46 protein-coding genes (1 of these 46 only partly in view) are annotated in these 53,258 nt (G+C 69.6%); 12 read left to right on the top strand and 34 right to left on the bottom strand.

Translation table 11 applies throughout. The features are described 5' to 3' along the window. Positions 1-100 precede the first annotated feature (100 nt). The 4 genes from Q0Q47_RS15610 to Q0Q47_RS15595 form a co-directional block, all read right to left on the bottom strand. On the bottom strand, positions 101-1,474 hold the full coding sequence (locus Q0Q47_RS15610) for a M20/M25/M40 family metallo-hydrolase (RefSeq protein ID WP_293861637.1): 1,374 nt from the start codon (positions 1,472-1,474) through the stop codon (positions 101-103). A 4-nt stretch (positions 1,475-1,478) separates the two neighbouring features. Next, positions 1,479-2,414: an ABC transporter permease gene (locus Q0Q47_RS15605; protein ID WP_293861634.1), complete on the bottom strand. Its 936-nt coding sequence runs from the start codon at positions 2,412-2,414 to the stop codon at positions 1,479-1,481. Positions 2,415-2,426: 12 nt separating this feature from the next. Beyond that, on the bottom strand, positions 2,427-3,404 hold the full coding sequence (locus tag Q0Q47_RS15600) for an ABC transporter permease (protein ID WP_293861631.1): 978 nt from the start codon (positions 3,402-3,404) through the stop codon (positions 2,427-2,429). A 100-nt stretch (positions 3,405-3,504) separates the two neighbouring features. Then, positions 3,505-5,079, bottom strand: a complete 1,575-nt coding sequence (locus Q0Q47_RS15595; RefSeq protein WP_293861628.1) for an ABC transporter substrate-binding protein — start codon at positions 5,077-5,079, stop codon at positions 3,505-3,507. A gap of 307 nt (positions 5,080-5,386) precedes the next feature. On the opposite strand from Q0Q47_RS15595, the gene Q0Q47_RS15590 reads away from it, so the two are divergent. From Q0Q47_RS15590 to Q0Q47_RS15575, 4 genes are read left to right on the top strand one after another with little or no spacing between them, the layout of a single operon-like run. Next, positions 5,387-6,433 carry an Ldh family oxidoreductase gene (locus Q0Q47_RS15590; RefSeq protein WP_293861625.1) on the top strand — a complete coding sequence of 349 codons (1,047 nt, stop codon included), beginning with the start codon at positions 5,387-5,389 and terminating at the stop codon, positions 6,431-6,433. Continuing rightward, positions 6,430-7,599 (top strand): Xaa-Pro peptidase family protein, encoded by a 1,170-nt coding sequence (locus Q0Q47_RS15585; RefSeq protein WP_293861622.1) that lies wholly within the window; start codon positions 6,430-6,432, stop codon positions 7,597-7,599. The genes Q0Q47_RS15590 and Q0Q47_RS15585 overlap by 4 nt, the downstream gene beginning before the upstream one ends. Positions 7,600-7,613: 14 nt before the next feature. Then, positions 7,614-8,627, top strand: a complete 1,014-nt coding sequence (locus Q0Q47_RS15580) for an ABC transporter ATP-binding protein (RefSeq protein ID WP_293861619.1) — start codon at positions 7,614-7,616, stop codon at positions 8,625-8,627. Beyond that, entirely contained in the window at positions 8,624-9,613 is a 990-nt protein-coding gene (locus tag Q0Q47_RS15575) for an ABC transporter ATP-binding protein (protein ID WP_293861616.1), read from the top strand. The genes Q0Q47_RS15580 and Q0Q47_RS15575 overlap by 4 nt, the downstream gene beginning before the upstream one ends. Before the next feature lie 165 nt (positions 9,614-9,778). Here the strand turns inward: Q0Q47_RS15575 and Q0Q47_RS15570 are convergent, their stop codons facing one another. The 13 genes from Q0Q47_RS15570 to Q0Q47_RS15510 form a co-directional block, all read right to left on the bottom strand. Then, complete coding sequence (locus Q0Q47_RS15570) at positions 9,779-10,843, bottom strand: Gfo/Idh/MocA family oxidoreductase (protein WP_293861613.1); 1,065 nt, start codon at positions 10,841-10,843, stop codon at positions 9,779-9,781. Then, positions 10,840-12,900, bottom strand: coding sequence for a hydantoinase B/oxoprolinase family protein (locus Q0Q47_RS15565; protein WP_293861610.1), 2,061 nt, complete (start codon positions 12,898-12,900; stop codon positions 10,840-10,842). Before Q0Q47_RS15565 ends, Q0Q47_RS15570 begins: the two co-directional genes overlap by 4 nt. Next, on the bottom strand, positions 12,897-14,966 hold the full coding sequence (locus tag Q0Q47_RS15560) for a hydantoinase/oxoprolinase family protein (RefSeq protein ID WP_293861607.1): 2,070 nt from the start codon (positions 14,964-14,966) through the stop codon (positions 12,897-12,899). Before Q0Q47_RS15560 ends, Q0Q47_RS15565 begins: the two co-directional genes overlap by 4 nt. Further along, entirely contained in the window at positions 14,966-16,018 is a 1,053-nt protein-coding gene (locus tag Q0Q47_RS15555; protein ID WP_293861604.1) for an ABC transporter ATP-binding protein, read from the bottom strand. The genes Q0Q47_RS15560 and Q0Q47_RS15555 overlap by 1 nt, the downstream gene beginning before the upstream one ends. Next, the gene (locus Q0Q47_RS15550) at positions 16,015-16,995 is read right to left on the bottom strand and encodes an ABC transporter ATP-binding protein (protein ID WP_293861601.1); all 981 of its coding nucleotides are present in this window, start codon (positions 16,993-16,995) and stop codon (positions 16,015-16,017) included. Before Q0Q47_RS15550 ends, Q0Q47_RS15555 begins: the two co-directional genes overlap by 4 nt. After that, complete coding sequence (locus Q0Q47_RS15545; RefSeq protein WP_293861598.1) at positions 16,992-17,963, bottom strand: NAD(P)-dependent oxidoreductase; 972 nt, start codon at positions 17,961-17,963, stop codon at positions 16,992-16,994. The genes Q0Q47_RS15550 and Q0Q47_RS15545 overlap by 4 nt, the downstream gene beginning before the upstream one ends. Next, a complete protein-coding gene (locus tag Q0Q47_RS15540) occupies positions 17,960-19,003 on the bottom strand; it encodes a Gfo/Idh/MocA family oxidoreductase (RefSeq protein WP_293861595.1) in 1,044 nt (347 codons plus the stop codon). The genes Q0Q47_RS15545 and Q0Q47_RS15540 overlap by 4 nt, the downstream gene beginning before the upstream one ends. Further along, entirely contained in the window at positions 19,000-20,202 is a 1,203-nt protein-coding gene (locus Q0Q47_RS15535) for a pyridoxal phosphate-dependent aminotransferase (protein ID WP_293861592.1), read from the bottom strand. Before Q0Q47_RS15535 ends, Q0Q47_RS15540 begins: the two co-directional genes overlap by 4 nt. A 2-nt stretch (positions 20,203-20,204) precedes the next feature. Then, positions 20,205-21,428 carry an amidohydrolase family protein gene (locus Q0Q47_RS15530; RefSeq protein WP_293861588.1) on the bottom strand — a complete coding sequence of 408 codons (1,224 nt, stop codon included), beginning with the start codon at positions 21,426-21,428 and terminating at the stop codon, positions 20,205-20,207. Between the two features lie 31 nt (positions 21,429-21,459). Then, entirely contained in the window at positions 21,460-22,911 is a 1,452-nt protein-coding gene (locus Q0Q47_RS15525) for a hypothetical protein (protein WP_293861585.1), read from the bottom strand. A 14-nt stretch (positions 22,912-22,925) separates the two neighbouring features. Further along, positions 22,926-23,825, bottom strand: a complete 900-nt coding sequence (locus Q0Q47_RS15520) for an ABC transporter permease (RefSeq protein WP_293861582.1) — start codon at positions 23,823-23,825, stop codon at positions 22,926-22,928. 3 nt (positions 23,826-23,828) lie between these two features. Then, positions 23,829-24,764, bottom strand: coding sequence for a nickel ABC transporter permease (nikB, locus tag Q0Q47_RS15515; protein ID WP_293861579.1), 936 nt, complete (start codon positions 24,762-24,764; stop codon positions 23,829-23,831). A gap of 83 nt (positions 24,765-24,847) precedes the next feature. Continuing rightward, complete coding sequence (locus tag Q0Q47_RS15510) at positions 24,848-26,455, bottom strand: ABC transporter substrate-binding protein (protein WP_293861576.1); 1,608 nt, start codon at positions 26,453-26,455, stop codon at positions 24,848-24,850. Between the two features lie 337 nt (positions 26,456-26,792). Between Q0Q47_RS15510 and Q0Q47_RS15505 the strand changes: the two genes are divergently transcribed. Next, positions 26,793-27,551, top strand: a complete 759-nt coding sequence (locus Q0Q47_RS15505) for a hypothetical protein (protein WP_293861573.1) — start codon at positions 26,793-26,795, stop codon at positions 27,549-27,551. Between the two features lie 193 nt (positions 27,552-27,744). Here Q0Q47_RS15505 and Q0Q47_RS15500 read toward each other — a convergent pair whose 3' ends face one another. The 11 genes from Q0Q47_RS15500 to Q0Q47_RS15450 form a co-directional block, all read right to left on the bottom strand. Further along, positions 27,745-28,248, bottom strand: a complete 504-nt coding sequence (locus tag Q0Q47_RS15500; RefSeq protein ID WP_293861570.1) for an ureidoglycolate lyase — start codon at positions 28,246-28,248, stop codon at positions 27,745-27,747. Between the two features lie 38 nt (positions 28,249-28,286). Further along, complete coding sequence (locus Q0Q47_RS15495; RefSeq protein ID WP_293861567.1) at positions 28,287-29,216, bottom strand: allantoinase PuuE; 930 nt, start codon at positions 29,214-29,216, stop codon at positions 28,287-28,289. A gap of 70 nt (positions 29,217-29,286) precedes the next feature. Next, positions 29,287-30,315, bottom strand: coding sequence for a succinylglutamate desuccinylase/aspartoacylase family protein (locus tag Q0Q47_RS15490; RefSeq protein ID WP_293861564.1), 1,029 nt, complete (start codon positions 30,313-30,315; stop codon positions 29,287-29,289). A 2-nt stretch (positions 30,316-30,317) separates the two neighbouring features. Further along, complete coding sequence (locus Q0Q47_RS15485; RefSeq protein ID WP_293861561.1) at positions 30,318-30,809, bottom strand: VOC family protein; 492 nt, start codon at positions 30,807-30,809, stop codon at positions 30,318-30,320. A gap of 46 nt (positions 30,810-30,855) precedes the next feature. Next, positions 30,856-32,049 carry a pyridoxal phosphate-dependent aminotransferase gene (locus tag Q0Q47_RS15480; RefSeq protein WP_293861558.1) on the bottom strand — a complete coding sequence of 398 codons (1,194 nt, stop codon included), beginning with the start codon at positions 32,047-32,049 and terminating at the stop codon, positions 30,856-30,858. 8 nt (positions 32,050-32,057) lie between these two features. Continuing rightward, positions 32,058-32,942 carry an ABC transporter permease gene (locus Q0Q47_RS15475; protein WP_293861555.1) on the bottom strand — a complete coding sequence of 295 codons (885 nt, stop codon included), beginning with the start codon at positions 32,940-32,942 and terminating at the stop codon, positions 32,058-32,060. Beyond that, complete coding sequence (locus Q0Q47_RS15470; RefSeq protein WP_293861552.1) at positions 32,939-33,865, bottom strand: ABC transporter permease; 927 nt, start codon at positions 33,863-33,865, stop codon at positions 32,939-32,941. Before Q0Q47_RS15470 ends, Q0Q47_RS15475 begins: the two co-directional genes overlap by 4 nt. Positions 33,866-33,931: 66 nt before the next feature. Further along, positions 33,932-35,527, bottom strand: coding sequence for an ABC transporter substrate-binding protein (locus tag Q0Q47_RS15465; protein ID WP_293861549.1), 1,596 nt, complete (start codon positions 35,525-35,527; stop codon positions 33,932-33,934). A gap of 81 nt (positions 35,528-35,608) precedes the next feature. Then, the gene (locus Q0Q47_RS15460) at positions 35,609-36,850 is read right to left on the bottom strand and encodes an amidohydrolase family protein (protein WP_293861546.1); all 1,242 of its coding nucleotides are present in this window, start codon (positions 36,848-36,850) and stop codon (positions 35,609-35,611) included. After that, positions 36,847-37,596: an SDR family NAD(P)-dependent oxidoreductase gene (locus tag Q0Q47_RS15455; protein ID WP_293861544.1), complete on the bottom strand. Its 750-nt coding sequence runs from the start codon at positions 37,594-37,596 to the stop codon at positions 36,847-36,849. The genes Q0Q47_RS15460 and Q0Q47_RS15455 overlap by 4 nt, the downstream gene beginning before the upstream one ends. Further along, complete coding sequence (locus tag Q0Q47_RS15450) at positions 37,593-38,357, bottom strand: SDR family NAD(P)-dependent oxidoreductase (RefSeq protein ID WP_293861541.1); 765 nt, start codon at positions 38,355-38,357, stop codon at positions 37,593-37,595. The genes Q0Q47_RS15455 and Q0Q47_RS15450 overlap by 4 nt, the downstream gene beginning before the upstream one ends. 178 nt (positions 38,358-38,535) lie before the next feature. On the opposite strand from Q0Q47_RS15450, the gene Q0Q47_RS15445 reads away from it, so the two are divergent. Beyond that, positions 38,536-39,543: an ABC transporter ATP-binding protein gene (locus tag Q0Q47_RS15445; protein WP_293861643.1), complete on the top strand. Its 1,008-nt coding sequence runs from the start codon at positions 38,536-38,538 to the stop codon at positions 39,541-39,543. Continuing rightward, the gene (locus Q0Q47_RS15440; protein ID WP_293861538.1) at positions 39,540-40,559 is read left to right on the top strand and encodes an ABC transporter ATP-binding protein; all 1,020 of its coding nucleotides are present in this window, start codon (positions 39,540-39,542) and stop codon (positions 40,557-40,559) included. Before Q0Q47_RS15445 ends, Q0Q47_RS15440 begins: the two co-directional genes overlap by 4 nt. Positions 40,560-40,792: 233 nt before the next feature. Here Q0Q47_RS15440 and Q0Q47_RS15435 read toward each other — a convergent pair whose 3' ends face one another. Beyond that, the gene (locus tag Q0Q47_RS15435) at positions 40,793-42,388 is read right to left on the bottom strand and encodes a GMC family oxidoreductase (RefSeq protein ID WP_293861535.1); all 1,596 of its coding nucleotides are present in this window, start codon (positions 42,386-42,388) and stop codon (positions 40,793-40,795) included. A gap of 41 nt (positions 42,389-42,429) precedes the next feature. Here Q0Q47_RS15435 and Q0Q47_RS15430 point away from each other — a divergent pair, with 41 nt between their 5' ends. Genes Q0Q47_RS15430 through Q0Q47_RS15420 form a run of 3 tightly spaced genes read left to right on the top strand, consistent with a single transcriptional unit; the run spans position 42,430 to position 44,355 of the window. Next, entirely contained in the window at positions 42,430-42,804 is a 375-nt protein-coding gene (locus Q0Q47_RS15430; RefSeq protein WP_293861532.1) for a hypothetical protein, read from the top strand. 1 nt (position 42,805) lies between these two features. After that, the gene (locus tag Q0Q47_RS15425) at positions 42,806-43,216 is read left to right on the top strand and encodes a RidA family protein (RefSeq protein WP_293861529.1); all 411 of its coding nucleotides are present in this window, start codon (positions 42,806-42,808) and stop codon (positions 43,214-43,216) included. A 5-nt stretch (positions 43,217-43,221) separates the two neighbouring features. After that, positions 43,222-44,355, top strand: coding sequence for a DegT/DnrJ/EryC1/StrS aminotransferase family protein (locus Q0Q47_RS15420; protein WP_293861526.1), 1,134 nt, complete (start codon positions 43,222-43,224; stop codon positions 44,353-44,355). A 31-nt stretch (positions 44,356-44,386) separates the two neighbouring features. Here Q0Q47_RS15420 and Q0Q47_RS15415 read toward each other — a convergent pair whose 3' ends face one another. The 3 genes from Q0Q47_RS15415 to hydA all read right to left on the bottom strand — a co-directional run bounded on the left by Q0Q47_RS15415 (position 44,387) and on the right by hydA (position 47,588). Next, positions 44,387-45,250, bottom strand: a complete 864-nt coding sequence (locus Q0Q47_RS15415; RefSeq protein WP_293861523.1) for a DMT family transporter — start codon at positions 45,248-45,250, stop codon at positions 44,387-44,389. 55 nt (positions 45,251-45,305) lie between these two features. After that, entirely contained in the window at positions 45,306-46,013 is a 708-nt protein-coding gene (locus Q0Q47_RS15410) for a GntR family transcriptional regulator (RefSeq protein WP_293861520.1), read from the bottom strand. Positions 46,014-46,121: 108 nt separating this feature from the next. Next, positions 46,122-47,588: a dihydropyrimidinase gene (gene hydA / locus Q0Q47_RS15405; RefSeq protein ID WP_293861517.1), complete on the bottom strand. Its 1,467-nt coding sequence runs from the start codon at positions 47,586-47,588 to the stop codon at positions 46,122-46,124. 181 nt (positions 47,589-47,769) lie between these two features. Between hydA and Q0Q47_RS15400 the strand changes: the two genes are divergently transcribed. Next, entirely contained in the window at positions 47,770-49,815 is a 2,046-nt protein-coding gene (locus Q0Q47_RS15400; RefSeq protein WP_293861514.1) for a hydantoinase/oxoprolinase family protein, read from the top strand. After that, a complete protein-coding gene (locus tag Q0Q47_RS15395; protein ID WP_293861511.1) occupies positions 49,812-51,554 on the top strand; it encodes a hydantoinase B/oxoprolinase family protein in 1,743 nt (580 codons plus the stop codon). The genes Q0Q47_RS15400 and Q0Q47_RS15395 overlap by 4 nt, the downstream gene beginning before the upstream one ends. A 181-nt stretch (positions 51,555-51,735) precedes the next feature. Here Q0Q47_RS15395 and Q0Q47_RS15390 read toward each other — a convergent pair whose 3' ends face one another. Both Q0Q47_RS15390 and Q0Q47_RS15385 read right to left on the bottom strand, forming a co-directional pair. Further along, positions 51,736-52,767, bottom strand: a complete 1,032-nt coding sequence (locus Q0Q47_RS15390; protein WP_293861508.1) for a succinylglutamate desuccinylase/aspartoacylase family protein — start codon at positions 52,765-52,767, stop codon at positions 51,736-51,738. A gap of 183 nt (positions 52,768-52,950) precedes the next feature. Further along, positions 52,951-53,258 carry the 3' portion of a mandelate racemase/muconate lactonizing enzyme family protein gene (locus tag Q0Q47_RS15385; RefSeq protein ID WP_293861506.1) on the bottom strand. 868 nt of this gene lie beyond the right edge of the window, so only the last 308 of its 1,176 coding nucleotides appear in the window; its start codon lies beyond the right edge, outside the window — the gene reads right to left on this strand; the stop codon is at positions 52,951-52,953.

Raw genomic sequence — 53,258 nt, 5'->3', positions numbered from 1 at the left:
CATGTCCCCGAACGAGTGTTCACCATGTCTCCGGTCTGTACACCAAGCCCGGCCAAGACGCGGAGCGGGTCAGGTTAAAGGGATTGGGCCCGACCACACCTCAACCCGTCTTGCCGAACTCTTCCATGATGGTGGCGGCGTACTTGATGCCCTGGATGTAGCTTGCGACCGAGATGTTCTCGTCGGGGGCATGCAGGTTCGCGCCGGGGTTGGCGAAGCCCGTGAGTACACACGGGATCCACACGTGGCGCAGGATCGTGCCCTCGGCGGAGACGCCGTTCACGATCGGCACCTCGCCATAGACCTTGGTGGCGGCGGCGATGATCGCCTGGGCCATGCTCTCGCGCACGGAGATCTTGTAGGGCGGCTCCGCGTTCATGCGGTACTGCACCTCCAGGTGGCCGAACCCGTGCTTGACGAGGTGGGCCTTGAGCCTTGCGATGGCCTTGTCCGGCTGGATGTTCGGGATGAGCCGGAAGTCCATCTTCACCCGCGCCTCGTTGGGCACGATGGTCTTCATGCCGGGGCCCGTGTAGCCCGCGAAGAGACCCTGGATGTTGGCGGTCGGCTCGTAGGTCCGGGCCCGGATCGCCTCGACGCCGTCGCGGCCCAGCGCAAATTCCTTGATGCCCCACTCGTCGCGCATGTCCTGCAGGTTCACGCGCTTGGCCTTGTCGACCAGCTCCTGCTCGTCGTCCGCGTCGAGCTCGTAAAGGCCCTCGTACCAGCCCTCCACGAGGATGCGTCGGTTCTCGTCCATGATGGTGTTGAGCGCCCGCACGATGTCCCATGCGGGGCTCGGCAGCAGCGGGAAGTTCAGCGAGTGGACGTCGGACTTCGCGCCGCGCGCGATGAGCTCGACGAAGAGCACGGACTTGAGGCCGAGGTCGATGTCCGGCAGCAGCGTGGAGGTGTCGACCGAGCCGTCCAGGCAGTGCATGCCGTCGGCCTCGAGCAGCGCCTTGTTCTTCTCGACCCACGGGCCGAGATGCAGGGAGCCGATCTCCTCCTCGCCTTCGATGATGAACTTGAGGTTCACCGGCAGCTCGCCGCGCACCGCCATGAAGGCCTTGGCCGCCTTGTTGAAGGCCAGCACGCCCGACTTGTTGTCGGTCGCGCCCCGGCCATAGAGGATGCCGTCGACGATGGCCGCCGACCAGGGCCCGCCATGGCTCCACGCGTCGATGGGCTCGGGCGGCTGCACGTCGTAGTGCGAGTAGCACAGCATCGTCTTCTTCGAGCGCGGCGTCGTCATGTGGCCGACGATGATCGGCGGGCCGCCATCGAGCTCGTGGCGGTGGGCGTCGAGCCCGTCGCGCCTCATCTGGGCGAGCACCAGCTCGCAGCACTCCTCGAGCCCTACCTTCTGGGCCGAGATCGAGGGCTGGCGCACCAGCTCCTGCAGGTCGGCGACCGCCTCGCCCGCATGGGCGTCGATCCAGGCGTAGATGTCCTTCATGCTGTCGTCGGCCATGGTCTCAGCCCGTGGTCTGCAGGCGCGGATCGAGGAAGTCCCTCAGCCAGTCGCCCAGGATGTTGAAGGAGAGGACCGTGGCCATGATGGCCACGCCCGGGAAGATCGCGAGCCACCAGCGCCCGGCCAGCAGCTGGTCGCGGCTCTCCGCGAGCATGCCGCCCCAGGTCGGCACCGTCGGCGGCACGCCGAGGCCGAGGAAGGAGAGCGCCGCCTCCGACAGGATCACGCTCGCGACGTTGAACGAGGCGATGACGGTGAGCGGGGCGAGGATGTTGGGCAGGATCGTCTGGAACAGGATGGTCGAGGTGCGGGCGCCGAGCGCCTTCACCGCGTCGACATATTCCTTCTCGCGCTGGGCGATGGTCTGACCGCGCGCGATGCGGGCGTAGGTGACCCACTGTCCTATGCCCAGGATGATGATGAGGTTCCACACCCCCGGCCCCAGCACGATCAGGAACATGATGGCGAGCAGCACGAAGGGAAAGGCCAGCTGGATATCGGCTATTCGCATGATCAGGTCGTCGATCCAGCCACCGAAATAGCCTGCGACGAGCCCCAGGACGGTGCCGAGGATGCCGCCGATCACGACGGCCGCGAGCCCGACGACCACCGAGATTCGGGCGCCGTAGATGAGGCGCGAGAGCACGTCACGTCCGAGCGCATCCGTGCCCAGCACGTAGTCGACCTTGCCCTGCCGGTCGACGGCCATCGGAGGCTTGAGGCGGGCCATGATCGCCTGCCGGTTGGGGTCGCGCGGGGCGAAGGATGGCCCGAAGGCCGCGGCCAGTCCGACGATCGCGAGGATCAGCATGGCCAGCACGGGCCAGCGCGCGCGCAGGAGGCTGCGCCAGGCGCGACGGGCGGTGCGACGACGGGCCGAGGGCTCGGCGGCTTCCGCCGTCGCCGCAGTGGTCATGCCGGTGGAGGCATCTGTCACGAGGCTCGCTCCTCAGCTCAGGCGGATGCGCGGGTCGAGGCGCGCATAGATCAGGTCGACCAGCAGGTTGAGGCTCACGAACGTCACCGCGAAGACGACGACCGCCGCCTGCACGAGCGGGATGTCGCGCTGGTTGATAGCGTTGAAGACCAGCCGGCCCAGCCCCGGCCAGGAGAAGATCGTCTCCACCACGACGACGCCGCTCAGCATGAACCCGAACTCGAGGCCGAGCATGGTCACGACCGGCAGCCACGCATTGCGCAGCGCGTGGCCCACCACGACGTCGCCTTCGGCAAGGCCCTTGGCGCGGGCGGTGCGGATGAAGTCCTGGCCGAGCACCTCCAGCATGGAGGAGCGCACGAGGCGCGCATTGCGCGATATCGAGAAGAAGGCGACCGTCAGCGCCGGCATCGCCACGTAGCGCGCGGCCTCGGGGATGTTGCGGATCGCGGTGAGGACTTCGCCCCGGAGCAGCGGATCGAGCACCGGCACGTGGCCGGAGATCGGCAGCCAGCCCAGTCCCAGCCCGATGAACAGGATCATCATGATGCCGAGCCAGAAGCTCGGCATGGATTGGCCGAACATCGCGAGCGTCATGATGCCGCCGTCGATGGCTGTTCCTCGCTTGAGCGCCGCCAGGATGCCGAGCGGCACCGAGACCAGGATGGCCAGCAGGATGGCGACGATCGTCAGTTCGAGGGTCGCGGGAAAGTGCTGGGCGATGACGTCGACGGTCGGGGTCTTGTAGGTGAGCGACGTCCCGAGGTCGCCCTTCACGAGGCCCGCCGCGAAGCTGAGATACTGCTCCGGAAGCGGCTTGTCGAAACCGAGCTTGGCGCGGGTCTCCGCGATCTCCTCGGCCGTCGCGCGCTCGCTGACGAAGAGGTAGGTCGGGTCGCCGCCCATGTGCAGCGCGACGAAGCTGATCACGGTCACGCCGATGATGACGAAGACGCTCTGCAGCAGTCGCCGCCCGACATAGGTCCACATGCGTGGGGGCACTCCATCACGAGATGATGCCGGCCGCCAGGGGCCGGCACCCGCGTATCAGGGTAACACGCCCCGGCCGCTTCGGCCGGGGCGCGCTCGATCACTTCAGCTTGGCTTCGTTGATGTAGATCTTCTCGTCGCGGCGCGGCTTCCAGTCGATGCGCGTGCTGACGCCGTAGAAGTCGGGCTGGAAGTACATCAGCAGCCACGGCCCCTTCTCGTAGAAGACCTTGAGCATCTGGTCGATGGTCTTGCGCTGCTCGGCGGCCGGCTTCTTCTGGGCCAGGTCGGCCCAGCCGTTGAAGAAGTCCGGGTCGTTCCAGTTGGTGTAGTTCGTGCCGGCGTCCGGGGTGGACAGGTCGGCCATGTCGTAGAGCGCGTTCCAGGTGCCGCCGCCCGAACCCAGCAGGAACAGCGGGCCGGCTTCCTTCTTGCGGATGAGCGGGGTGTAGACCGAGGCCCACTCCATCAGCTCGACCTTGGTCTTCACGCCGATGTCGGTGAGGTACTGGCCGACGGCGAGAGCGACGTTGGCGTCGTTCAGGTAGCGGCCGCGCGGCGCCTGCATCGTGATCTCGAAGCGCACCCCGTCCTTCTTCGGGAAGCCGGCCTCGTCGAGAAGCTTCTCGGCCATCTTCGGGTCATAGGGATAGGGCTGCAGCGCGGGATTGTCGTTCGGCGGGTTCACGAGACCCGTCGCGCGCTTGCAGGTCGTGTTGAGGAGCTGCTCGCAGATGGCCGGAACGTCGACCGCGTACTGCAGGGCGCGGCGCACGGCCGGGTTCTGGATCGCCTTGCCGCCGGGCGTGTTGGCGAACACGTCCTTCTGGTTGAAGCCGACATAGATGCGGCGCGTGCCGCTCACCGGGGCGACCTGCGCCTTGGCGCTCTTGTTGACCGTTCCGATCTGGTCGGGCGCGACGTTGGTGATGATGTCGACGTTGCCGGCCAGCAGTTCGGCCGTACGGGTCGAGGCCTCCGGAATGACGCGCCAGACAACCTTCTCGAAGTTGGCGGGACGCAGCGTGAAGCCGGGCACCTTCTCGATGACGATGCGGTCGGAGCGCACCCACTCGACGAACCGATAGGGACCGGAGCCGATCGGCTTCTGCGCCGCCTGCTCCTTCGTCATCTTCTCGTAGCTGTCCTTGCAGTGGATGTAGACCTCGGCGACCATGCCGAGCGCGATCGGATTGTACTTCGCGATCGAGATCTCGGCGGTCAGGTCGTCGATGACCTTGGCGTCCTTGTAGCCCAGCGACGAGAACACGAAGCCCGGCGTGTTGCCGGTGAACTTCATGGCCGGGTCGGCGGCGCGCTTGAAGGAGTAGACGACGTCCTCGGCGGTCAGCTTCTCGCCATCGTGGCAGGTCAGGCCCGGATTGAGCTTGAAGGTCAGCTTCGTGCCGTCCTCGGACTCCGTGTAGGACTGCGCCAGGTAGGGAACGATCGAGCCCGACTCGGTGATCTGGAACAGGGTCCCGAAGATGTGCTGGGCGATGTTCGCCGTATCGCGGGAGCTGATGTCGTCGGGATCGAGCGTGCTGGCATCCGTGCCGTAGCCGATCACCAGCGTGTTGGGTCCGGGCGCCTGGGCGAGCGCCAGGGCCGGGATGGCAGCGGCACCGGCCAGCGCCAGTGCGATGCGTCCCTTCAGGCCCATCCTACGCGTCATGGAACATCTCCATCATGCCGGGGGTTTGGTTCCGGTTCGCCGAGGCACCCCCTCTGTGCCGTGGCTCCGGTCGAGTCGACCGACCGGGGGACGAAGCGCGGGTTTGCCGCGAAATCCCCCTTGTCGATTGTAATACATTTCTACAGTCTAATAGGCGTTCGTCCTGCTTTGCAATGCGGGATTGAAGACGCCAACTCCGCTTTTGCCGAAAGACGAGCCTCCCGTGTCCCAGCCTTCCTCACCGTCGAGCCACGACCCTGCAAGCGCCTTGCCAGAGGCCGCCGCAGCCTTGCGGCCGATCGACACCATGGCCGTCGATGCCGACCGCCTCCTGAGCTTCACGCAGGCCGCTTTTCGCGCCATGGGGCTGGACGAGGAGCAGGCCGCGATCACGGCCGGAGCGCTCGTCTACAGCGAACTGCGCTTCCATCCCGGACAGGGTCAGGGCGTACGCCGGCTGCGCGCCTATCGCGAGCGCATCGGGGGCAGCGTGATCGATCCGCGTGCACGCTTCGAGATCGTCAAGGAGAGCCCGGCGCTCGCTCTGGTCGATGCGCACAACGGGTTGGGCAGCGTCACCGGGGTGCGCGCCATGCGGCTCGCGGTCACCAAGGCCAAGACCTGCGGCATCGGCACCGTCGTGGTGCGCGGCAGCACCCACTACGGCTCCTCGGCGGTGCACGCCCATGAGGCAGTCCATGCCGGGTGCATCGGCATCGCCTTCACCAATGCGGGGCCGGAGATGGCCCCCTGGGGCGGTGCGACGCCCATGGTCGGCACGAACCCCTGGGCCATCGGCGCCCCGGGCGGCCATGGGTTTCCGGTCATCCTCGACATCGCCCTGACGACGGCCGGCAAGGGCATGATGCGATGGCATGCGCGCGAGAATCGCCCGATGCCGCTGGACTGGGCACTCACGCCCGACGGCGAGGAGACCGACGATCCCGTGGCGGCCATGCAGGGCGCCCTGCTCGGCATCGGCCAGTACAAAGGCTATGGGCTCTCCCTGATGACCGACGTCATGACCGGCGTGGTGTCGGGCGGAGCCTTCGGCCGCACGCCCTATTCGGACCCCCTGCGGCAGGATGTCGCTCACACCTTCACGGCGATCGACGTCGAGTGGTTCATGCCGCTCGCGACCTTCCAGGAGCGCATGGCCCGCCTCGTCGACGACATCCGCACCAGCCGGCTACGGCCTGGTTTCAGCGAGGTCCTCGTGCCGGGCGAACTCGAGCACCGGCGCGAGACGCAGAAACGCCGGGACGGCGTGCCGCTGGACAAGGCCGTCTACGACGACCTGAAGGCGCTCGCCGGCGAACTCGGCATTCCCTTTGCAATCGAGGTCGGTGCATGATGACGACCGTGTCCCCCGCTCCTCTCGCCGAGCCCTTCTACCGCCGCGTCCAGGACCGCCTGCGCCGCACGCTGCAGCGCGAGGGCCACGACGGCCTGCTGATGCTCGCCACCGGCAACGTGATCTACGCGACCGGCTTCTTCCACTCGGCCAACGAGCGGCCTGTCGGTGCCTGGGTGCCCGTCGACGGCGAGCCCATCCTGTTCGTGCCCCTGCTCGAGAAGGAGAACGCCGAGGATGGCTGGATCGCCGACGTCCGGACCTACGACGAGTTCCCCGGCGTCGTGCACCCCGTCCTCTGGATGCTGGGCGAGATCGGCCGCCGCCGCGTCGCCGTGGATACCCTGCCGGTCAAGCTGCTCGACGCCGCGCGCGACGGCGTGGCGGCGCTGGCCGTGACCGACCTCGTCGAGCGCCAGCGCTACGTCAAGGAGCCGGAGGAGCTGCTCCTCACCCGCACCGCGGCGCGCTATGCCGACCTGTGTCTCGAAGCGATCCTGTCGGGCACCGCCGACATCGTGCGGGGCGGCGGCACCGAACTCGACATCCTCGCGCACGGCATGGGGACCGCCAGCGCGGCCCTGTCACGCGATCACGCAGCCGCGTTCGGCCGCACCAAGCTCGGCATCACCGGCACCGTCCACACGGGCCCGCGCGGCGCGCTGCCGCACGGCAAGGTCATCGCGCGGCGGCCATCCCCCGGCGAGACCATGATCGCGGGCATCGGCGCGAGCCTCGGCGGCTACCACGCCGAGAGCGGCGCGACCTTCGTGCTGGGCGATCCGAACGCCGACCAGCGCCGCTGCCTCGACGCCATGCAGGCCAGCAACGATGCCGCCATCGCGGCGCTGCGCCCCGGCGCCGCCTGCACCGCCGTCAACGACGCGGCGCTGGAGCCGATCAAGGCCGCGGGCCTCGGCGACACGCTGCGCCACCGCATCGGCCACGGCATGGGCATCGAGGGCCACGAGGCTCCGTGGCTCGCGCCCGGCGACGTCACCGTGGTCGCGCCCGGCATGGTGTTTTCCAACGAGCCCGGCATCTATCGCCCGGGGATCGACGGCTACCGCACGATCACGTCGATGATCGTCGGCGAGAACGGGGTCGAGGTCCCGAGCCGGTTCATTCCCGTCCATCCCTGGGAGAAGCGGGTGATCACCCTGTGAGGAGCCCTTCCGCCTTGACCTCCGCCGATCGAGAGCCGCTGCTCGTCATTCGCGACCTCCAGACCCATTTCCGCACCGAGGATGGGGTGGTGCCCGCCGTGGACGGCGTGAGCTTCCACGTCGGGCGCGGCGAGACCGTCGCTGTCGTGGGCGAATCCGGATCAGGCAAGTCGGTGACGAGCCTCTCGGTGATGCGGCTGATCCCGCCGCCGGGCGCCGTCGTCGGCGGCTCGATCACCTTCGGCGGGCGCGACCTCCTGGCGATGTCCGGCCCCGAGATCCGGGCCGTGCGCGGCAACGAGATCGGCATGATCTTCCAGGAGCCGATGACGAGCCTGAACCCGGTGAAGACCATCGGCGACCAGATCGCCGAGGCCGTCGCCCTGCACCAGAAGAAGGACAAGGCAGCGTCTCGTGAAGCGGCCGTCGAGATGCTCGACCTCGTCGGCATCCCCGATCCGCGCCGGCGCATCGAGAACTATCCGCATCAGATGTCGGGCGGCATGCGCCAGCGCGCCATGATCGCCATGGCGCTGTGCTGCCGGCCGAAGCTGCTCATCGCCGACGAGCCGACGACGGCGCTCGACGTCACCATCCAGGCCCAGATCCTCGACCTGATGCGCAAGCTTCAGCGCGAGCTCGGCATGTCGATCCTGTTCATCACCCACGACCTCGGCGTCGTGGCCGAGATGGCCGACCGCGTCGTGGTGATGTACGCCGGCAAGGTGGTCGAGGAAGGCGACGTGCGCGACATCTTCGCCCGGCCACGCATGCCCTACACCCGCGCCTTGATGAACTCGATCCCGCGTCTCGACCGGGCCAGCGGCACGCGCAAGCGGCTGGAGAGTATCCCGGGCACCGTGCCGAACCTGCTGCGCCCACCGCCGGGCTGCGCCTTCAACCCGCGCTGCGCCCACGCGCAGGACGAATGCCGCGCCGCCATCCCGCCGCTCGAGGATACGGGCGGCGGCCATACCGTGCGCTGCGTGCGTTGGCGCGCGCTCGCCGAGGAGACCGTTTCCGCATGAGCGCCGCACCGAAGGCCAAGCCTGCCCCCGCCCTGCTCTCCGTCCGCAACCTCGTGAAGGAGTTCCCCGTGCACGGGGGCATCCTCTCGCGCGTGGTCGCCCAGGTGAAGGCCGTCCAGGACGTCTCCTTCGACATCGGCCGTGGCCAGGTGCTGGGGCTCGTCGGCGAATCCGGGTCCGGCAAGACCACCGTTGGCCGCTCGATCCTGCGCCTCATCGAGCCGACAGCCGGCGAGGTGGTCTACGACGGCGTCGACATCACGACGCTCCCCCCCGAAGCCATGCGCCAGTACCGCCGGCGCATGCAGATCGTCTTCCAGGATCCGTTCGCGAGCCTCAACCCGCGCATGACCGTGGGCGAGATCGTCGGCCAGGCGCTGGACATCCACGACCTCGCCCGGGGTGCCGAGCGCGGCGAGCGGATCGCCGACCTGCTGCAGCGGGTGGGCCTGTCACCCTCGCACGCCCGGCGCTACCCGCACGAGTTCTCCGGCGGCCAGCGCCAGCGCATCGGCATCGCCCGCGCGCTCGCGGTGAAGCCCTCGTTCCTCGTCGCCGACGAGCCCGTCTCGGCGCTCGACGTCTCGATCCGCGCGCAGGTGGTGAACCTCATCGAGGACCTCAAGGACGAGTTCGGCCTGACGGTGCTCTTCATCGCCCACGACCTCGGCATCGTCGAGTACATCTCCGACCACGTGGCGGTCATGTATCTCGGCCGGATCATGGAGATCGCGCCGGCGCGCTCGCTCTACACGAACCCGCGCCATCCCTACACGCAGGCCCTGCTCTCAGCCGTGCCGATCCCCGACCCGACGGTGAAGCGCGAGCGCGTGATCCTGCAGGGCGACATCCCCTCCCCGCTCAACCCGCCGTCGGGCTGCGTCTTCCGCACGCGGTGCCCGGTGGCGACGAAGGAGTGCGGCGAGGTGGTGCCGCCGCTGACGGAGCGCGGGCCGGACCACCGGGCCGCGTGCATCAGGCAGTGAGGGGCTGAAGGCACCTCTGCAAGGCTCCAACCCCTCCGCGCGTCATGCCCGGGCTTGGCCCGGGCACCCACGACTTGCGCATGGCCCCGGCACAGTCGTGGATGGCCGGGCCAAGCCCGGCCAGGACAGTTGAGAGATGCAGCGCAGCGTCGAGATCAGCGCCCCTCACCCCAGATCCACCCACCGCCGCTCCTTGCTCGACTGGGCCACCGCGTCCAGAACGAGCTGGTTCTTCCAGCCGTCCCAGAAGGTCGCGCCTTCCTTCACCGGGCGCTTCTCGCGGATGGCGGCGGCGAGTTCGCGCATCACGCCCACGACCGACACGTTCCAGATGCCGGCGTTGAGGCCGGGCAGGCTGGCGTTGGGGTCCTCGACCTGCTCCTCCTTGAAGGTCTCGCCGGCCTTGGCGACGAGCAGCTTCTCGCCGGTGTTGTGCAGCAGGATGGTGCCCTCGCTGCCGAAGATCTGGGTGGTGTTGTCGAGCCCGTGACGCGCGGTCGCGTTGATGATGACCTGGACGATGGCGCCGCTCTTCATGTCGAGGGTGAAGGATGCGAAATCGTCGGCGTCCGCCCGCCAGGGCTCGCCGGTCGTCTTGTCCACGCGGTCCGGCACCATGGTGCGCAGCATGCCGTCGGCGGCGCCGACCTCGCCCAGCCACCAGCGGATGAGGTCGACCTGGTGCGAGCCATTGGCGCCGAGCCGCCCGCCGCCTTCGCTCGCCAGCGACCACCAGTCGCCCTTTGAGCGCGACGCCGGATCGCCCCAGGCCGCCACGATGTTCGAGACGACGACGTGCCGGACCTTACCGATCGCGCCGCTGTCGATGAGCGCCTTCACCTTGCGGCGGTTCGGGTTGAAGCGGAGCTCGTGGTCGATCATGTGCACCCGGCCGAGCGCCTCGGCACGGTCGAGCATGGCCTTGGCCTGCCCGGCGTCCATGGCGGTGGGCTTCTCGCACAGCACCGCGGCACCGGCATCCAGAGCGGCCAGCGTCATCGGCGCGTGAGTCACGGTGGGGGTCGCGACGCAGACGAGGTCGAACGTGTGGTTCGCGATCATCGCCTGCCAGTCGTCATAGGCGTGCGGCACGCCGAACGCCTGCGCGGCAGCCTCGGCGCTGGACTTGCGCGCGCTGGCGATGGCGACCACCTCGGCGCCCTCGACGTGCTTCAGCGCCGGCAGATAGGCGGCCTTGGCGAAGCTCGCCCCGATGATTCCGACCTTCATGACGTCCTCCTTGTCTCTCCCTCGCCTGGCGCGAGAGCGCGCCGGAGGGCCTCGATATCGTCCTTGAGCCGGGCGCGTGCCGCGTCCGGATCGCCGATGGCGTCCTGCAGCGGCCGGACGCCGGCCGACAGGCCCGGCACCACCCGGTCGAAGATCTCACGCCGCCGGCGCGAACGCACCGAGGTCGGCAGCCGCATCAGCAGGGCATTGAACTCCAGCATCGACGCGTCGTCGAAGACGGTGTCCCAGGCCTCGCGCTCGGGCCCGTAGTCGAAGCGCTTCAGGCCCGGGCGGCCGCGACGGATGGCGTCCCGCCGGGCCCGCGTCGCAGCCTCGTCCACGGCGTCGCCGTCGAGCACGACGCCATAGTCCGCAAGGGCGGACTCGCGGCTCACATAGCCCGACACTACGTCGTCGCGGACCACATCCGCCGGCCGCTCCAGCGGGTCGCCGAAGCCGCCGCCGCCAGGGGTCATGATGGTGACCACGTCGCCGGCGCGCGCCACGAACATGTCGAGCTTGCCGAGGTCACGTTCCTGCGGCGTCCCGGCGTTGAGCACCACGCGGGCATTGGCGCCCGGCTTGCCGCCGGCCATGCCCCACGGCCGGAACACGAAGCGCTCCATGCCGCGGCCCAGCACGGCGCTGCCGTCGCGCACGATGCGCACGCTGAAGACGACGCCGGTGCCGCCACGCCAGCGGCCGGCGCCGCCCGAGTCCGGGCGCAGCGCGTAGTCGACGATGACCGCGGCGGATTCCTCCTCGGTCTTCTCGATCGGCGTGTTGCGCTGGTTGGCGAGGCTGGAATCGCGCCCGTCGACGCCGTCGCCGCCCTCGCGTGCCCCCGTCCCGCCGACGAGCGACTGCAGCACCATGACGCTGCGCGCGCCCGTCGCCGGATCCTGCTCGACGAGCACGGACGGGATCATCACGCCGCCGCTCGGCGCCGGCATCAGCCCGGGCTTGGCGACCGACATGGCGCCCACCAGCGCCTCGTTGATGCGGATGGCCGTGGCGGCACGCACGCCCACGGCGGCGGGCGGCTCGGGATTGACGATGGTGCCGGACGGGGCCTCGACGGTGATGTTCTCGAACAGCCCGTAGTTCAGCGGCACCGTGCGGTCGGTGCTGTAGACGAAGTGCATGAGCTTGAGCGTCAGCCACACGTGCCGACGCCCGCCGGTCGGCACGTTGTAGGCAGCCTCGACCTGAGGGTCGGAGCCCGTGAAGTCGAGATGCACGTGGCCGTCGCGCGCCTTGAGGCAGCAGCGCAGGCGCACAGGCACCGGCGAATTGTAGTCGTCGTCGAGATAGTCCCAGAAGACGTGGTCGCCGTCCGGGATCCGCCGCTGCACCTGGCGCGCCTTGGCCGCGGCATAGGCCACGAGGTCGCGCTGCGCCTGCATGAAGGTCTCGACGCCGTGGGCGGCGATGAGCTCGTGCACCCGCCGCTCGCCGATGGCCAGCGCCGCCAGCATGGCGTTGATGTCGCCGAGATTGACGTCGGGCGTGCGGCAGTTCGACCGGTAGAGCGTCAGGAAGTCGGCGTTCATCACGCCCGCCTTCATCAGCTTCATCGGCGGAATCTGGAAGCCCTCCTGGAACAGGTCCGAGAAGCGCGGCGAGATCGAGGACGGCACGCCGCCGCCGACATCCGCCGAGTGGATGAAGTCCCAGGCATGGGCGACGATCCGGCCCTCGTGGAAGATCGGCCGGATGAGGTGCAGGTCGGGCATGTGGGTGGAGAGCCCGACACTCGCATAGGGGTGGTTGGTGATGATGACGTCGCCGGGCTCGAGGTCCGGGATCGCCTCCAGCGAGGGGCCGACGTCGCTGTCGAGGAAGCCCGAGACGCCCAGCACGCGCGGATAGGCGAAGAACCGTCCGCCGGGGCTCGCCAGCGCGGTGCCGAAGTCGCCGGCCTCCTTCACATAGGTGGTGCGGGCCGCCCGCTGCAGCGTGATGGCCATCTCCTCGGCCACGGCGGTGAACTTGTGGAAGAAGATCTCGAGGTCGACGGGATCGAGGACGATCCCGGAGGCTGCATCCTGCGTCACCGCCGGCCCTCCCGCGTCAGGTGAAGGGTGCCGATGGCGTCGGCCTCGCAGCGCCAGCCGTCGAGCACCAGCGTGGTGGTGTCGGCCTGCTCGATGATGGCGGGACCCTGGACCGCCGCGCCGCGGCCGAAGCCCGCGCGGTCGTAGACGGCGGCCTCGAGCGCCTTTCCGTTGCGCCACACGGTGCGGGTGCCGCGCGCCACGGGCTTCGCGTCGTCGGCCGGCGGGAACTGGACGGGCGGCACCTTGCCGATCACCCCGAGCCGAACGGTCGTGACCTGCACCGGGGCCGACGGATCGCTGAAGCCGTAGAGGCGGTGGTGCTCGGCATGGAAGGCCTCGCACCATGAGGCGGGATCGGGCGGATCCGAGGGCGCCGGGATGTCGAGTTCGTAGGCCTGGCCCGTGTAGCGCATGTTGGCGCTGACCGCGATGCTGTGGGCGCCGACGAGCGCGCCCTCCTTGGCGATCCAGGCGAGCGCGTCGCGGCGCAGGCGGGCGATGGCCTCGTCCACGGCAGCCCAGCCGTCGCGCGACGCCGGCAGGACGCCGGGTGCCGCGATCAGGTGGCGTGCCGTCTGGACGTAGTCGCGGCGAACGTCGGCGAGCACGGCTCCGAGCGCGCAGAAGGCGCCAGGCGTGGTCGGCACCAGCACGGCCTCCAGCCCCGCCTCCTCCGCCAGCAGCACCGCATGGGTCGGGCCCGCGCCGCCATAGGCGACGAGCGCGAAGTCGCGCGGGTCGGCTCCGGCCGTCGCGAGCAGCTTGATCACCTCGCTGGCCATCTTGGCGCTGGCCACCCGCAGGGCCGCCTCCGCCGCGTCCACGGGCCCCGGGAGGCCGAGCCGCTGCGCGATCTCGGCGAGCGCCGCGAGCGCCGCCTCGCGGTCGAGCCGCATGCGGCCGCCGAGGAAGCGGTCGGGGTCGATGATGCCGGTGGCGAGATAGCAATCGGTGACGGCGGGCTGCGTGCCGCCGCGCCGGTACGACACGGGACCAGGATCGGCCCCCGCGGAGAGCGGTCCGACCTTCAGGAAACCCTGGTCGTCGACCCACAGGATCGACCCGCCGCCGGCGCCGATGGCGCCGACGTTCACCACGGGCATGATCAGCGGGAAGTCGCCCACGAAGGTGGTGGTCGTGAACTCCGGCGCTCCGGCCCGCACGATCGAGATGTCGGCGCTGGTTCCGCCCATGTCGAAGGTGATGAGCCTGGTGCGCCCCGCCGCCTCGCCCATCCGCACCGAGGCGACGACGCCCGAGGCGGGCCCGGAGAGCACGGTGTCGATGGGGCGTTCGCGGGCCGTGTCGAGGCCGAGCGTCCCGCCATTGTTGGCGGTGATGTAGATCGGCCCCTTCACGCCGGCCTCGCCGACGCGGCGCTGCAGGCGGTCGAAATAGGACGTCATCAACGGATGGATATAGGCGTTGAGGCCAGCCACGAGGCAGCGCTCGTACTCGCGCACCTCGGGCCAGACCACGCCCGATTCCGTCACCAGCACGCCCGGCAGGCGGGCCCGCAGGCGCTCCGCCACTTCGATCTCGAGGGCAGGATCGCGATAGGAGTTGAGGAGCATGACGGCGACCGCGTCGACGCCGCGCCTGGCGAGTTCGTCCGCCACGCCGTCCACTTCGGCGGGATCGACGGGTTCGAGCACGGTGCCGTCGGAGCGCAGGCGCGCCCCCACTTCGAACACCAGGTCGCGGCGCACCAGCGGCGCTTCGCGCGGGGCCGCCACGTCGTAGGAGCTCGGCAGCCTCAGCCGCGCAATCTCCATCACGTCGCGGTTGCCCCGCGACACGACGAGGGCGAGCTTCGCGCCCCGCCGCTGGATGATGGCGTTGAGGCCGATGGTTGTGCCGTGGACGACGAGCTCGACGTCCCGTGGCGCCAGCCCGCGGCTATCCACGAGGGCCGCGATGCCGCGCTCGACGGCGAGCGACGGGTCGCCCGGCACTGACGGTTCCTTGTGCAGGACGAGCCCGCCGCCGGTCATGTCGGCCAGGATGAAATCGGTGAAGGTGCCGCCGACGTCGATGCCGATGCGGTAGCGGGCTGTGGTCATCAGTGGGTCCTGGTGGACGGGGCAGCCGTCCCTGCGAAAGCGTTGGGCAGCAGCGCGGGCACCTCGGGCGCACGCCAGCAGGCGACGTCCACCCCGGACGGCCCCGGCGCGAGCTGTTGGTCCTCGCTGCGGCAGCGATCCTGCACCACGGGGCAGCGGGTCTGGAAGCGGCACCCGGGGGGAGGGTTGAGCGGGCTCGGAACGTCGCCCTGCAGGATGATGCGGCGACGGCGCTTCTCCAGCCGCGGATCGGGCACCGGCACGGCGGACAGCAGGGCGCGCGTGTAGGGGTGGCGCGGGTCGGCGTAGAGCGGGCCCTTCTCGCCCATCTCGACGATGCGCCCGAGATACATCACCGCCACGCGGTCGCTGATGTGGCGCACCACGTTGAGGCCGTGGGCGATGAACAGGTAGGTGAGCCCGAGCTTCTGCTGCAGGTCCTGCAGCAGGTTCATCACCTGGGCCTGGATCGACACGTCGAGCGCCGAGACGGGCTCGTCGCAGACGATGAGATCGGGCTCACAGGCGAGCGCGCGGGCGATGCCGATGCGTTGCCGCTGACCGCCGGAAAACTCGTGCGGGAAACGTTCCGCATAGGCCGGGTCGAGCCCGACGAGACCCAGGAGCTCGCGCACCCGGTCCTTCACCGCCGCCTCGCCCTCGCGCAGGCCGTGCAGGCGGATCGGCTCGGCCAGCGCGGCCCCCACGCTCATGCGCGGGTTGAGACTGGCATAGGGGTCCTGGAAGATCATCTGGATGCGCCGGCGCAGCCGCCGCAACTCCTCCTCGCCGAGCCCGCGCAGGTCGGTGCCGTCGAAGCGCACGCTGCCGCCGGTGGGCTCGACGAGCCGCAGGATGGCGCGGCCGACCGTCGACTTGCCGCAGCCGCTTTCGCCCACCAGGCCGAGGGTGGAGCCGCGCTGCAGGGCGAAGGACACGCCGTCGACGGCCTTCACGGTGCCCACCTGGCGCTCGAAGATGAAGCCGCGCGTGACGGGGAAGTGGACCGCGAGGTTCTCGACCTCGAGCAAGGGTCCGGCGGATGTCGTCACGGGCGGGCCTCCCGCAACCAGCAGGCCGCCCGGTGTCGCGCATCGCCGACCGGGACAAGCGACGGCGCCTTTTCCAGGCACCGCGCCATCGTGTGCCCGCACCGCGGCGCGAAGCTGCAGACGCCCGGGCCCTGCGAGCCGGCCGGCGGCAGGCCGGGGATCGGCACGAGCCGCGCGGAATCGGGCCTGTCGAGCCGCGGCACCGAACCGAGGAGCCCGGCCGTGTAGGGCATGCCCGGCGCGTCGAAGATCGCCTCGGTCGGGCCCTCCTCGACGATGCGGCCGGCATACATGACGCAGACCCGGTCGGCCATGCCGGCGACGACGCCGAGATCGTGGGTGATCAGGATCATGGCCATGCCGAGTTCGGCCTGAAGGCTGCGCAGGAGCTCCAGGATCTGGGCCTGGATGGTGACGTCGAGCGCGGTGGTCGGCTCGTCGGCGATGATCAGGCGCGGCTTGCAGGCCATGGCCATGGCGATCATGACGCGCTGGCGCATGCCGCCCGAGAAGCGGTGCGGATAGTCGTCGAGCCGGCTCTCGGGCGAGGGAATGCCGACCATGTCGAGGAGCTCGACCGCGCGCCGGCGCGCCTGCTCCGGCGACAGCCCCAGATGGACCTCGGTGACCTCGGTCAGCTGGCGCCCGATGGTGAGCACCGGGTTCAGCGACGTCATGGGATCCTGGAAAATCATGGCGATGCCGTGCCCGCGCAGCGACCGCAACGTCTCCGGCGACGCGGCGCGAAGGTCCTGGCCCTCGAAGCGGATGCGCCCGCCGGTGATCCTGCCGGGCGGATCGGCAACGAGGCCCATGACGGCGAGCGCCGTCACGGACTTGCCCGAGCCGGACTCGCCCACAATGCCGAGCGTCTCCCCGCGATCGACCGAGAACGACACCCCGTCGACGGCCCGGACGGTGCCGGACTGCGAGCGGAACGCGACGGAGAGGTCCTCGACCTCGAGCAACGCGCTCATGCCGCCACTCCCGCCGTCGCCGCCATGTCGCGCACCGCCTCGGTCACGGGCCGCCGGCACAGCGGCCCGAACTCCCGCGCGAAGCGCGTCGCCGGCGTCTCGGGACGATTGTCCTGCGGAAGCTGCGAGACGTTGGCGGCCGCCGGATCGCCGACCCAGCGGCAGCGAAGGCCGCCGCGCTCAGCGGCGTCGACGACCTCTCCGAAGGAGAGCCGTTCGCCCGTCGCGTGATAGAGCGTCGCCCCCAGCTTCGGAGCCGCGACGAGGCGAGCGATGCCGGCGCCGAGGTCGTCGCCATCCAGCCAGTCGCGCAGCACGGCGCGCCCGTGCACCGCCACCTCGCGACCGCCGGCGCCGGCCGCGAGCAGCCGCCCGACGGCACTCATGCGGCCGCGATGCGGCGTGGGGCGCTCGTGCCGCCCGAAGATGGCCCCGAGCCGCAGGCTCGCGCCGCTGACGCCCGTGACCTCCGACCAGCGCCGCAGCAGGTCTTCGCCCGCGCGCTTGGCGATGCCGTAGAGGATCCGGGGCTTCGGGTCGGCCTCCTCGTCGAGCGGCCCCTGCCCGGCCGCGGGCCCGAAGACACCGGTGGACGAGAGGAACACCACGCGCCGCAGCCCGGGCACGGTGGTGGCCGGCTGCAGCACGTTGGCGAGACCGCCGTAGTTGACGTCCATGATGCGGACGGGGTCCGCGCGCTCCTGCTCCGGCGTCGGCGTGATCGCCGCGGCATGGACGATCGTCTCGGGGCGTGTTCGGCCGACGAGGTCCGCGACAGCCGAACGGTCGGCGACGTCGACGGCCACGGAGACCACCTGGCCCGGGAAGCTCGCGTAGACGGCCGCCGCGGCGGCGTCGGGCGGAGCGAGGTCGGCTGCCACCACGGGCGTGGACGGGAAGGCGCGCGCGAGGGCTTCCACGAGGTGGCAACCCACGAACCCGCCCGCTCCCGTCACCAGCACGGTCATGCCATCAGGTCCGCGAGGCCGTGACGGACCATGAAGGCGGGCACGTCCACGCGCGTGCCGGTGTCGTCGCTCTCGATGGCGGCGAAGCAGAGCGCCAGCGTGCGCAGGTGGTCGCGCCCGTCGCAGGGCGGTGGCGTGCCGTCCTTCAGGCAAGCCACGAAGGCGTCGAGCAGATGCGCCGTGTCGTCGATGAAGGCCCGCTCGTCGGCGATCGGCACCGTCGTCAGCGCATCGTCGCCGGTCGCCGCCGCGGCGAGGTCGGCGAACAGTTCGCGCTGCACGATGACGCCGCGCTCGCAGTCGGTGCGCCACTCGAACTTCATCCCGTTCCACCCGCCGGTCCAGGTGCCCTGGTAGTTGACCTCCAGCCCACCCTCGAGCGTGAGCAGGCAGGCCACGTTGGCGGCATGGGCGTACATGGACCACGACGGGTTCCAGGTCCGGCAGCTCACCGCCTCGACCTCGCGGCCATAGGCGTAGCGGATGAGGTCGAGGTGGTGGACGCTCTGCTCCAGCATCATCGGGTGGCGCATGGTGAGCGGGTACTTGTTGAGCCCCGGCCGCATGCCGTCCCGGTTGCGCAGGTAGGTGAACTGGCCGAAGCCGGGTTCGCCATAAACCTTGCGCGCCACGAGGTCGCGGATGCCCTGCGTCACCGGCAGGTAGCGGAAATTGAGCCCCACGGTCAGCGGCAGCTGGTGGCTCTCGGCGAGCCGCACGATCGCCGCGGCATCGTCCATGGTCGTGGCGAGCGGCTTCTCGGCCAGGATGGGCAGGCCCGCCTCGAACAGCATCCGGCACTGCGCGAGGTGACCGTCCGGCGGCGTCACCAGCAAAGCCGCGTCGTAGCCGCCTGCGGCAATGGACTCCTCCAGCGTGAGATACCGCCGCGGCGCCGGATACTTCGCCGCGAAGGTCTCGAGCCGCTTGGGATCGATGTCCATGACCGCAGCGATCTCGACGTCGGGCTTGGAGGCGACGATGTCCGCCCACATGCCGCCGCGGTTGCCGAGCCCGATCTGGAGGAGGCGGACCGTCATGCGAAGATCCTGGACTTGGCGTCCTTGAGGCGCGCCACGGCCTCGCGGATGCGCTCCACCGGCTGCAGCAGGCTGAGCCGGATGTAGCGGTCGTCCTTGTCGCCGAACAGCGTGCCGGGGAACACCAGCACGCGCGCCTCGGTCAGGAGCTTCTCGCAGAACTCCGGTGCCGGCCGCCCGCTCTTTTCCACGTTGGCGTAGACGTAGAAGGCGCCGCCCGGATGGCCGTAGGTGAAGCCCAGTTCGTCGAGCGCCTCCAGCATGTAGGCGCGCCGCTCGGCATAGGCGCGCACCATGGCGTCCACCGGCTCCTGCGGGCCGGTGAGCGCGGCGAGCGCCGCCCACTGCGCGGGCGTGTTGGCGTTGATCGACAGCGTGTGCCGCGGCTCCGTCAGGCGCGCCGTGAAGGCCGCCGGCGCGGCCACGTAGCCGACGCGCCAGCCGGTCATGGCGTACGACTTCGAGAAGCCGTTCATCGTGATGGTGCGCTCCTTCATCCCCGGCAGGGTGCCGATGGAGAGGTGCTCGCTGCCCTCGAAGATGATGCGGGCATAGATCTCGTCCGAGATCACCACGATGTCGCGCCGCTTGCAGATCTCGGCGATCTCGCGAATGGCCGACGGCGGCGTCACCGCGCCCGTCGGGTTGTTCGGCGTGATCAGCACGAGCACCTTGGTGCGCGGCGTGATGCGCTTCTCGATCTCCGCCGGCATCAGGGCGAAGTTCGTCGCCTCGACGGTCGGAATGTCGACGCAGACGCCGCCGCACATCTCCACCGCCGTGTCGTAGGAGGTGAAGCGCGGCGTCGGCATCAGCACCTCGTCGCCCTGGTCGATCAGGGCGAGCATGCACAGCATCACCGCTTCCTGCGTGCCGGCGGTCACCACCACCTCGTTGGCGGTGTAGTCGAGGCCGTTCTCGCGGCGCAGCGTGTCGGCGATGGCCTCGCGCAGCTGCGGCAGGCCGGCCGGCAGCGTGTAGTGGTGCTGGTTCTCGTCGATCGCCTTCTTGGCCGCCTCTACGATGTGCTTGGGCGTGTGGAAATCGGGGTCGCCACGGCCCATGGCGATCACGTCCGGCAGCTTCGCCGCCATGGCGAGCATCTTGGTCCGGTAGCTCTCGTCGTGGGCACGGATGCGGCGCGACAGCGCCTTCATCAGCCGGGGATCTGCGTCGCTCCGGAGTTTGTCTTCGCTCATCGTCACACCATCCGCTTTCCTTCGAGGAAGGTCATCCGGACCTTCGCGATATCGTCGAGATCGGCAAGCGGGTTGCCGTCGACGACGATCACGTCGGCGAGCATGCCCTCCTGCAGGGTTCCGATCTGCTTCAGCTTGTTGATGCCCGCGGCCACCACCGTGGCACTGCGAATGGCATCGTAGGCGTCGGTCTTGACGCCGACCTTCACCATGAACTTCAGCTCCGGCGCGATGACGCTGTGCGCCACCGCCGGGCTGCCGCAGTCCGTGCCGAAGGCGATGGTGACGCCGGCCTTTGCCGCATCGACCAGGCCCTGGTAGCGCTTGGGATCGGCGACGGCCTTCTGGCGCTCGGCGATCTTCCACTCCGGAATGTTGAACTTGCGCGCGATCTCCGGCTGGCTCTGCACCACCACCGGCGCGAAGGTCGTGACGATGGGGACGTTCTTTTCCTTCAGGAGCCCGATCGTCTCCTCGCTCATCGAGCCACCGTGCTCGACCACGTCGATGCCGAAGCGGACCACGCGGTTGATGCAGGCGTCGTAGGTGGCGTGCGCCGTGATCGGCAGCTTGTTGCGGTGGCTCTCGTCGATCACCGCCTCGAGTTCGGCGTCGGTGAACTCGAGCGTGTCGTGGCAGGCCATGATCTTGATGAGATCGGCCCCGCCGCGCACCTGCTCGCGCACGGCCCGCCGCATCTCGTCGGGTCCGCTCGCCTCGCGGCAGCACCAGTAGGTGTGCCCGCCGGTCTGCACGATGGCCTGGCCGCAGACGAGCAGCCGCGGGCCGGGGAAGATGCCCTGGGCCACCGCCTGCTTGGCGAAGAGGTTGGTGCGGTTGACGCCGAGGTCCCGGAAGGTGGTCACGCCCGCCTTCAGGTTGATCAGCATGTTGCTCGCGCACTTGTAGGCGGCGATCTCGGGCGCATCGTCCATGGACTGCGCCGCGAGGTCGTGGATGCCGTCCCAGGCGAGGTGCCCGTGGCTCTGGATGAGGCCCGGCAGGATCGTGCCGCCGGTCTCGATCACCCGCGCTGCAGTCGCGCCGAGATCGGACGTGCGGCCGACCCGCTTGATCGTCTTGCCCTCGATCTCGACGAAGCCGTTCTCGATGATCTCGTCGCCGACGCAGGTCAGCACGCGGCCGACCAGGATCACGTGCTCGGGCTCGATCTCGACCATGGGCCGGATGATCTTCTGGAACCGCCAGGGTGCCTGTTCGGGCATCGTCGCCTCCCTCTCTGGTGTGGTGTCGCCGTCAGGCCGCGGTGGCGGGCTTGAGGCCGAGTTCCTCGAGCGCGCGGGCGCCGCCATCGAGGTTGGTGAGGTTCATGCCGGCATAGTTCGGGGAATAGACGATCCCCTCCCCGCCGGCGCGGTAAGTCGCCAGCACGCTGCGATAGACGATGTCCGGCGTGCAGACCGCCTGGTCCTTGCGCTCGCGCGGCGCGTCGACGCCGATGCCCATGTAGACCTTGGCCTTGCCGGCGCAGCCGCGCACGGCGTCGGCGCACTGACCGTAGACGTAGGTGTCGGGATCGAGACCGGCCTGCACCACCTTGTCCCACGGCGCCTCGTTGAGGCCGAGGATGGAGTACATCGCGGGCGTGAAGTCGTTGGCGTCGAAGTCGCGCAGGATGGTCTTGCGGTAGTGCTCCATCTCCTTCGCGAAGATGTGGCCCGACTGGTGCTGGTAGGTGATGGGCTTCACCCAGTCGGCATAGTCGGTCTGCTCCTCCCAGCCCCATTGCGCCTTGCGCACCGGATTGAAGTGGTTGCGGTTCCACACGTTGAGGCCGAAGGAGAGCTTCGGGTCGCACCACTTCACGATGCCGTAGAGCTCGCGGTCGAGGTCCTTGGAGCGCTCCAGCCAGAGCTTCTCCCACAGCAGAACCTCGGGGTTCACGAGCAGCACGCGCATGAACTCGATGAGCGAGTTGTCGGCGAAGGTCTTGTTGGCGCGCAGCCCCTTCACCACGTCCCACACCTTGTGGAAGGCGACCTTCACGCGCTCACAGTCGATGCCACGCTCGGCAGCCTCCTTGCGGCAGTGCGGGCAGAAGCAGCCCGGCGCCTGGCCCTGCAGCATCCGGTCGAGGGGGCTGTTGCGCTCGTTGCACCACATGATGCCGTCGATGCCGTAGGAGCGGCAGTGCTGCTCGACGATGCCGTGCCACCACTTCCGGTAATGCGGGTTGCTCGTGCAGGGCTCGCCGGCGACGCGGCCGAGCAGGTCGATCTCCAGGCACTGCGGCATGTTGGGGATGAGCACCGCGGCCGCCGAGCCGTGGCCGGCGTATTTGAACAGCGGCTCCATGAACTCCGGGATCACCTTCATCCCGCGTTCCTTGGCCTTCGGGATGACGAGGTCGAGGATGTCCTGCCCGCCCATCTCGGGATCGGCCGAGGCGAATTCCTTGATGAAGGTGTCGCTGTAGTACTCGGGCCGCGATTTGATGTAGCTGCCGCCCTGCATGGTGTAGGGCGCCGGCACGCCATGGTCGGGCCAGCCCTCGAGCTGGTGCGAGATGCGCCGGCCGACCTTGAGGCCCAGCCACGAGATCGTCCCGATCAGCAGCGCGTTCACGCCGACCCGGTTCTGCAGCGTGTCGAGCACGGTGTCGACGCCCTCGTCGATGAAGCTGATCGGGCTGATCTGCATCCCGACGAAGGGATCCTTGAGGGCGGCGGGCGGGATCGGCTGGGTCATGGAGATCTCCGGTATCAGCCTTCCACCCGCATGCGCGGGTCGAAGGCGGAGCGCAGGCCGTCGCCGACCAGGTTGCAGGCGACGACGACGGTGAGGATGGCGAGGCCCGGGAAGGTCGAGATCCACCAGGCGCGCTTGAGCACCTCGCGGCCCTCGGCCGACATCAGGCCCCATTCGGGGGTCGGCGGCTGAGCGCCGAGGCCGAGGAACGACAGCCCCGAGCCGATGAGGATGGCATTGCCGATTTGCAGCGTGGAGAGCACGACCACGGGCGCATAGGCATTGACGAGCACGTGCCGCAGCATGATGCGCCAGGGCCGGTTGCCCACAACGCGGGCGGCCTCGACATAAGGCAGCTGCTTGATCGACAGCACGCTGCCGCGCACGAGGCGGGCGTATTGCGGCACCGTGGCGATGCCCACCGCGATCATGACGTTCTCGATCGAGGTGCCGAGCGCCACGATGACGACGAGCGCCAGCAGGATCGAGGGAAAGGCAAGGAGCGCGTCCATGCAGCGCGAGATCACGGTGTCCCACCAGCCGCCCTTGTAGCCGGCGATCAGCCCCAGGAAGACGCCGGGCACTGCCCCCAGCGTCACGCTGATGAAGCCGAGCCACAGCGAGATCTGCGAGCCGACCAGCACGCGGCTGAAGACGTCACGGCCCAGGAGATCGGTCCCGAACCAGTAGGTCGCGGACGGCGGCTGGCGCGCGAGGTCGACCGTCTCCGTCGGATCGTAGGGCACCACCCGCGTGCCGAGCAGCGCCACGACGCACCAGGCCAGGAGCACGAGGAGGCTGGCCACCGCCCCCTTGTTGCGCAGGAAGCGGCGCACCCACGGCGCCCGCAGCCCGCGGCTCGCGGGAGCGACGACCGGGGCGGCAAGAGCCTCGCTGGCCACGGGTCCCGCCATGGCTCAGACCGTGTAGCGGATGCGCGGGTCGAGCCACGCATAGGCGACGTCGACTGCGAGGTTCACGGTGAGATAGACCGTGGCGAGGAAGATGATGCAGCCCTGCACCAGCGGGTAGTCCTTGGCCAGGATGGCGCTGACGACGAGGCGGCCGACGCCCGGGCGGCTGAACACCGTCTCGGTGACGACGGCGCCGGCCAGCATGCCCCCGAACTGCAGGCCCACCATCGTGACGACCGGGATGAGCGCGTTCTTCAGGCCGTGGCGCCACAGCACGAGGCGCTCGGGCAGGCCCTTGGCGCGACTGGTGCGGATGTAGTCCTCGGCCAGCACCTCGACCATGCTGGAGCGGATGAGGCGCGCCACGAGACCGGAGGAGACGAGACCCAGCGTGACGGCGGGCAGCACCAGCGTCTGCCATCCGTCGCCCCCTGCCGGCGGGAACCAGCCGAGGATGAACGAGAAGATCAGGATCGAGACCAGGCCCAGCCAGTAGATCGGCATCGAGGCGCTGACATAGGCGATGCCCATGGCGGCCGTGTCGATGGCCGTGTTCTGGCGCAGCGCCGCCAGCATGCCGAGCGGTACGCCGATGAGCAGCGCCACCAGGAGGCCGAAGACGGCGAGTTCCAGCGTGGAGGCGAACCGGTCGAGGATGAGCTCGGTCACCGGCATGCGGAACCGGATCGACTGGCCGAGGTCGCCGATCATCGCGTGGCCGAGGAAGCGCAGGTACTGCACCACCAGCGGGTCGTCGAGCCCCATCTCCTGGTGCAGCTCGCGCAACCGCTCGGGCGTGATCGCGCCACCCTCGGCGCCCGCCAGCATCAGCTCGGCGGGGTCGCCCGGCAGGACGTGCATGATCATGAACACGATCAGCGTGATCAGCCAGAGCACCGGCAGCAGCTGGAGAACACGGCTGAGGATGTAGCGACCCATGGATCACATGCTCTTGCGGGCAACGGGCGCCCGGCGGGAGGCCGGCGGCACGCGCGAGCGCGCCGCCGGATGTCCGTGGTCCGTCACTTGTCGAGGGTCACGTTGTTCAGGAAGAACCAGTTGCCCTCGGCGCCCATCTGGAAGCCCTTCACCTTGCCGGACACGGCCACGAAGACCGGGTCGGACAGGGTCGGCAGCATCAGCGCGTTCTCCATGATGATCTTCTGCGCGTCGCGGGCGGCCGCGCAGCGCTCGTCGATGGAGGGCAGCGCGCGCAGCTTGTTGAGCGTGGTGTCGAGCGTGTCGTCCTTGAAGCCCGTCCAGGCCCAGCCGCCGGGCTGGTCCCACTTGGAGTTCCACACCTGGTCGAGGATCAGCGGATCGGGCGAACGCTGGCGCTCGTACATGAGCTCGAAGTCGGCCTTGCGCACGCGGTCGAGCTGCACGGGACCGGCCACCACCTCGACGGCGAGGTCGATGCCGGCGCGGCGCATCTGCGCCTGCAGCGCCTCGCCGATCTCCTTGTGATGGAGGACGTTGTAGCGGATCTTCAGCGGCGTCCCGTCCGGCACGCCCGCGACGCCCTGGGCCTCGCGGATCGGCTTGCCCGACACGGCCTTCCAGCCGGCCTGCTCGAGCAGCGCCTTGGCCTTGTCGGCGGAGCGCTCGTACATCTTGCCCGCGCCGTCCCAGAAGCAGCGATGGTTGTTGTTGAGCGGGCCTTCGGAGGGCGCGTAGTAGCCGTCGTAGAGCAGCTTGTTGATGGCGGCCTGGTCGGCGGCATGGTGCAGCGCGCGGCGCACGCGCACGTCGTTCAACGGCGGCTTGCGGGTGTTCATCACCATCTGCAGGCCGGTGCCCGACTGGTCCTTCGAGATGAACTGGACCGTCTTGTCGTTCTTGTACTCGTCGACGAAGCTCGCCGGGATGGTGAAGCCGATCTGGGCGTTGCCGCTCTTGACAACGTTGCCGAGCACTGCGCCCTCGCCGATCCAGCGCACCGTCACCTGGTCGACGCCGACCGGGCCCTTGGCCTTCTGCACCGGGTTCCAGCCGCCGTAGCCCGCCCACTTCTTGAAGACGATGCGGTCGTTGGGCACCCACTCGGCCAGCGTGAACGGACCGGCGCCCACGAGGTTCTTGCTGAAGTTGGCGAGGCCGAACTTCTCCGCCGCGGTCGGCGACCAGATCGGCGTGCGGCGCAGCGCGTCCAGCAGCGTCACCCACGGCGTGTCGTAGGTGATCTTCACCGTCGTCGGATCGACCACCTCGACAGACTTCCACGGGCCCACGTCGCTCTTCAGCTGGGCAGACGCGGTCTTCGGGTCGTTGATGCGCTCGAGGTTGTACTTCACCGCGGCCGCGTCGAAGGGCGTGCCGTCCTGGAAGGTGACGCCGGAGCGCAGCTTGAAGGTCCACACCTTGCCGTCGGGCGAGCTCTCCCAGGAGGTCGCCAGCGCCGGCTTGTAGCTGCCGTCGCTGTCGAGGATGACGAGCGGATCGGCGATGAAGGAGTTGAGCAGCCAGGTCGACTGGTAGGGGTCGATGTGGCCGTCGAGCTGGGCCGGCTCCTGGTTCGCCGGGAAGGCGATCACCAGGTTTGCCTGGGCGAAGGCCGGGCCGGCGGCGAGCGCCAGGGCGGAGGAGACGAGAAGCGTGCGAAGCGAGCCTGAAACGGACCAACGGGCCATCGGAGCAGTCCTTTCCCTCGAAAGACGGCGTGGCGGAGCAGTGTCGGCGGTCGGGGGCGCGAACACTCGGGACCATGGTCCCCGGCGTTCCCGAGCAATCCGGATGCCAACGGGAGAAGGGCCGGATCGCGAGCGTTTCTTGTTGTCACAAAGCGATATTGTATAACAAACATACAGTCAATGCGCTCTCGCTCGGCACGCTGCCTGCAGGGGCGCCACAGGCACGGGGACGACGATCATGGGCGCGCACGCGGCTGCAGGCTTGAGGGTGGCAATCGGCGGGCGCGTCTGCGCCGTCGAGCGACCGTTCGGCAGCATTTCGGGGTCTGAAGGGCGCGTGACCGACGTGGCCGTCGACCCCGGCGGGAACGTCCACGTCCTGGTTCGCCGCGACCCGCTGACGGAACCGTCAGGCCCCGCGGTCCTGGTGTTCGATCGGGAGGGCAGGAGGCTCGGCGCCTGGGGCGAGGAGGTCGCCGACGCCCACATGATCGCCTGCGATCCGCAGGGCCGCCTCTGGATCACCGATCGCGACGCGCACGAGGTCATCGCCTTCACCGCGCAGGGCGAACGGGTGGCCTCCCTCGGCACGCGGCACGGCCCGGGTCGGCCCTTCGGCCATCCGTCCGACATCGCCTTCGGCCCGGCCGGCGAGGTCTATGTCGGCGACGGCTACGGCCACGCCTTCGTGCATCGCTTCGGGGCATCGTTGCAGCCGGAGCTGCGCTGGGGCGGCATCGGCACGGAGCCCGGCCGTTTCGTCACCGCCCATGGCATCTGGGTCTGCGGCGACGGCAAGGTCGTCGTTGCCGACCGCGAGAACGACCGGCTGCAGGTGTTCGACCGCGACGGTGTGTTCCTGAAGGCCATCGACGGCTTCCATCGCCCGTCCGACATCTGGGGCGACGCCCAGGGGCGGCTCTTCGTGACCGACGGCGTGCCCTCGCTGACGTGCCTCTCCCCGGACTTCAAGCGCATCGACCGCTGCCGGCCGGTGCTCAACGGGGCCCATGGGATCTGGGGGACGGCGGACGGGGTGCTCTATCTGGCGGAGGGCAATCCCAGCCGGATCACACGGCTGGTGCCGGTGGGGTGATGGTCAGACTGCGGTCGTCCCACTGACCCTCGCTCTCTCCGCCGTCATGCCCGGGCTTGGCCCGGGCACCCACGACTTCGGGATGGCCCCGGCAAAGTCGTGGATGGCCGGGCCAAGCCCGGCCAAGACGGCTGAGAGATGGAAGCGAGCAAACAGAAGTCTGCCAGGAGCCCTCAACGGGGATCTAGCAAGACTACCCCTCGATCCGCACCGGCCGCTCCAGCGTCGCGATCTCGGTATCCCCCGGCCCACCATCGGGCCCGTCCGGCAGCCTCGGCCAGAGCACCGTGAAATTGCCCGGGCGGTCGAGCACCGTGGCGCCCATGTGCCAGGTGCCGGGCGCGTAGCAGACGCCGACATTGCCGGGCATCAGCACGGCGTGCAGGTCATCGAGGTCGGGATGGCCGTCGTCGCGGGTGCCGGCCACGAGCACCATGTAGCGGGCCACGTCGAGCGGCATGAAGGCCTGCGAGGCGCGGGGATGGCGCTCGAGCTTCTGGATGCTGTGCGGAAGGGTGACCGGCTGCACGAGGTTCACGTGCACGCGCGGCACGATGCCCGAGTCGTCCAAAGCCATCACGTCCGTGAGGTCGATCCGCTCGCCGGGGACGGTCGGCGGCTCGATCCAGCGGCCGAAGCGGGAGATGTCGAAGCTCCTGGGGCCTCCCATGTGGAGGCTGATCGCGATGGTGGTCATGGCCTGCCCTGTGCTCCCGAATCGCTCGGCGATCCGGCTCAGGCCGGATGGCGCGCGATCCAGTGACGCGCAATGTCGGCGCGACGGCAAGCCCAGACGTCCGGCTTGGACACAACGTAGTCAACGAACTTCTGCAGCCCGGAGAGCCTGGCGGGGTGTCCGATGAGCCGGGGATGCAGGCCCACGGACATCATCTTCGGCGCCACGGCGCCTTCCTCGTAGAGGACGTCGAAGGCGTTCTTCAGCAGGACGTAGAAGTCGTCGCCGGTGAAGAGGCCGCTGGTGAGCTTCACGTCGTTGGTGACGAGCGAATAGGGCACGATCAGGTGCCGGCGCCCGGCCACCATCGTCCAGTAGGGCAGTTCGTCGTTGTAGCTGTCGCTGTCGTAGAGGAAGCCGCCCTCCTCCACGAGCAGGCGGCGCGTGGCCGTGCTGGGCGCGTAGCGGCAGTACCAGCCCACGGGACGCTCGCCCATGGTGCGCTGGATGGACTCGACCGCGAGCCGGATGTGCTCGCGCTCCTCGTCCTCCGACAGCTTGTAGTGCTCGACCCAGCGCCAGCCGTGGCAGCACACGTCCCAGCCGTGGCGGGCCATGAACTCGGCGGCCGGCGGATTGCGCTCCAGCGCGACGGCGCAGCCGAAGGCGGTCGCCGCGATCCCTCGGTCGGCGAACAGGCGCGCGATGCGCCAGAAGCCGACACGCGTCCCGTACTCGTACATGCTCTCCGAGGCGAGATCGCGTTCCCCGGCTGGCACCCGGGCGGCAGAGACCTCGGTCAGGGCAGTCTCGGACCGGCCGTCGCCGTCGCCGATCGAGTACTCGGACCCTTCCTCGTAATTGACGACGAAGTTGATCGCGACGCGCGCGCCGCCGGGCCAGTCGGGATGGGGCGGCTTGTCGGCATAGCCGACGAAGTCGCGGGGGTGCCCGTCCATCATCTGACCGCCCAGCTGCATCGTGTTCATCCCTGCGCAACCCGTCATCTGGGGCCACCGGCTTTCGCGCGAAAGCCGGTGCCGCCGTGTCCAAGCGTGCCTAGGTCCGCTTGCCCGTGACCTTGTTGAAGAAGCAGCACCAGTCGCCCACGGTGACGTTGGGCAGCGCGCGCAGCCCGAAGATCATGCCGTCGGCCGGCGCCCGCAGCACCGCCAGTTCATCGCCGAAGAGCGAGTAGATCCTGGCGATCACGTCGTCCTTCTTCATCGGCGTCAGGAACTGCGTTCCGGGCTCCGGAAGGTAGAGGCCGGAGGCCGGCGCCAGCAGCGCCTCCTGCGAGCCCTTGGTGCGGTTCTTGTCGTACTTCGCCTTGCCCGGCAGCATCTTGTAGTGCCGCAGGATGTTCAGGATCGCGTCGGCGAGCTTGCGCCCGACCTCGGCGAAAGCCTTGGGCGAGGTGGCCGAGCGGCCGCCGAGCTCGACGGTGATGCCGACCTTGCCGATCTCGGCCATTGCCGCCATCGGGTTCCCCTTGGGATTGGGCGAGGACATGATGCAGCCCCAGCCCGGTCCCATGGCGGTGGCGAGCTCCACCGACTCCGGCCGCTCGTCCACGAAGATGGCCTCGGCGAGGTAGGAGTGCGCGCCGCCCGAGTGGATCGAGATCTCGAGGTCAGCCACCTTGGTGAGCCACTGGTAGTGGGCCCACGCGACACGCTCCGAGAAGTAGCCGTTCGCTCGCCCCGGATAGATCCGGTTCATGTCGTGGCTGAAGGTGTCGAGCGGGTTGCCGCGGCAGGCCGCCTCGTAGGCCGGCACGTTGATCGCCGGCACCAGCACGAGCGTTCCCGACATCTGCTGGGGATCCACCTCGCGCATGGCGATCTGGCAGGCGAGCGTGCCCTCGGGCTCGTCGCCGTGGATCGCCGCATCGACCCAGAACACCGGTCCGGGATTGACGCCGTTGATGACGACGACGGGGATCTCGACCATCGAGCCGCCGGCCTGGCGGAACACCTCGATCGCGCCCCGCGCCACCTTGCCGGGCGCCGCCTTGGCGGTGCCCACGGTCACGGTCTTCGCCTTGGCGGCGGCCTTCGCCACCGGCTTCTCCTTGCCCCCGGCCATCGTCAGATCCCCTTCACTTGCTTGTACTTCTCGAGCTCTTCGGGCGTGTAGACCTGCATGAACTCGATCTCGATGCCGCCGGCATCATTGTCGAGGAAGGCGACGTAACCTTCGGGATGGGCGTGGCTGCCCTTCACGCCGCAGGGCTTGCACAGGCGCAGTTCCGCGCCCTGCTGCTGGGCATGGGCCAGCGCCTTGTCGATCGAGTCGACCGCGTAGCAGATGTGGTGCAGGCCCTCGCCGCCACGCTCCTTGATCCAGGTGGCGAAGCGGCCGTTGTCGTCCATCGACTCGCAGAGCTGGTACTCGATGCCGCCGAGGTTGAAGAGCGCCACGCGGTTGCGCGACTTCTCGTACTCCATGATCTTCGTGTCGCCGGGCACGCACAGGAAGCGCGAATAGCCCTCCAGTGCCTTGCGGGCGTCCTTCACCGCGAACGCCATGTGCTTGATGCCGATGACGTTGGGATTGTCGGTCTTCACGGGTGCGTTCATCGGGCGTCTCCTGCCGCTGATGTCGGGAAAGTCGAAACGGACGGGGTCATGCGCGGGCGGCCCGCAGCGCCTTGACCACCTTCTCCATGCGCGCTGCCGCCTCCTCGACCTTGGCGAGCGGCTGCAGCAGGGAGATGCGGACGTAGTCGTCGCAGTGGTCGCCGAAGAGGGAGCCGGGGAACATCATCACCTTCCCCTCCTCCAGCAGCCTGATGCAGAAGTCCGAGGCGCTGAGCCCGGTCGAGGAGACGTTGGCGTAGACGTAGAAGGCACCGTTGGGGCGGGCGTAGCTCAGGCCCATGCGGTCCAGCGCCGCGCACATCAGCTTGCGGCGCTCGTCGTAGAGGCGGCGGGACTCTTCCACGCAGTCCTGCGGGCCCGTCAGGGCCGCCAGCGCGGCGTGCTGGCTGACCGCCGGCGCGCAGATGGCGAGGCCGTGGTGGATCTCGGCCATCGGCGTGGTGAAGGACTTCGGCGCGGCGAAGTAGCCGACGCGCCAGCCGGTCATCGAATAGGCCTTCGAGAAGCCGTCGATGGTGATGGTGCGCTCGCGCATGCCCGGCAGCGCCGCGACGCGCTGGACGCGGGCGTTGTCGTAGGTGAGCTTGGCATAGATCTCGTCGGAGATGACGATCAGGTCGTGCTCGATGGCGAGCGCGCAGAGCTTGTCGATCTCGGACGGCGGGATGACCATCCCCGTCGGGTTCGAAGGGTTGATCAGGCACAGGATGCGCGAGTTCGGGGTCAGCACCTTGGCGACCTCGTCGGCGGTCAGCGCGAAGCCGTCCTTCTCGTAGGTCGGCACCGTGACGATCTTGCCTTCGGCGAGCTCGACGGCCTGGTGATACGAATTGTAGCCCGGCGAGGGGATGATCACCTCGTCGCCGGGGCTGACGAGCGCCAGCATGGCGACGAACATCGACTCCTGTGCGCCGGCCGTGACCACGATCTCGTCGGGGAAGTACTCGGCCCCACCGTCGCGCTTGATCGCCTCGCAGATCGCCTTGCGCAGCTCCGGCATGCCGAGCGGATGGGTGTAGTGCGTGGCGCCCTTGGCGAGCGCCGCGCGGCCCGCCTCGACGATGTGCGCCGGCGTGTCGAGATCGGGATCGCCGCGGCCCAGTGCGATGACGTCGGTGAGCTTGGCGGCAATGTCGAGCATGCGCGTCCGGACGGACGACTGCTTGATCTTCACCCGGTCGGCGAAGCGCGTTGCGGCGCGGGAGGGCGTTGGCGTCATGGCACTCATCATTTGCGATCCACGGAACGAGGGTCGAGGACCTGGCTCAGGCGGTCACCCAGGAGGTTCACCGCCATGACGACCAGGAAGAGGGCGAAGCCCGGGAACATCATCGTCCAGGGCGCGTAGCGCATGTATTCGCGGCCGGAGTTCAGCATCGCGCCCCACTCCGGCGTCGGCGGCTGGGCCCCGAGGCCGAGGAAGCTGAGCGTCGCCGTCGTCAGGATGGCGTTGCCGAGGTCGAGCGTGCCGAGCACGACGAGCGTCGGCACGGCATTCGGCAGAAGGTGGCGAAGCATGATCCGGAGGTCGCCGGCGCCCAGCGCCCGGGCCGCCTCGATGAAGGGCTGCTCCTTCACCACCAGCACGGCGCCGCGCACCACGCGGGCGAAGCGGGGCACGCCGGCGATCGCCACCGCCAGCACGACATTGACGAGGCCGACGCCGAGGATCGACACCACGAGGATCGCCATGACGATCTGGGGAAAGCCGAGCATCACGTCGATGAAACGCGAGCCCCACTCGTCGATGCGCCCGCCGGCATAGCCGATGACGATGCCGATGAAGCTGCCCGCCAGCAGCGACAGGGTCACGGTGGCCAGGCCGATGCTGATCGAGTAGCGGGCGCCGTAGACGACGCGGGAGAACACGTCGCGCCCGTGCAGGTCGGTGCCGAACCAGAACTCCGCGTTGGGCGCGCCGAGGCGGGCACCGAGATCCGTCTCGTTCCAGTCGTAAGGGACGATCCAGGGCGCGACGATGGCCAGGATCACGATGGTGGCGAGCACGACGGCGGCGGCGAAGGCGCCCGGATGGCGCACGAAGCGGCGCAGGGTGCGCCAGCGGCGTGGCCTGCGGGTCGTGGACGGCGCGGGCGCGGCGACGGCGCTCATGTCGCCCTCCCCATGCGGATGCGCGGATCGATCATGCCGTAGAGAATGTCGACGACGAGGTTGACCAGCAGGTAGGCCGCCGTGGTGTAGACGACGAGCGCCTGGACGAGCGGCATGTCCTTGGTGAGCACCCCGTCGACCAGCATGGTGCCGAGCCCGGGCCGCGCGAAGACGTTCTCGGTGACGACCGCGCCGCCGATCAGCACGCCGATCTGCACGCCGAGCAGCGTGACCGGCGGGATCATCGCGTTGCGCAGCGCGTGCTTGAAGATGATGCGGGCGCGCGACAGGCCCTTGGCCCGGGCCGTGCGGATGTAGTCCTGGCCGAGCGCGTCGATGATCGAGGAGCGCACGAGCCTGGCGAAGCCGCCGGCGATGAAGAGCCCGACCGTGATGGAGGGCAGGATCAGGGCCGGCAGGCCGCGCCCGACGATGGGCACCCAGCCGAGCACGTTGCCGAAGACGTAGATGAGCACCATGCCGATCCAGAAGGAGGGCAGGGACACGCCGACGAGCGCCAGCGTCATGCACAGCGTGTCGACCCAGGTGTTGGGTCTCACCCCGGCCAGGATGCCGAGCACGAGCCCGACCAGCAGGCCGACGAGGAGGCCGCCCAGCGCCAGTTCCAGAGTCGAGCGCGCCTGCTCCAGGATCATCTTGCCGACGGGCTGGCGCGTGCGGAAGCTCTCGCCGAGATCGCCCTTGATGGCCCGGCCCAGGAACGTCACGTAGCGCTCGACGACCGGCCGATCGAGGCCGAGCCGCGCGCGCTCGTTGGCCCGCACCTCCTCGGAGGCCGGGACACCGGCGAGCATGAGGTTCACCGGGTCGCCCGGGATCACCTGGAGGACGATGAAGACCACCGTCCAGGTGAACAGGAGGACCGGGATCATGCCGGCAAGACGTCGCAGGACGTAGTTCATGAAGCGGTTCGGCTCGGCGTCAGGGGCAATCGGCGGGACGCCGCGAGGCGCCCCGCCGGGTTCACGTCAGTTGGCGGGCTCGACCTCCTGGAGGCGCACCTGCCACTGGCCGACGGCGTAGCGCAGGCCCTTGATCTTGGCCGAGTGCACCACGGTCTGCACCTGGTCGTGGACGGGGAAGAAGATCGCGGCGTCCATGATCATCTTCTGCGCGTCGGTGTAGAGCTTGGAGGCCTGCTCGGGCGACGTGGCGGAGCCGGCATCGGCGAGCAGCTTGTCCAGAGCCGGGTCAGCCCAGCGGGCCCAGTTGAACTTGAACTTGCCGGGCTCGGGGATGTTGGCGCTGGTGAAGGGGATCGTCAGCACCGACGGCGAGTTGTTGACCCAGCGGATCGGCAGCACGTCGTAGTCGTTGGCGAAGATGAGCTCGTCCTGCTTCTGCTTCAGGACGTTCTCGACCTTGAGGTCGATGCCGACGCGCTTCACGTCGCCCTGGATCGCGACGCAGGTATCCGGCTCGAGCAGGCACGGCGCATAGAGGCTCAGCGGCTTGCCGCCCTTCTCGCGGATGCCGTTGGCGCCGACCTTCCAGCCGGCGTCCTCCAGCATCTTGGCCGCCTTGTCGCGGTTGAACGGATAGTAGGCCTCGACCGACTTCGAATAGGCCGCCATCGACGGCGCCAGCGGCCCCCAGGCGGGCTTCGCGAGGCCGAAGAACAGGTTCTGCGACAGCTTCGGACGGTCGATCGCCGTCATGAAGGCTTCACGCACGGGCTTCTCGGCGAAGGGGCCGCGCGACGTGTTGAGCAGCAGGCCGTAGGGCAGGCCGGCGGCGACGCCCACGGTCGCCTTGAACTTCCCGCCGTCGGCGAGACGATTGGTGTCGAGCGGCGGCGTGATGTCGGAGATCTGGACTTCGCCCGCTTCCAGAGCCGCGACGCGGGTCGCCGCGTTCGGAATGAAGCGGTGAATGATCTTGGCGACCTTCGGCGGCCCCTGCACGGCCGAGAAGGACGGCGCCCACTTGTAGTCCGGGTTGCGCTCGAGGACGACCTCGCGGCCCTTCTCCCACGACACGAACTTGAACGGGCCCGTGCCGACCGGCGCCTGGGCGAAGCCCGTGTTGCCGAGCTTCTGCACGGCCGTGGGGCTCACCGGCGAGAGTTCGTTCTCCGTGTAGGAGGACACGGCGTCGGCGAACGGACGCTTGTAGCGCACGCGGATCTCGTAGGGGCCCAGCACGTCGGAGCCCTCGTAGGGCCCGAGCATGTCGACGGCGCCCTGCGAGCCGGTCTTGGGATCGGCGATGGTGTCGAAGGTAAACTTCACCGCCTCGGCGTTGAACGGCGTCCCGTCGTGGAACTTCACGCCCTCGCGCAGCTTCAGCGTCACCGACTTGTTGTCGGGCGCCACGGTCCAAGACGTCGCGAGCCACGGCGACATCTTGCCGTTCTCGTCGGCGGCGATGAGCTGGTCGAAGACCTGGACGATCACCTGCTCCTCGTGGCGCGACTGCGTCACGCGCGGATCGTAGGTCACGTCGCTGTTGCTGTCGTCAGCCCAGACGATCGTCATGTCCTGGGCATGGCCCCGGCCCATCGGTCCGAGCAGTCCGGCCAGGAGAATCGTCCCGGCCAGCAAGAGTGTACGGCGTCCTGTCATGTCATCCCCTCTCCGGTCACGACCGCGACGTTCGCCGCGGATCCGCTGTTGCTTCACAAGTCCCGCGCTCTTGCCGGCGCGTCACACGACGTCCTTGCCTCCCTTGAACACCCGCAGGCGGCCGACCTCGCCGAGCACGGCGATGTCCACGGTGGGATCGCCGTCGACGAGCACGAGGTCAGCCAGCCGCCCCGGCGCCACGCGCCCCGCCTCGAGGCCGAGCAGATCGGCGTTCGTGGCGGTGGCGGCGGTGATCGCCTCGAGCGGCGTGAGCCCGCCCTGCACCAGCAGGGCGAGTTCCTTCCAGTTCACCGGCCCGTGCTCCAGCATGAAACCGGCGTCGGTGCCCGAACAGATGCGCACGCCGGCCTTGCGGGCCATCGTGAGCGATTTCCACTTCGCCTCGCGCGCGGCATTCAGCCACGCCCAGGCACCGGGCGACACGCCCTGCTCCTGTGGCGAGAAGTCGAAGTTGCGCTCGTTCACGAGCAGCGTCGGCACGTAGTAGGTGCCGTGCTTGACCATCAGCTCGATGATGCGCTCGTCGCAGAAATGGGCGTGCTCCACGCAGTCCACGCCGTGGATGATCGTGTTCGCGAGGCCCTCGTCGCCGGAGGTGTGCGCGGCCACCGTGTAGCCCTGCATGTGGGCCTCGTCGCAGGCGGCGGCGATCTCCTCGTTGGTCATCTCCTGCCGGCACCACACACCGGGCTTCTTCCAGAAGGAGACGCAGGTGTTCAGCTTGATGAAGTCGGCGCCGCGCTTGATCTCCTCGCGGACGCCCTGGCGGAAGGCGACCGGCCCGTCGCAGGGCCGCGTCAGGTCGCGGAACTCGGCATGGTCGGCCCAGCCCGGCTGGTCCATGTGCCCGCCGGTGACCGAGAGGCCCCGGCCGCAGGCCTTGATGCGCGGCCCTTCCACGTGCCCGGCATCGATGGCGCGGCGCAGGTCGATGATCGCGCCGCCCGGCGCATGCATGTCGCGCAGCGCCGTGAACCCGTGCCGCAGGCTGTTGCGGGCATAGCCCGCAGCGCGCAGCGCAACGGCTGGATAGGAGAGTTCCGCGAGCTCAGCGCGGAAGGCGCGCTTGTGCGGAATGCCGCTGTAAGCGAGGTGGACGTGGGCGTCGATGAGCCCGGGGATCAGCGTCTGACCCGGCGCGTCCACGGCGCGGACGCCGTCCGGCGTACCGATATCGGCCGAGCGCCCCACGGCGGCGATGCGCTCGCCCTCGACGAGCACGGAAGCTCCTTCGAGCACGGCACCCGTGCCGGTGACCACGCGCCCGGCGCGGATCAGCAGACGGGCGCCCGCGCCGCTCATGCCGACCATCCCTCCGCACGAAGCTTCTCGGCGAGGTCCCAGGCCCGGACATACTGGTCGTGAATGCCCGACGCGTCCTGCAACGCGAGGTGGACGAAGGCCGGCGCGATCTCGACGGGATCCTTCCAGATCTTGCGCTGGGCCTCGCCGTAGGTGATCTCGCTCATCGAGGTGTGCACGGGATGCCCGGGCGTCACGCTGTTCACGGCGACGTTATAGGGCGCGAACTCGAGCGCCAGCGCTCGCGACAGGCCCTCGATCCCGAACTTCGTCGCGCAGTAAGTCGATTCGTCGACGCCGCCGCGGATGCCCGCGTTGCTCGACACGTTCATGATCGAGCCGGCCTTGCGCGCCTTCATGCCCGGCGCCACCGCGCGGCAGCACAGGAACGTGCCGCGCAGGTTGATGTCGTGCATCCAGTCCCAGTCCTCGGCGCTCACCGCCTCGATGGGCTTGAAGAAGATGACGCCGGCATTGTTGACCAGCACGTCGATGCGGCCCTCGCGCGCCTCGATCGCGGCGAAGGTGGTCGCGATCTCCTGCGCCGAGCGCAGGTCGAGCACGTGCGCGTCGGCGGTGCCGCCGGCCGCACGAATGCCCGCGACGACGACATCCAGCTCATCGGCGAGGCGGTCGATGGCGTGAACGCGCGCACCCTCGGCCCCGTAAAGCTGGACGACGGCGCGGCCGATGCCGCGGGCTGCTCCCGTGACGACGCAGACCTTGCCCTGCAGCTTGCCGCTCACGTGGCCACCCTCCCCCCGTCGATGAGGAGACCGACCCCGGTCACGAAGGACGACTGGTCCGAGGCCAGGTAGAGCACTGTCTGGGCGATCTCGTCGCCCGTCCCCATGCGCCCCATCGGCGTGATGGCGCGCCAGCGCTCCTCGGTCGCGGCCGGATCGTTCGAGAGCACGGCGTTGCGCCGGTTCATGTCCGTGTCGATGACGCCGGGGTTGATGGCATTCACCCGGATGTTGCGCTTGGCGTACTCGATGGCCAGCACGCGCGTCAGGGACATCACCGCGCCCTTCGACGCGGCATAGGAGATGTTGCCGCCCACGTTGGCGAAGGCGCTGACGCTCGAGTTGTTGACGATGGTGCCGCCACCGTTGCGCAGCAGCGCCGGGATGGCATGCTTGCAGCCGAAGAACGTGCCCTTCAGGTTGATGCCGATGACGCGGTCGAAGAGCTCCTCGGTGACGTCGGTCGACGGCGTCACAGGCTGCTCGATCCCGGCATTGTTGAAGATGGTGTCGAGCTTGCCGTAGCGCTGCTCGGCGGTGTCGATCAGGGCCGCGACGTCGGCCTCCTTCGACACGTCGCAGCGCTGGAAGACGCCACGCCCACCGGCCGCTTCGATCTCGGCCACGGCGCTCGCGCCGCCCGCCATGTCCACGTCACCGATGACCACCGCCGCACCTTCGCGCGCGAACAGCAGCGCCGTGGCGCGCCCCATTCCGTTGCCCGCGCCGGTGACGACCGCGACCTTGCCCTGAAGCCTCACGCCTTGAGCCTCCGCTTGGCATCCGGCTTGCCTCCTGAGCGGCTGGCCGGGCTCTTCGTCGAGTACGAGCGGATCGTAGCTTCGGTCTAATTGTCTAACAAGCTAATCTTTGTGCTTGAGACGGAAACCGGGTCATGGTCGGATGCAGTCGCTGCGCACAAGGGCTGCGATGACGACCCTGAACCCCGACGAGATCCTCAGGATAGAGGGCCTCCAGACCGTGTTCGACACGGAGGATGGCCCCGTGCGCTCCGTCGACGGTGTCGACCTGCGCCTGCGGCGGGGCGAGACGCTGGCGATCGTCGGCGAGTCGGGCTCGGGCAAGTCCGTCACCTGCCTGAGCCTGATGGGCCTCGTGCAGTCGCCCGGGCGCATCGCGCAGGGCACGATTGTCTTTCGCACGCGCGGCGGCACCGAGGTCGACCTGGCGCGGATGGACGATGCCCAGTTGCGCGCCATCCGCGGCAACGAGATCGCGATGATCTTCCAGGAGCCGATGACGAGCCTGAACCCTCTCTTCACGGTCGGCGACCAGATCGCCGAGGCGGTGGAGGAGCATGCGGGCAAGAGCCGCGCCGAGGCCTGGACCATCGCCATCGAGAGCCTGCGGCGCGTCGGCATCGCCGACCCTGAGCGGCGCGTGGACGACTACCCGCACCAGATGTCGGGCGGCATGCGCCAGCGGGTGATGATCGCCATGGCGCTCGCCTGCAATCCGTCCGTCCTCATCGCCGACGAGCCGACCACCGCGCTCGACGTGACCATCCAGGCCCAGATCCTCGACCTGCTGCGGGAGTTGCGCAGCCAGGACGGCGGCGGCATGAGCATCGTCTTCATCACCCACAACATGGGTGTCGTCGCCGAGATCGCCGACCGCACGGCGGTCATGTATGCCGGGCGTGTCGTCGAGACGGGGCCGGTGCGCTCCATCTTCCGGTCGCCCCGCCATCCCTACACGCGCGGCCTGCTCGGCAGCATCGCCCGCGCCCGCCGCGACGCGGCCGGGCTGCGCGAACCGCTTCCGGCCATTCCGGGCAACGTGCCCAACCCGCTGGACCTGCCGCCGGGCTGCCCCTTCGCGCCCCGCTGCGCCCATGCGATCGAGGCCTGCACGACAGTGGAGCCGCCGCTGGAGCAGGTCGACGGCGAGCATTCCACCCGCTGCCTGCGCTGGAGGGAGCTGTGAGCGCCGCCGCGACGGACTCCCCGGCCATGCCGACCGCCGGAAGCATCAAGCCTCTGCTCGAGGTCGACGGCCTCACCAAGCACTTCGGAGGCGAGCGTCCGTTCTTCGGCAATGCCAAGCCGCTGATCCGCGCCATCGACGGGGTGAGCTTCACCGTCGCGCCGGGAGAGGTCGTGGGTCTCGTCGGCGAATCGGGGTCGGGCAAGACCACCATCGGCCGCACGGTCCTGCGCCTGACCGACCCCACCGCTGGAACGATCCGCTTCGACGGCGCGGACATCACCACCATCGACCGTGCCGCGATGCGCCCCTTCCGGCGGCGGATGCAGATCGTCTTCCAGGACCCGTTCGCGAGCCTCAACCCGCGCCTGCGCGTCGGCTCGACGCTCGCCGAGGCGCTGACCATCCACGACCTGTGGCGCGGGCGCAGCCACCGCGACGCCATCGTCGAGATCCTCGAGCGCGTCGGCCTGTCGGCCCAGCACCTCGACCGTTATCCGCACGAGTTCTCCGGCGGCCAGCGCCAGCGCATCGTCATCGCCCGCGCGCTCGCCGTGGAACCCGACCTGATCGTCGCCGACGAGCCCGTCTCTGCCCTCGATGTGTCGATCCAGGCGCAGATCATCAACCTGCTGGCGCGGCTTCAGCGCGAGTTCGGCCTCGCGATGCTGTTCATCTCGCATGACCTCAGCGTCGTCGAGTACATCTGCGACCGGGTGATCGTGCTCTATCTCGGCAAGGTCATGGAGATGGCGCCCGTGGAGCGCCTCTTCGCCGCGCCCCAGCACCCCTACTCCATGGCCCTGCTGGCCGCCGCCCCCGTCGCCGACCCCGACGCACCGCGCCGGCGCATCATCCTCAAGGGCGACATTCCGAGCCCCGCCAAGCCCCCGTCGGGCTGCGTCTTCCGCACCCGCTGCCCCTTCGCGGGCGACGCCTGCGCCACCACCGTGCCACCGCTGCGCGAGATGGCACCAGGGCACTTCAAGGCCTGCATCCGGGACGATGTGGCATGACCACCCGGCGCAGTGTCGATGCCAGACGCTGCGGCCTCGTTCACATCAGGGGGCCGCTCATGCGTACCTCCAGCCAGCCTCCATCTCTCAGCCGTCATGGCCGGGCTTGGCCCGGCCACCCACGACTTCAGGACGGCCCCGGCACAGTCGTGGATGCCCGGGCCAAGCCCGGGCAGGACGCACGGGAAGAATGCAGTGAACCTGAAGAGGCCCAGACAAGGCCACGTCTCACCTCACCCCACCCGCCGCTCCCCCGCGATCACGTCCGCCGTCCTCAGCGCCAGCGCCTGCGCCGTCGCGGTGGGGTTCACCGAGGACGAGGTCACGAACACGCTGGCATCGAGCACGAACAGGTTGTCGCTGCCGTGCACGCGGCACTGCGGATCCACCACCGAGGTCTCCGGATCGCGCCCCATGCGCGCCGTGCCCATGATGTGGAAGCCGGCGTCCTTCTGCAGCGGCGTGTGGAACAGCTCCGTGGCGCCCGCCTCCCGCAGCACCTCTCCGGCGCGCTCCATGCCGTGGTCGAGGTTGCGGCGCGATGCATCCGACAGCCGGTAGACCATGCGCGGCGCCGGCAGGCCGTCGGCGTCGGTCAGCGTGTCGGACAACGCGATGCGGTTCTCGGGATCCGGCAGGTCCTCGGCGCAGACGCTGATGCCGGCGATGCGGTCGAAGCGCCGCTCAAATTCGGCGTGGTGGTCGGCGCCGAAGGGCAGCGGCATGCTCAGCGTCGCGCCCATCGAGAGCGCGAAGGGCTGCGGGCCGAAATTGAGCTGCAGTTTGCAGCCGCGGGGGAAGCCGGCCTCCGGGCGCGTGCCGAAGAATTCGAAGGAGATGATCCCGGCCTTCTGGCCGGAAGTCCAGCTGCCGAGCGGCTCGTCGAAGAGCCCCTCGACCTTCGCGTAGGGGTGCAGCATGAGGTTGCGGCCGACGAGCCCCGAGCGGTTGCCCAGGCCGTCCGGAAACGCGCCCGAACGCGACAGGAGCAGGAGGCGCGGCGTGCCCATGCCGTTGGCGGCGAGTGCGAAGCGCCGGCCGCGCACGCGGAAACGCCCGGACACGCCGGCAGAGACGAGCGCCGTCACGCGGCCTTGGGCGTCGTGCTCCAGTTCCAGCGCGCGGGTGTGGGTCAGCAGCCGGGCGCCTGCCTCCAGCGCGCGCCGCATGTAGATGCGATCGGCCGCCTGGCGTCGCCGCGCCGGGCAGCCGACGTCACAAGGGCCGACATGGGTGCACGGCTCGTCGCCCTCCCCGTCGCGCCCCTGCGTCAGATCGACGGGCCACCAATGCCAGCCGAGCCGGTCGAAGGCGGCCGCGAAGCGCCGGCCGCAGGCGCCGATCGGCGGAAGGCTCCGCAGCGTGTTGCGGCGGGCCGGCGCGGACGGATCGCCGACGACGCCCGCGAGCCCGATCTCGTCCTCGTTGAGGTCGAACCAGGGCTCGAGGTCCTCCACGCCGACGGGCCAATCCTCGCCCACGCCGTCCTCGCTGCGCATGCGGAAGTCCGCGGCCCTGAAACGCGGCATGTGCGCCGACCACCAGATCGAGCTGCCGCCGACCGCGTGCCCGACCATGGGGCGGATCGGACTGTCGGCGTCGTCCACCGGCTCGTCCTGCGGCCAGCGGCGAATGTTGGGATTGGCGTGCCAGTCGCTGCGCCGGCGCAGCTCCCAGTCAGCCCCGTCGCGCGGGATGGCGGCCGTGTCAACCCAGCCGCCGCGCTCGACGCACAGCACGTCGATGCCCTGCGATGCCAGCCTCCATGCCGCGGCGGCCCCCGTGGGTCCCGTCCCGACGATGACGACGTCCGCCTCGATGTCCGTCATGCCCCTGTCCCCTTCCCGTACCTGCCTGCCCAGAGCCCGCGATGACCAGGGACCAGGTCCGCATCCTCCTCGACGCGATGATCCCCGGCCAGGCCAACCGCTGGCCCGCGGCCGGCGACGTTCTCGACACGGAGAGCCTCGCCGCGACCCTCGGGCCGCATCTCGCAAGGCATGCAGGCAGCATGCCGCGGACGGCAGGCGAAGCGTCCGCATGGCTCGCGCGCCTGGCCGCCGACGATGCGTCCATGATGCGCGCGGTCACCGAGGCCGTCTACTCTGCCTACTACACGAGCCCGGCCGTCCAGGCCGTCATCCGGGACATCGCCGAGAGCGGCCCGCGCGATCCGTCCCCTCACTTCGACGAAGCCCTGCTGGCGCAGGTCCGCGCCCGCTCCGCACAACAGAGGAGTTCCTGACATGAGCGACGACACGGGACCGACCATCGAGCTCCTGAGCCCGCCCGACATGTTCCGCGGCCCGACCTACGAGCACGCCGCCCGGGTCGGCGACTTCATCTTCATCGCCGGCCAGGTGGCCAAGGACATCGAGGGCAAGATCATCGGCCCGAACGACGCCGAGGCGCAGGCGCGCGCGGTCTTCGAGAGCCTCGACAAGGTGCTCGCCTATTGCGGTGTCACGAAGCGCGACGTGGTGAAGGTCACGACCTACCTCGTCGACAGTGCCGATGCGCCCAAGGTCACGCCCATCCGCCTCGCCTACTTCGACGGACACCGTCCGCCCCACACGGGGGTCGTCATTAAGGCGCTGGGCGCGCCGGAGGTTCGCCTGGAGGTCGAGGCCATCGCGGTGGCGCGCCGGAAGGACTGAGCGCCATGGCCGTCCCCTTCTACGACCACGCGTTGCTCTATCGGCGGCACAAGCCCGTCATCGACGCCGCGATCCTGCGCGTGCTGGAGAGCGGGCGTCTCGACTGGGGGCCGGAAGTCCCCGCCTTCGAGGCGGAGTTCGCCGCCTTCGTGGGGGCGCCCCATGCCGTATCGGCGAACTCCGGGACGGCGGCCCTGAAGGTCGCGCTGCTGGCGCTGGGCATCGGCCGCGGCGACGCGGTCATCACGGTGGCCAACACCGACATCGCCAGCCTCTCGGCCATCCGGCTCGTCGGCGCCACGCCGATCCTGGTCGACGTGGATCCGGTGAGCCTGACGATGGATCTCGACGCCATGCGCGCCGCGATCACCCCGGCGGTGAAGGCTGTCCTGCCGGTCGATCTCTACGGTCATCCCGCCGAGCTTCCGGCCATCCTGGAGGTCGCGGCCCGGCATGGCCTCGCGGTGATCGAGGACGCCTGCCTGGCGCTCGGCGCCTCGATCGATGGGCGGCGCGTGGGCACGCTGGCCCACGTCACCTGCTTCAGCTTCGCGCCCACGAAGCACCTCGGCTCCATCGGTTCGGGCGGGGCCTGCGTCACCGCCGACGCCGCGCTCGCCGAGCGCATGCAGAAGATCGCCGCCTACGGCCAGGCGCGCTCCCGGCACATGGCCGGCGCAGCCCAGACCATGCTGCACCACGAGACCGAGGGCCTGAACGAGCGCCTCGACGAACTGCAGGCCGCCGTGCTGCGCGCCAAGCTGCCCCAGGTGCCGGACAGCCTCGCCGCGCGTCGGCGGCAGGCGGGCCTCTATGCGCGGGCGCTGGCCGGCTCGGCCGCCGAGCCACCCCAGCCCTCGCCCCGCGTCGAGCACGCGTTCCGCAACTACGTGGTCCATCTCGACGACCGTGACGGCGTGCGCGCCCGCCTTGCCGCGCGCGGCATTCCCACCGCCCTTTCCTACGCCCCGCCCCTGCACCTCCATCCGGCCTTCGCGGACCTCGGTCTCGGGCGCGGCAGCTTCCCCGTCTCGGAGCGCTCGGGCGACCGCCTGATGGGCCTGCCCATCGGCCCGCATCTCACGGACGATCAGGTGATGGAGGTGGCGAACGCGGTCGTCGAGGAAGCAGGACGGTGAAGGGAACACGACGGTTCTGCCGACCGACAGCCTAAGCCGCCCGCTTCTTCCCCGCCTCGTGCAGCGTGATGTAGAGCGCCGAGCCCGCCACCAGCAGGCCACCCACGACCGTGGCGCGGTCCGGCGTCTCCCCGAACAGGCTGAACCCGATCGCGGTGGAGAGCACGATGCGCAGATACTGGACCGGGGCGATGCCCGAGGCGTCGGCGCCGCGATAGGAGGAGATCGAGCACCACTGGCCGAGTGTCCCGGCGATGCCGATGAGGAGGGTGAGGCCCCACACCCATCCCGCCGGCCAGGTCCACGCGGCCACCGCCCAGGGCAGGTTGATGACCGTGGTGGTGAGCGCGATGAAGCCCATGATCGTGGCGGTCGACTCGGTGCGGGTGAGACCCTTGGTGGCCAGCGAGATGCCCGCGCCGTTCACCGCCAGGAGAACCGCCACGATGACCGGCCAGTCGAGGCCGATGGTCGTCGGCCGGGCCACGACGATGATCCCCGCGAAGCCCACCAGCGAGGCCGCCCAGCGACGCCACCCGACCACCTCGCCCAGCACGGGTCCCGCGGCCATGGTCGTGAAGACGATGCTGCCGAAGAAGATGACCGTCGCGGTGGCCTGCGGCAGGGTCGCGAAGACGTAGTAGTAGGCGACGATGCCGATGGCGCTGAGCATGCCGCGGGCGACGTGCATCAACGGCCGGTCACTGGTGAAGGCCAGCCTGAAGGACCCCCGCAGCCAGAGGGCGAGGAAGAGGATCTGGATGGCGCTGCGGACGAGCCCGACCTGCGGCGCGTTGATGCTCGGGCCGATCAGCCGGGCGAGGGCCGCCTCGAGGGTGAACAGCAGCATGGCCAGGAAGGCGAGGCCATAGGCCCGCAGCACCGTCCGGTCCATGCCCCCAGCATGACCGCCCCGAGGCGGCCCCTCCCTGTCGACCTGGGCCGCGCCGTCAGCCGCCGCGGCGGCGTGTCCGGGCGACGAGCAGAAGGTGATCTTCCAGGGCCGTCCGCAGCTCGTCGAGCGTCGGCTCGGCATTGAACTGCGACAGCACCCAGTCACGGAACGCCTCGTGCTGGCGCGCGACCTTGGACAGGTCCTTGTCGCGGTAGGGCTCGAGGCTGAAGATCACCAGCACGTGCCGCGCAATGGCGTTCCACAGGGTCGCGGCGATCTCGTTGCGCGAGGCGCGGCAAATGGTCCGGTGAAACTCCAGGTCCGCCCGCAGCGACGCACGGGCGTCGCCGGCCTTGGCCGACATGCGCATCTGCTCGATGGCATTGTTGAGCTCGGCCGGGTCTTCGGCGCCGCTGCGCCAGTTGGCGATGGCGTCGCGCAGCAAGAAGGTCTCCAGCATGAGCCGGACCTCCATCACCTTCTCGATCGTCGCGGGCTCGAAGGAGGCCACGCGGTAGCCGCGGTGGCCGCCGCCGGACAGGATCCCCTGCGCGTGAAGCACCTTCAGCGCCTCGCGGATCGGCACCCGGCTCACGCCGAGCTTGTCCGCCAGGGATGTCTCGACGATGCGTTCGCCCGGACTGAGAAGACGCGTGGCAATGGCCTCTGCCACGGAATCGGCGATCGATTCGGCGAGCAGCAGCCGCTTGGGCTGCGGAAACGCTTCGATCGAGGCCTCGAACTTGGGTGCTGCGCTATTCACTGCCACGTCCTCCGGGCGATGCGGCCTGCCTCTGCAACGCCCCAGGGGCGATGTCGATGCCGGTCGTCGCGACCCATGCGTTGGCGACGATATATCGTTCGCCGATTCTCACAGAATATTGGCTCCGAAATTCCGGGCCGGATCCATTTCCCGGACGAGACGCCCGGTCGGGCGCGCGGCCTCCCCACCCTTGCGGGGCAGGAACCGTCCGAACCCGGGGGCCACGGCGAGCGAGCCGCCGTCGATCACGGGCGTGCCCCGCACGAGCACCGTTTCCGGCCATCCGCGGATCACGCGGCCCGCATAAGGCGTATAGCCCGCCAAGTCATGCATCTTTTCGTCGGAGAGCGTGACTTCGCGCTCCGGATCCCAGATCGCGATGTCGGCGTCCGCCCCCGCGGCGATCGTGCCCTTGCGCGGATGGAGGTTGTAGATCTTGGCCGGATTGGTGGCCGTGAGCTCGACGAAGCGGCTGAGCCCCATCCCCCGCCTGTTCACCATCAGGTCGAACATCAGCGGCATGCGGGTTTCGAGCCCGGGCATGCCGTTGGGGATCTGCTTGAAGGGCGGGTTGGGCCCGGCCCTGAGCTTACCCGTCTCGTCGAAGCGGGACGGCGCGTGGTCGGAAGACACCAGCTGGAGGTCGCCGAGGTCCAGGGCCCGCCACAAGGCATCCTGGTCGGAGGCCGAGCGCGACGGCGGGCTGAACATCAGCTTGGCGCCTTCCAGGCCCGGTCGGTCGACGTCCTCGGCCTTCAGCACCAGGTACTGCGGACAGGTCTCCGCGAAGAGCTTCACACCGCGCCCGCGCGCCGCCCGGATCACCTCCGCGCCTTCCGCCGTGGACACGTGGAAGATCATCACGGGCTGGTCGACGAGCTCCGACATGGCCGCGAGCCGGGTGAAGGCTTCCGTCTCGGCCAGCCGCGGATGCGACATGGCGTGGAACTTCGGCGCGACGTGCCCGGCCTCTGTCAGCTTGCGCGCCATCCAGCTCAGCATGCCGTGGTTCTCGGCATGCACGCAGACCATGGCGCCGGACCGTCGGGCGGCGAGCAGCACGTCCAGGAACTTCTCGTCGTCCACCTTGAGCCGGTCATAGGTCATGAACAGCTTGATGGAGCCGATGCCCTCCTCGACCATGGCCGGGATGTCGGTCGCCAGGGTCTCCGCCGTCGGATCGGCGATGATCATGTGCAGCGCGTAGTCGATCACGGCGCCCTTGGCCGCGAGCGCCCGGTACTCCGACACCACCTCCGGCAGCTTCATGCCGACATGCTGGGCGGCGAAGGGAATGATCGTCGTGGTGCCGCCGAACGCCGCCGAGCGGGTCGCGGTCTCGAAGGTGTCGGCATTCCTGAAGCCGCCCGCCGTCATCTGCTCGACATGGCAGTGGGCGTCGATGCCGCCGGGCAGGACGAGCTTTCCCGCGGCGTCGATCTCGCGCCGGCCCTGTCCGAGCCCACGGCCGACGGCGACGACGGTCTCGCCCTCGATGGCGACGTCGGCTTTCACCGAGTCGGTCGCCGTCACGACGGTCCCGCCGCGGATCACCAGATCGTAGGCCGCACTCATTCCCGGGTCTCTCCCTGCCGAGGCTCTTGCCGCGCCGGTCCCCCGCATTGGCCGGCACGCTTGCGACGCTAGAATGTATACATTAAGACAAGCTAGCAGTCTCGTGGCGATGAGGCTTTTTCACATGCGACCCAGCAATGCAAGCGCCGACCGCACCCGGCCGGCCCGGAGCGTCTAGCCCATGGTGAGGATCGGCGTCGATGTCGGTGGCACGTTCACCGACTTCATCCTGATGGACGAGAACGACGGCGCGGTGCGCTTCTACAAGGTCCCGTCCACGCCCTCCGACCCCTCGCAGGCGATCGAGAACGGGCTCAGGCAGCTCCTCGATCTCGCCGGCGTCCCCGGCTCGCAGGTCGCCTATCTCGGCCACGGCACCACGGTCGCGACCAACATCGTCATCGAGCGGCGCGGGGCCAAGACCGGACTGCTCACGACCAAGGGCTTCCGCGACGTGCTGGAGCTCGGCCGCCAGGACCGCCCCTCGATCTACGACTATCGCCTGCGCAAGCCCCCGCCCCTCGTGCCGCGCGACCGGCGCATGGAGGTGACGGAGCGCATCGGTCCCGAGGGCACCGCGCTGATCCCGCTCGACGAGGCCTCGCTGGAGGACGCCGTGCTGGCGCTGCGCGAGCATGCGGTCGAGGCGGTCGCGATCTGCTTCCTGCATTCCTACCTGGCACCCGAGCACGAGGAGGCGGCCCGCGCCGCCGTCGAGCGCCTGATGCCGGGCGTCTATGTCAGCGTGTCCTCGCGCATCCTGCCCGAGTTCCGCGAGTTCGAGCGGATGTCGACGACCGTCGTCAACGCCTTCACCGGGCCGCGCATGGGCCGCTACCTGGAGGAGTTCCGCCGCCGCGTGCGCGAGCTCGGCATCCCGGCCGAGCCCTACACCATTCATTCCAACGGCGGCCTGATGTCGGTCGAGACGGCGCGCGAGTGCCCGGTGCGCACCTGCGTGTCCGGCCCGGCCGCCGGCGTCGTGGGCGCCGCCGCCATCGGCACGCTCGCGGGCCTGCCCGACCTCATCACCTTCGACGTCGGCGGCACCTCGACCGACGTGTCCCTGATCCACGAGGGCAGGCCGCTCTTCACCGGCAACCGGCTCGTCGCCGGCTATCCGGTGAAGACGCCGATGATCGACATCCACGTCATCGGCGCCGGCGGCGGTTCGATCGCCGCGGTCGACGAGGCGGGCGCCCTCAAGGTCGGACCGCGTTCGGCAGGCGCCTCGCCCGGCCCGGTCGCCTATGGCCAGGGCGGCACCGAGGCGACGATCACCGACGCCAACCTGTGCCTCGGCCGGCTCGATCCCGACGCCTTCCTGGGCGGGCGCATGAGCGTCGACCTCGAGGCCGCGCGCCGCGTCATCGCAGAGAAGATCGCAGCACCCCTCGGCCTCACGCCCGAGGCCGCCGCGCACGGCATCATCCAGATCGCCAACGCCAACATGAGCCGCGCCATCCGCGCCGTGTCGGTGGAGCGCGGCTACGCGATCTCCGACTTCGCGCTGGCGGCCTTCGGCGGCGCCGGTCCGCTGCACGCCGCCGAAGTGGCGGTGGAATGCGGCATCCCGCGCGTGCTCATCCCGATCGAGCCCGGCACGGTCTGCGCCCGCGGCATGCTGCACACCGACCTCTCGTCGGACTACGTGCGCAGCTGCTTTGGCGACGCGGATCCGGCGAGCTGGGGCGCGATTCTGGAACAGCTCGCGGCGCTCGGCCGCGACGGCAATGCCTGGCTGGAGCGCGAGGGCATCGCGCCGGCGCTGCGCAGCGAGCGGCGCATTCTCGACGCGCGCTACCGCGGCCAGAACTTCGAGGTGAAGGTCGACTGCACGGGCCTCGGCGCCGGCGACTTCGACGAGCTGGTGCGCCGCTTCCACGCCGCGCACGACCGCGAATACGGCTATTTCATCCCGGACCGCGACATCGAGTTCGTGAGCTGCCGCCTGCAGGCCGTCGGCGAGGTGCCGAAGCCGCCGGCGCGCGAACACAAGGGCGGCGCCTCCGTCGCCGGCGCGCGCATCGGCGAGCGGCCCGTCTACATCGACGCGAAGCACGGCTGGCAGACCGCGACCGTCTACCAGCGCGAGCAACTCCCCGTCGGCCAGCCGCTGATGGGGCCGGCCATCGTCAACGAGATGAGCGCGACCACGGTGGTGCTGCCCGGCCAGCGCCTCACCGTCGACCGCTACGGCAACATGATCCTGGAGGTGGCCCCGTGACCGAGACCGCCGGCGGCAGCGCGCCGCGCCTGTTCGACGCCATCCAGATGGAGGTGTTCTCCAACCGCCTCCTCGCCATCGCCGAGGACATGGGCTCGATCCTCATCCGCTCGTCGTTCTCGACCAACATCAAGGAGCGGCGCGACTGCTCCACCGCGCTCTTCGACGAGCGCGGCCGGCTCATCGCCCAGGCCGACCACATCCCGATCCACCTCGGCGCGATGATCGGCGCCGTGGAGGCCATCCTCGCCCGCTACAAGCTCGAGGACATGGCCCCCGGCGACGCCTTCATCTGCAACGACCCCTATCTCGCCGGCGGCAGCCACCTGCCCGACATCTCGATCATAACGCCGGTGCACCACGACGGCGTCGTGCGCTTCTTCGCCGGTAACATCGCCCACCACGCCGACGTCGGCGGGCGCACGCCGGGGTCCACCTCCGGCACCTCGCGCTCGATCTTCGAGGAAGGCATCCGCCTGCCGGTGATCCGCATCGCGCGGGCCGGCACCATCGACGTCGACCTGCTCGAGCTCATCGCCCACAACACCCGCGACCCCGAGGAGCGCATCCTCGACCTGAAGACACAGGTGGGCACCAACGCCCGCGGCGCCGAGATGCTGCTGCGGCTCGTCGACCGCATGGGCTGGCCGACCGTGGAGCTTGCGCTCGAGGACATCCTCACCTACACGAGCCGCCGCCTGAAGGCCCGCTTCGCCGCCCTGCCGGACGGCGAGTACACCTTCGAGCGCTCGCTGGACGACGACGGCTTCGAGGGCCCCAAGGTCCCGATCGTCTGCACGGCGCGCATCAAGGGCGACACGCTGGAGCTCGACTTCGCCGGCTCCGGGCCGGAAGCGCGCGGTGCCGTGAACCTGCCCGACAGCGCCATCAAGGCCTCGGTCTACTACTGCGTGAAGGCGGTGCTGGACCCCGGCCTGATGCCGAACCAGGGCATCATCGACCCGATCAAGATCACGGCGCCCGAAGGCACCATCGTCAACCCGCGCCCGCCGGCCGCCGTCGCGGCCCGCGCCGTCACCTCGAACCGCCTCTGCGGCGCGGTCTTCGGCGCGCTCTACCAGGCACTGCCGCCCGAGGACACCATGGCCTCGTGCAACGACTCGACCTCGGCCACCTCGGTCTCCGGCTGGCACCCGCGCCGCAAGGCCACCTACGTCTATCCCGAGAGCATGGGCGGCGGGGCCGGCGCCTTCGCCGACATGGACGGCCAGGACGCGGTGCACGTCCACACGGTCAACTCGACCAACCTCCCGGTCGAGGCGCTGGAACTTGAATACCCGCTGCTGCTTGACGAGTACTGCCTGGTGCCGGATTCCGGCGGCGCCGGCCGCCACCGCGGCGGCCTCGGCATGGCCCGCCAGATCCACATCCGCAACGATGGCACCATCTTCTCGGCCCGCTCGGACGCTCACCTCGTGCCGGCGCCCGGCGTCCATGGCGGCAAGCCGTCGAGCGTGACCCGCATCGTCCGCAACGCCGGCACGCCCGGCGCCGAACTGCTCCACTCCAAGGCCTCCGGCCTCGTCATGAAGGCCGGCGAGACCATCCGCGTCGAAACGCTCGGCGGCGGCGGCTGGGGCCCGCCCTCGCAGCGCCCGATCGAACTGCTGGCCGCGGATCTCCGCCAGGGCAAGGTCTCGCGCGAAGCGGCGCTGCGGGACTACGGCGCGGAGATGGTGGCGAAGGCGGAGGCGATGAAGCCGACGGGGCCGCTGTAGGCCGAGGTCCCGAGCCAGTCTCACCCGTTGACTTGACCTCTCAGCCGTCCTGCCCGGGCTCGGCCCGGGCATCCACGACTTTGCCGGGGCCATCCTGAAGTCGTGGGTCCCCGGGCCGAGCCCGGGGATGACGTGCGGAGGGGTGGGCACGGGCGAAGGTCTTTGTAGGCGAGGAGTTCCCTCACCCCATCACCACGCCCGTCACCACGATGTGCTGACCCTGCAGCACGGGCGCGCCCCAGGCCTGGGCGATGACGATCCCGTCCACGCCCGCACGCGCGGGCCACGGCGGCAGGTCGATGCGCTCGAAGTCGTGCAGCAGGCCCACCGCCTCGCCGGCCTTGACCGGCACCCCGCAGGGCATCAGCGGCTCGTAGTGGCCGGCAAAGGGCGCCACGGTGAAGCAGCTGCGGTCGACCATCGCGACCATGCGCTGCGAGCCGTCCGCGTGGTGGGCGATCTTCTCGATGGTCCCCGTCAGCTGCCCATGGTGGATGGCGGCTGCGCGGACGCCCTGGCGACCGTAGCGCACGCCCTCGTGGCTGACGGCGCCGCCCCAGCCGAGCTCCGTGCCGACCGTGATCTTGCCCAGCCGTTCGGCCTCGCTCGGGAGCAGCCCGGGCGTCTCGTTCTGGTAGGTGATGACCAGCGGCGTGCCGAACCACCGGGCGGTGTCCTCGATGAGCTTGCTCTGCACCGGATCGGCGATCGGGTGGAAGCTCGCCCCGGGCGCGAAGCGCGCCACCTGGCCGCCGGCATGCAGGTCGATCACCACGTGCACGTGCTGCCAGAGCGAGGTGCGCACGAAGTCGGCGATGCGGTGGGTGATGCCGGCGATGCCGGGCACGCGCCCCGCGCCGTCGACGAAGGCACGGTTGAGGTTCACGCGGTCGTCGAGCGTCGAGTCCCGCGTGCCTGCCCTGAAGGCCGCGACGTTCAGCACCGGGATGAGGATGATGCGCCCGCGCACGTCGCCGATGGCGATTTCGTCCATCAGGTGGCGGATCGCCATCGGGCCTTCGTACTCGTTGCCGTGGTTGGAGCCGAAAGCGACGAGCCCCTGCCCGGCCTTCGCCTCCGGGCCGACGAAGACCGTGAGCGGGATGAGGTGGTCACCCCAGATCGAGTCATGCTCCAGCGCGACGTAGTAGTCGCGCCGGCCGGGGCTCTCGAGATCGAGGAGGGCTGGGCGGACGATCTGGCGGTCGGTCATGGGTGTGGCCTCGGCGATTGTGGATCTGTCTTGCAATGAAGCCTCGACCCCTCAGCCGTCATGCCCGGGCTTGGCCCGGGCACCCACGACGTCGGGCGGCCCAGGCAAAGTCGCGGGTCCCCGGGCCAAGCCCGGGGATGACGGCTGAGAGAGGGTGCGTCGTCGACAAAGTTGCACAGCATCTCAATTGGCGCGGTGGGCCTGGATGAAGTCGCGGTCGACCTCGACGCCGATGCCCGGCAGGTCGGGGATCAGCACCGTCCCGTCGTCCTCCAGCCGGAACGGCCGGCCGACGGTCACGCCGCGGGTGAGCGCGCTCTGGCTGACGTTGAACTCGACGAAGCGCGCCCGCGGCAGCGTCGCGATGAGCTGCAGGCTGTAGCCGGTGAGGAGGTGCGTGAGCCAGGAGTGCGGCACGAGGTCGATGCCGGCTTCCTCGGCGAGGCGCGCCACCTCGCGGGCGACGGTGAGGCCGCCGCAGCGCGACAGGT

Origin of the sequence: uncultured Alsobacter sp. (genome assembly GCF_945952055.1) — a bacterium.
In the GTDB taxonomy this organism is placed as follows: domain Bacteria; phylum Pseudomonadota; class Alphaproteobacteria; order Rhizobiales; family Beijerinckiaceae; genus Alsobacter.
Note: the sequence above shows the minus strand (reverse complement) of the source record. Positions and strands in the feature narration are given on the sequence as shown.

Coding starts and splice junctions, on each gene's coding strand:
- Q0Q47_RS15530 (WP_293861588.1), bottom strand. CDS start 21,428: ATGCCCGAACAGGCACCCTGGCGGTTCCAGAAGATCATCCGGCCCATG.
- Q0Q47_RS15425 (WP_293861529.1), top strand. CDS start 42,806: ATGAGCGACGACACGGGACCGACCATCGAGCTCCTGAGCCCGCCCGAC.
- Q0Q47_RS15545 (WP_293861598.1), bottom strand. CDS start 17,963: ATGACCGTGCTGGTGACGGGAGCGGGCGGGTTCGTGGGTTGCCACCTC.
- Q0Q47_RS15540 (WP_293861595.1), bottom strand. CDS start 19,003: ATGACGGTCCGCCTCCTCCAGATCGGGCTCGGCAACCGCGGCGGCATG.
- Q0Q47_RS15495 (WP_293861567.1), bottom strand. CDS start 29,216: ATGAACACGATGCAGCTGGGCGGTCAGATGATGGACGGGCACCCCCGC.
- Q0Q47_RS15610 (WP_293861637.1), bottom strand. CDS start 1,474: ATGGCCGACGACAGCATGAAGGACATCTACGCCTGGATCGACGCCCAT.
- Q0Q47_RS15595 (WP_293861628.1), bottom strand. CDS start 5,079: ATGACGCGTAGGATGGGCCTGAAGGGACGCATCGCACTGGCGCTGGCC.
- hydA (WP_293861517.1), bottom strand. CDS start 47,588: ATGAGTGCGGCCTACGATCTGGTGATCCGCGGCGGGACCGTCGTGACG.
- Q0Q47_RS15500 (WP_293861570.1), bottom strand. CDS start 28,248: ATGACCACCATCGCGATCAGCCTCCACATGGGAGGCCCCAGGAGCTTC.
- Q0Q47_RS15390 (WP_293861508.1), bottom strand. CDS start 52,767: ATGACCGACCGCCAGATCGTCCGCCCAGCCCTCCTCGATCTCGAGAGC.
- nikB (WP_293861579.1), bottom strand. CDS start 24,764: ATGGGTCGCTACATCCTCAGCCGTGTTCTCCAGCTGCTGCCGGTGCTC.
- Q0Q47_RS15570 (WP_293861613.1), bottom strand. CDS start 10,843: ATGAAGGTCGGAATCATCGGGGCGAGCTTCGCCAAGGCCGCCTATCTG.
- Q0Q47_RS15435 (WP_293861535.1), bottom strand. CDS start 42,388: ATGACGGACATCGAGGCGGACGTCGTCATCGTCGGGACGGGACCCACG.
- Q0Q47_RS15600 (WP_293861631.1), bottom strand. CDS start 3,404: ATGTGGACCTATGTCGGGCGGCGACTGCTGCAGAGCGTCTTCGTCATC.
- Q0Q47_RS15510 (WP_293861576.1), bottom strand. CDS start 26,455: ATGGCCCGTTGGTCCGTTTCAGGCTCGCTTCGCACGCTTCTCGTCTCC.
- Q0Q47_RS15430 (WP_293861532.1), top strand. CDS start 42,430: ATGACCAGGGACCAGGTCCGCATCCTCCTCGACGCGATGATCCCCGGC.
- Q0Q47_RS15460 (WP_293861546.1), bottom strand. CDS start 36,850: ATGAGCGGCGCGGGCGCCCGTCTGCTGATCCGCGCCGGGCGCGTGGTC.
- Q0Q47_RS15560 (WP_293861607.1), bottom strand. CDS start 14,966: ATGACCACAGCCCGCTACCGCATCGGCATCGACGTCGGCGGCACCTTC.
- Q0Q47_RS15480 (WP_293861558.1), bottom strand. CDS start 32,049: ATGACGCCAACGCCCTCCCGCGCCGCAACGCGCTTCGCCGACCGGGTG.
- Q0Q47_RS15520 (WP_293861582.1), bottom strand. CDS start 23,825: ATGGCGGGACCCGTGGCCAGCGAGGCTCTTGCCGCCCCGGTCGTCGCT.
- Q0Q47_RS15470 (WP_293861552.1), bottom strand. CDS start 33,865: ATGAACTACGTCCTGCGACGTCTTGCCGGCATGATCCCGGTCCTCCTG.
- Q0Q47_RS15535 (WP_293861592.1), bottom strand. CDS start 20,202: ATGAGCGAAGACAAACTCCGGAGCGACGCAGATCCCCGGCTGATGAAG.
- Q0Q47_RS15475 (WP_293861555.1), bottom strand. CDS start 32,942: ATGAGCGCCGTCGCCGCGCCCGCGCCGTCCACGACCCGCAGGCCACGC.
- Q0Q47_RS15590 (WP_293861625.1), top strand. CDS start 5,387: ATGGCCGTCGATGCCGACCGCCTCCTGAGCTTCACGCAGGCCGCTTTT.
- Q0Q47_RS15400 (WP_293861514.1), top strand. CDS start 47,770: ATGGTGAGGATCGGCGTCGATGTCGGTGGCACGTTCACCGACTTCATC.
- Q0Q47_RS15490 (WP_293861564.1), bottom strand. CDS start 30,315: ATGGCCGGGGGCAAGGAGAAGCCGGTGGCGAAGGCCGCCGCCAAGGCG.
- Q0Q47_RS15585 (WP_293861622.1), top strand. CDS start 6,430: ATGATGACGACCGTGTCCCCCGCTCCTCTCGCCGAGCCCTTCTACCGC.
- Q0Q47_RS15550 (WP_293861601.1), bottom strand. CDS start 16,995: ATGAGCGCGTTGCTCGAGGTCGAGGACCTCTCCGTCGCGTTCCGCTCG.
- Q0Q47_RS15415 (WP_293861523.1), bottom strand. CDS start 45,250: ATGGACCGGACGGTGCTGCGGGCCTATGGCCTCGCCTTCCTGGCCATG.
- Q0Q47_RS15525 (WP_293861585.1), bottom strand. CDS start 22,911: ATGACCCAGCCGATCCCGCCCGCCGCCCTCAAGGATCCCTTCGTCGGG.
- Q0Q47_RS15575 (WP_293861616.1), top strand. CDS start 8,624: ATGAGCGCCGCACCGAAGGCCAAGCCTGCCCCCGCCCTGCTCTCCGTC.
- Q0Q47_RS15485 (WP_293861561.1), bottom strand. CDS start 30,809: ATGAACGCACCCGTGAAGACCGACAATCCCAACGTCATCGGCATCAAG.
- Q0Q47_RS15420 (WP_293861526.1), top strand. CDS start 43,222: ATGGCCGTCCCCTTCTACGACCACGCGTTGCTCTATCGGCGGCACAAG.
- Q0Q47_RS15465 (WP_293861549.1), bottom strand. CDS start 35,527: ATGACAGGACGCCGTACACTCTTGCTGGCCGGGACGATTCTCCTGGCC.